Here is a 43,456-nt window from a genome sequence, read left to right on the forward strand (position 1 = left end):
AGGATTCATGGCCGCGATAAACAAAAATCTGCAAGGATACAAAACACGGTATTCGGCTCTGGCAATAGTGATATTTCCTTCTTCTAATGGTTCTCTAAGTGCATTAAGCGTTTTAATTCCAAATTCGGGGAGTTCGTCAAGGAATAATACGCCATTGTGTGCTAAGCTTATCTCGCCTGGGCTGGGCTTGGTTCCACCACCAATAATTGAGGCATAGCTCGAGGTGTGATGTGGAGTCCGTATTGGACAGCTTCCTAAGGATATTAGATCTGTTGGTGTTTTGTGGGCAGAACTACTGTAAATAAGTGCTGTTTCGTATATTTTTTCGGGAGTAAGTTTTGGCATTAGCTGAGATATTGCCTTTGCGGTAAGAGTTTTCCCACAGCCTGGTGAACCCACGGTAATAATATGATGATCACCTGCAGCTGCAATTTGTGCAATGTGTGCTTCCGATCGGGGTAAGAGGATAGGGATTGGTTCGATCTTAGGTTGGATATTCAATTGTTTTGAGGCGTTCCAAACGGGTAAGATTTTTATTCCGTTAAGGTGCCGAAGGACTTCGTTAAACCGTTGTGCATAAAATATTGTTCCGCTAAATGTTTTGGAAAGGGGTATATCGTAAAGATTATCTTTGGGAATAATAATATTGCGTAACCCTTGAGTTTCCATTATGTCGATTGCTTGAAGAATACCGTTACTGTATTTTACTTCGCCGGACAGTGAAAGTTCACCAATAAACAGATATTCATCGCAAATTTTTTGAGGTAGGTGTTTGTATGCTCCCAGAATACTTATTGCAATTGGTAAGTCAAGACTGGCTCCTGTTTTGGGAATATATGACGGGGCAAGATTTATTGTAATCTTCTTGGGGATAAGTGAAAGTCCGGAATTCTTGATTGCCGGCCAAACACGTTCTTTTGCATCTTCTACTGCTTTATCGGGTAATCCGACGATTCGAATAGAAGGCAAGGAATTGCTGGTGCTTGCCTCTACAGTCACCATCTGACCGGTAACGCCATAGGTTGTCGATGAATAAACTCTAAATACCATAAATTACTATACCAGTTGTAATCCGTGTGATTAAAGTCTTGAATCTGTCAATTTGAAAGATTATCGTGGAATCTTTCAGTGGGTAGTACTTTCCGGCGGAGGAGTGATACAGTAAACGATGAAATTTGATATAATATAACATCCTTGGTTTATCGGATGACTGCTTCGATAGGTTTTTCTTATTGAAGAGGAAAGTCCAGACACCATGTGGTCCCGACTTTTCGGGATAGACACTCTGGAGACAGAGGTAGGTGAAAGCTTACGGAGAAAAGGGCAACAGAAAGTTATACCGCCCCGACTTGTCGGGGTAAGGGTGAAATGGTGGAGTAAGAGCCCACCGGTTCCAACAGTAATGTTGGGATGCGTGGTAACCCCTGTCTGGTGCAAGGGCAAAAACGCCCGCATAGATTGATAGTCATACATTCCCGACTTGTCGGGGAGGACAGAATTTGGCTTATAGGTAGGCCAAGGATGCTTATTCCAATACGGTTTTGTTAAACCGTAAATATCCATTGTAAAAGGCTTTTGGCTCGACAGGTTGTTTCCCTTCGAGTTGAAGTTTACCTGGAGTGTACAAGCCCCGTGTACACGCAATTTGAACAAAGGGGGCCGTTTTTGATAGTAATATTGTTCCCGGGGTGTAGTCATGACTTATAAAGATCATTTCCCCGGGGTAGATTTTTAATATTTTATTATCAAGTTTCGTCCACGCAATAGGGTTATCAAAATAGGCTTGGATAAACCATTTTAGCTTTTCTGCAGGTGTCTTCCAGTCGATGTGAGCTGTGTCAAAATTCACCAGGGTTCTGTCAGCGTATGAGGGTTTTCCCGTCTGTGCAAAAGGTGTTATAAATTCAAGGTTATTTAACAGATTCGGCAACTTTTCGTGAGCAAGTTTTGCAAGTTTATATTCAAGAGAGTAGGCTGTTTCGGATGGCACAATTGAGGCTTCAAATTGTTGGAAGATTTCTCCCTCATCCATTCCCTTTACGGTTCGGTGAAACGTAACACCGGTTTTTGTATCTCCCACCAGGATTGCTCCCACAATTGGATTTGCACCTCTATATTTTGGAAGTAAAGAAGGGTGAATGTTTATAAAGATTGAATCAGGGTTTCCAAAAAACTTTTCCGGAATATATTTTCCATACGAGGCAACAATGTTTATACCCTTGTAGCCTGTAGGTTTATCTGTAACCGGTATTTCTTTGGTTTTACAAAGCTCAATTAATTGAACATAAGTTGTTTTAATATTGGTAGTTATGAGAGTAGTTATATTAAGATCGCTGTTTTCAAGGAGTCCTTTTAGTATTGTATGTGTTATTCTTGATGTTCCCCAAAGGGTAATGTTCATGGCTTCCTTTTAGAAGTTATCCATAATATTTATTATATCAAAATTGTTGTATAATTACTGTGCAATTAAGCAGGTTCTTAATTATGAATGACATTTTAACTCCGCTTGCCTATAGATACCGACCTATTGATCTATCAGACTTTGTGGGTCAAAAGCATCTTGTAGGGAAAGATGGACCAATAAGATCTTTTATTAAAAGTAAAAAACTTCCGTCTATGGTGTTTTGGGGGCCTCCCGGTACGGGCAAAACTACGCTTGCAATAATTCTTTCAAAAGAGCTGGGATATGATTTTCATTCTATGTCAGCTGTTAGCAGCGGTAAATCTATGCTTCTTGATATTGTAAAAAGTGCAAAGGAATCAAAACTCTTTTCTAAAAAGGTTGTTTTGTTTCTGGACGAAATTCATCGCTGGAATAAAGCCCAACAGGACGTACTCTTGCCTTACGTAGAAAGTGGATTAATAACGCTTATTGGTGCAACTACCGAGAATCCGTCTTTTTCACTAAATGCCGCACTTTTATCACGTGTAAAAATTTTTACGTTTGAGCGACATACTGCACCCGAAATTGCCGGTTACCTTGGGAAAGTTATAAAAGATCTGCAGAAAGAAAAAAACTTCCGGATCAAAAAGAATGTGATTGATTTAATTGCCGAAATTTCTAATGGGGATTTGCGTTCTGCATTAAATATTCTGGAGATAACCATTAATTTGTTACCGCCCAAAAATAAAGATATAACGGTGGCACTTGTTAAAAATGCTGTTCAGAAGCAAATTTATTATGACAAAACCGGCGACGAGCATTACAACATAATTTCAGCTATCCACAAAAGCCTACGAAGCTCGAATGCAGATGCTGCCTGTTATTGGATTGGCAGAATGCTTATTGCAGGTGAAGACCCTAGATACGTTGCAAGAAGGCTGGTGCGCTTTGCCAGTGAGGATATTGGGAATGCCAAGCCGGCTGCACTTTCTTTGGCACTAACTGTTTATGAGTCCATCGAAAAGGTTGGAATGCCTGAATGTAACGTATTTTTAATGCAACTTGCCATTTACCTTGCAAACTGTCCCAAAGACAATACGGCATATAAGGTTTGGGGCATGGTGGCTGCCGATGTAGAGAAATTTGGCAATTTACCTGTACCTCTGCATTTGCGCAATGCACCGACTAAGCTTATGGAGGGTTTGGGTTATGGCAAAGGATATGAGTACGATCACGACTTGCCCGGCAAAAAATCAGATCAGCAATGTATGCCCGATAAATTAAAAAATCGGAAGTATCTTGATGTTTAGATTTTTTACGTCCAAAATAAATAGTTCAGGATTTCTTATAGAAGAGAAATTTGACATAAAACACATAACAACGGTTTTAAGGTTAACCCCGGGTGATCATATAGAAATTGTAAACGATACTCAGGTATATGAGGGAGTAATAGACAGCCTTTCTAAATCTGCGGTGAGAGGCTCAATTATTAAACCGCTTGAGGCGGTGTCTGATAAAATCGAGTTCAGACTTTTTCTTGCAACTATTCGGCCAAGGCTATTTGAATTGGTAATCGAAAAGGCAACCGAACTTGGTGTTTCCGAAATAATTCCCGTTGTTATGAAAAACTCACAGTTTAGTGTAGATGTTTATAGCTCAAAACATGAGCGGTTTAAAAAAATTATAGTTGCTGCAAGTAAGCAGTCCAAGCAGGTGAGGGTTCCGCTTATAAGTTATCCTATTGCAATTTTAAATTTAGCCGACAATATATTAAAAGGAGATTTAAATGTCATGTTTGATTTGGGCTCTAAGTCAGTTTCGATTGATTCGATAAAATCCAAGCTTCTAAAACATAAACGAACAAACTGTTTTGTAGGACCTGAAGGTGGTTTTTCCAAAGAGGACAAAGATAATCTAAACGATTTAGATAACCTTTTTACTATAAAACTCTCTGATCATATACTTCGTGCCGAGACTGCAGCTATCGTCGGATTAGGTATTATGAAAGCCTTAGCTGTTGACAGTTAGCCAAAAGTCTGGTTTAATTGTCGTATATAATATAACTTTTATAAATAATGAACTATATCCTGGGTGTTGATCTCTCAAGTTTCTTAAATCTTAACACTATTCCGTTATGGGCAATTATTGTTTATGGCGTAATGGTAGTTTTTCTGGGAATGATAGGATATGTCATTAAATCATTCATAATTTACAAAATAGCCCAAAAGCTCAATGCTCCAAACGACTGGCAGTCTTGGGTTCCTGTGCTTCGAAGTATGTACAGATTCGAATTAGGTGACCAAAACAAGTGGTTATATCTTCTTTCTTACATTCCTTGTATCGGAGTAGTAGCGTTTGTTTTTGGTATAATTGCATGTATAAAGATTCTTTCAAAGCTCGGAAAACCTACTTGGCACATCGTTTTATTCTTTGTCCCGGTTGTAAACCTGATTTATATGATTACGTTGGCTCTGTAAAAGTGATTAGTAATTGGTAATCCGTGAGTGATTAACAACAAGCACCCAACTCATGCAATAACTTCGGTGTTTCTTAATGTATTGGTATTATTTTAAGGCACAGCTCGCCGTAGATTTAGAACGTCGGCTGGATTTTATACTTGATCCTCTCCTAAGAACAATCGGACTACTTGTTTATTTCTATTTGTGGAGGGGTAGTGTTTCGGATGTTGGCTCTCTTTTTGTATATTTCTTAATTTATTATCTTGTAGTCAATCCATTGCATTCGGGTAAGGTTGCTGTGTTTATGTCCAAAGGCATAAATACGGGAGAGTTAAACAATTTTCTTTGCAAGCCAATTGATTTTAGAATTGCCTCCACGGTTAGGTTCTTTTCTACCCTTATTAAAAGACTTGTTTTACCTACATGTTTGATAGCTGTGGCAATTATATTTCTTCCCGGGATTTTCGCACCTGTTTCTTTTACAGCATTTATACTATTTATCTTGGCACTTATTCTGGGTGAAATATCGTGGATTTTGTTTATGTGGATATTTGGGGCTTTATCGTTTTGGGTTACCGAAATAGACTTTACTATAGTTGTTTGGGATTTAATCATGAACATCTTTGCGGGGGTATATATTCCATATTTTCTTTTTCCCGAGAGTTTAAAGACTATTCTTGCATATACGCCAATTCCTTATTGGGGTGCATTTCCTATAACAATTTTCCAGGGTGAGGTAGTTGGCAACAAAGTATTTTGGGGCTTTGTTATTCTTCTCGGATGGACTGTTGTTTTGTATCTTACTGGGAAAGTACTCTATCGGTTGGGTCTCAAGAAGTATGAAGGAGTTGGAATTTAAGTTTTCTTAAGGTGCAATGTTTCGATATTTTAAAATCTACTTACAGTACTTTAAGAGTTCGATTATGCTTTTAATGGCACATAAGTTTAATCTTGGGATGGGTCTTTTAGCAAATATTCTTTGGACTTCCGGTCAATTAGTTTCATTATGGTTTCTGTTTAAGAATATTAGCGGTCTTGGCACTTGGAACGCACATGATCTTGTGCTCCTACTGGCATTTAGCCAAATATCTTTTTACTTGTCATATTCTATTTACTACAATAATTTTGAAAAGTTTAACGATAAAATAAATGAAGGTAATCTGGATAAATATTTGTTAAAGCCGATAAGCCTGATTTTCCAGATTTCTTTTGAGGAGGTCGCTGTTGCACAAATAATTGCAACCGTAATTAACGTTTTACCGCTTTTTGTATTTGGGTTAATAGGTAAAAGCCTAACTTGGGGTGCAGTAGTCATATGTGGGATAGTTACAATCCTTGGGATTTTGCTTGTTTATTTGTTTTTCCTAAATATTGTTGGGTTAACTTTGATTATTGGTCGGACGGGTGGAGTTTTATCGGTTCTGCGTAACAGTAGTGATCTTGGTCGTATTCCAATAGATCAGATGAACAAATATCTTGGCGGGTTTTTGTCATATGTGCTTCCAATTGCGTTTGCAACCAGTTATCCGGTAATGGTTCTAACGGGGAGGATTAGTGCATTGTCCGTTATCGGTATGGAGGGGGCGTTGCTACTTATTTTGTTAATTCTTAATCTAATAACATGGCGTATTGGAATAAGAAAGTATTCCGGTTCGATATAATTTCAAGTACCCAAAAAATGGAAGTAATCTCGGTAAAAAACTTAAGCAGGAGTTTTAATCAATACAAGAAGGCTACCGGGCTGTTGGGTTCAATTAAGTCACTTTTAAAGCGTAATTATTTTAAGGTTTCGGCCGTATCCGATATCTCGTTTTCGATTGATGCCGGTGAGATAGTAGGATTTATAGGACCAAATGGAGCAGGGAAAACCACAACCCTTAAAATGCTTTCGGGTATTTTGTATCCAACAAGTGGACAAGTGCAGGTACTTGGACATACTCCGACAGACAGAAAAAGAGAATTTCAGGAAAAGATTGCTCTTGTAATGGGGCAAAAGTCTCAGCTTATTTGGGACCTTCCTGCTAAGGATAGCTTTATGTTAAATAAACACGTTTATAATATTCCTGAAAACACGTTTAAAAATTCGGTTTTAGAGCTTTCTTCAATTCTAGAAATTGAGGATATATTGGAGATACCGGTTAAAAAACTTTCGTTGGGTCAGCGAATGAAATGTGAATTATTGGCATCGATTTTACATGGACCGCAAATTTTGTTTTTAGATGAACCTACAATTGGACTGGATGTTGTTGTTCAAAAAAAGGTTCGTGAATTTATAAAGGAATACAATGAAACTTATAAAACAACCGTTATTTTGACAAGTCATTATATGGACGACGTAAAGGAGCTTTGCAAACGGATTATTGTAATTTCAAAAGGCAGCATTGTTTTTGATGGTGAGATTTCAACCCTTGTAAAGAAATACGCGACACATAAATATTTGAAACTTGTTTTTACTAAGTCGGTTAATAGGGAAGATATTCAAGTATTTGGAAAAATTACTGATTCTAGTGATGACGGTTTTTCGTATACATTGTCTGTTCCGGAAGAAGGTCATGTCCAAATTGCAAGTCAAATACTTCAAAAGCTACCTGTCGACGATATTGATATTTCCGAGGTTGAACTGGAAGATATAATTAGAAAGATATTTGCAAACTCAGACTCAAGTATCTGTTAAAGGTTGTACCGAGTTACTTACTAATGATCTCTTTCCCTATATATTTTTGCAAGGACTTTGGAATTTTAACAGAACCGTCGGGTTGTTGGTAGTTATCAATTATTGCAATAATCATTCTGCCCATTGCTACGCCGGTATCGTTTACAGTATGTGCAAATTTCTTTTGACCATCAACATCTGTAAACTTAATGTTTAACCTTCGTGCCTGATAATCGGTTGTGTTTGTACTTGTGCCAACCTCCATAAATTCTTGCTGTGAAGGAAGCCATGCTTCGGGATCCCACTGGGCATGTGAAGCGTAGTAGCCCATGTCGCCAAAGCATTTGCGTACAATTCTAAATGGTATTTCGAGTGTTTGCAAAAGCCATTTGTTTATTCCAAGCAGGTAATTTTCGGCAAGTTCGTTAGATTCATCGGGATGGCAAATTAAGTCCATTTCAAGTTTGTCGAACTGATGAACACGTTTTATGCCGCGAGTATCCTTGCCCCATGATCCTGCCTCACTTCTAAAGCAGGTTGTATATGCCATAAGTTTAATTGGCAGGTCTTTTATATCCAGAGTTTTATCCATATACAAGGCAAAGTTTGAAGGTTCTGACGAGCCTACAAGATACAATTGATTGTTGTCTTCTACGTTGGATCCGTCAATTTTATAGACTTGTTCCTTGTCGGCAGGAAAGTGGCTAGTACCGTAAAGTGCACGTTCTCTGACTAAAAGTGGGGGTACAACGGGGATAAATCCTTCGGTTATAAGTTTATCCTTAAGAAGTTCGAATAATGCGTACTGTAAGAGAGCGCCTTCATTTTTGATATAGGTAAAGCGGCTGCCCGATACGATTGCGCTTTGTTCGTTGTCGATAATGTCAAGTGCTTTTCCAATATCGATATGATGAGCTCCTTTAAAGTTTTTGTTAGCATGCGATGGAAACTCTGGCATGAATTTTGTTGCGCTTCCCGGCTTATTTATTTTGCTAGCCGGAATTTCACCGTCTGTAGGAGTCCAGGCATAAACGTCGACATTGTCGGCTTCGCCTTTACCGTTAGGGGTATCCGGTCTTGCAATATTGGGAATAAGATCATAGGTTTCTTGCCAGCGGGCTGTAAGCTCTTTTAGAGCGGTTTCTAGTTCGGCAGTTTTGGTTTTTATTTCCTTAACTTTTTCTATTTCCTCTGCTGTAGGCTTTTTGCCCTTTGCGCTTATATCGTTGCGTTCTTTTTTAAAAATGTCAATTTTTGTAATAAGTGCCCTTCGAGATGAATCCATTTCCAAAAATGTCTTAACGATTGAATTGCCTGAAAGCCCTCGTTTGTTCATGGTTTCTGCTACGAGTTCAGGGTTTTCCTGAAGTATCCGAAGGTCTAACATGTTGTTAGGTTTATTATGTTATATGGTCAATTATACAGCTACTTGATATAATCAGCAATTGCATGTTGATAAAATCCTTATAATATATTAAAATCAACGGCTTATTTCTAATTTGTAGTTTGTAAAATGAAAGGTGATAAATTTGCGGTTATTGAGCACGACAGAACACAATATATTGTGGTGCCGGGCAGTCTTGTCGACGTTGAAAAGTTAAATATTGAGGAAGGCACAGAATATTCGGTCGATTCTGTTTTACTCATAAAAGATGGTGATAATGTCCTAATAGGCAAGCCTACAGTAAAGGGTGCAAAAGTGGTTTTTGAGGTCAAGCTTCACGGCCGGGATAATAAAGTAGTTATCTACAGGTATAAAGCTAAGTCAAGATATAGAAGGACTCGTGGGCACAGGCAGGAATTTACAAGGCTCTTCGTAAAAAGTATTGAAGTTGATGGGAAGGTAGTTGCCAAGGCTGAAGGTGTAAAATCCGTTAAATCAACTAAAACCGTAGTTGTGCAGTCCAAAGCTAAAAATACGCATAAAAAGGCTGCTAAGGCTTCTTCAGGGAACGTTACAAAAGCAGTCACGAAAACTAAATCCAAAAGCCAACTTGCCAAGAAGGTCACTAAGAAAGTTGCGACAAAAAAAACAGTAAAGAAACCTGCCGTTAAGAAGCCGGTTAAGAAATCCGTGGGAAAAAAGCCGGTTAAAAAAGCGACCGTAAAAAAATCTTCAACAGCAAAAAAGACTTCTTCGCAAAAATAAATACTCTTACGTCCGTAGGAATGGTATAATTGCCCATAATTAGATTTTTTCATTTATAACGTGGATAAACGATTTTTTGTTCCTGGGCATAGATTGGGATTATCTATTGCTGAAGTAGTTAACCATTTGTCCGTACATAAGGCAGAATTTGATCTTACTACTATTAACGATGATTTTTTCATTATTGAATCCGATTTTAAAAAGTGTAATATTGAACGGCTTGGGGGAATTGTAAAGTCAGGCAAGATTCTTGAAGTTTTCGATATAAAGGATTTTTCACAAGATATTCTTATTTCAACTTTGATCAAAAGTATAGTTAAAAACAAGAAAGATAAGCTTTCGGTTATCTTAAATTTTAGAGGGAATGTAAGAAACCTACGAATTAGCAAGAAAAATGTTTTAATGGGGCTTAAGCAGACTTTACGAGCGGAAGGTATTGCACTTAGGTTTCCGGGAGACATGAACTCACTCGTAAGTTCGGCCGTTGTTTTTGACAAGAAAATAAAAGGCAAAGGACTAGAGTTTGAGGTACTTGCCGACTCTACTTATGTTTACATTGGATCTACGGATTGGGTTCAAGATTACGAAGAGTTTAGAGAACGTGATTACGATAAGCCATTTTTTGATAAAGAGGCGGGAATGCTTCCGCCTAAGCTTGCTCGAATAATGGTAAATCTTGCCGACACAGGCAAAACAAAGGTAGTTTGGGATCCATTTTGCGGTAGTGGGGCTGTACTTATGGAGGCACTTGATCTTGGATATCACCTTATCGGTACGGACATAAGTGATAGGGCCATAAAAAACACAAAGGGTAACATTGATTGGCTAATGAATCGGCTTGATGAGTCGGGTCATTATGCCGGGGATAAGTCTGGTCAGTTTGTGTTTTTAAAGCAGAATGTAATTGTGGGTATACATAAAGTGTACAAGGAGCTGGGAATCGAGATCAATTCAAATATCGCTTTCGTAACGGAGCCTTATTTAGGTCCGCCGGTACTAAGAGTTTTGGAAACGGAAAAAGCCGCAAAGATTATTAAAAATGTACACAATATTTATATAGACTTTTTAAACAAAGTTGAATACATTGATAGGCAGTTGGGAAAGCCGATAGATTCGATAGTCATGGTGGTTCCCGAATATAAAACCAGACTGGGCTGGATTCCGCTCCATCTGAGTAAGGAGCTTAAGATGCTTGGACGAATAGGTTTTTCTTCCCCTAGGTGGTTTAGTTATCTTTCAAAAAAGATTCCTAACTTTGATATGTATTGGTTTAGAGAAGAAAGTCTAATAAGAAGAAAAATATTAGTTCTGCACAAGGAAAGATGAGCTTTAAGCTATTTAAGCTTCCATCCTACAATGTGATTATAGGAAAAGAGCGGGAGATAATTGATTATTTAGTAAACGATAACGAATTTAAAGCAATAAGCTACCTTAACGTAAATACATTTATTGAGCTTAAGGAAACTTTTACAAGGGTCGAACTCTCAATGTTTAAATTTCTTGTTGATGGTAAATATGTAGATTTTGTACTAAATCTTTTCTTTGGAGCGGAGAATACGCAGGTTATGAGTTTTACATATATTTATAAAAGTTTTTTTGCGGAATGCGAGAAAGCTGCAAAATCCATTTATCTTGTGGGCGGAACCGATGAAGTTATAAAAAAGACGGTAGACTATTTAAAAGATACTTTTCCAAATCTTATAATTGCCGGATATGCACCCGCCTGGGTTGAAAATTTAAGGGAAGGGGCATCCGGAATGCCCGATCTTACACCTGTTGTGAACGATATAAGTACCAAGAAACCTGACTTTGTGGTTTTGTCTATGGGTGGTAAACAACACAATCAGGAAAAATTTGTGCTTAAAAATATAGGGATGTTTAGAGCAAATACCAATGCCGTTTTTTGTGTTGGTGGACTGTTTAATAGGCTGGCCGGCAAAGATTTAACTATCCCACGATGGGTTAATAGCCTGGGGCTTGAATGGTTAATTCGATTTTTGGTAAAGCCCGGCAAGATCATTAGAAGGATTTACGAGGGGTTAGGGTTTTTCAAAGTATTTTCAGAGGAATTAAACGAATTTAAAAATGAACAGGCTGGAAATAAGTAACTTTAATCCCGATTTAACACTTTTGGGTGGCCAGGGGCTTACCTGGGAGTACGACAAAACAGCCAAGGTTTATTATGGTGTCACAAGCCAGAATGTAATTGAACTTAAAAAGTACGGCAAAGACTTTCTCTGGCAGACATATCCCAATCTTGACGATTATGAGTTTATTCGTAAATATTTTCGGCTGGACCTTCCTTATCGAGAAATAATTGATCAGATAGCTGTAGACTCGCTTACAAAGTCGGCAGTTTCATCACTTTCAGGCTTAAGGCTTATATCACAACCGTTTGCCGATACGGTAATTATGTTTATTTCAAGTACCAATCGCAACATCCCATTGATCAAACAAAGTATACGTTTGTTGTATACCGATATTGGACAACGGGTAGAAACGCCAACGGGTAATCGATATTTGTTTCCTGATCCGGCAGGCATTGCCGATTTGGAGCTTGATAGGCTTTTTTCTTATAAATTAGGTTACAGGGCACCTTTTATTAAAGAAGCAGCGCAAAGACTTTTGGATGTAAATTATCAGATTGGTAAATCAAAAGTTAGTAAAATAAAAAATAAAAGCTTCGAGGCCGAGACGCGGTCTAAGCTATTAAGGCTTCCCGGGGTAGGTCCTAAAGTTGCCGACTGTATAATGTCTTTTTCGTTAGGATTTGATGATATTATTCCACAGGATGTATGGATGCGAAGAATCTTTGGTGAACGATACGACATATCACCTACGGCAAAATATCAAGAAGTTGTTGATTGGTACAGAAATTATTGGGGTAAATATGCCGCTTGGGCAGGGCAATTTCTTTTTGAATTTTTAAGGAAACCGCATTGACTGGACTCCTTAATATTGATACCATAATGATCTGATTACTTTATAAAGAGCAAAAGTGGTTATTACGGCAATCGCAATTATAGCTGGACTAATATTGGTTTTTAGTTTGTTTAATCCCTTAATTGTTAAGCTTGGAATAAGAAATGTTTTTAGAAGATTTGGAAACACAATATTAATAATAATCGGATCCATGGTGGGAACGGCTCTAATAACGGGCTCACTTGTGCTTTCATTTTCGCTTGATAAAACCCTTTCGGGTGTTGTTATAAACCAGGTGGGAGAAAATGATGTTGTGCTTTCTGTAAAAAATCTTGGACTAAGTGAAGAGCTAATTGATGGAATAAATCAAGAAAAATATGATCAGCTTGCTGCACAGTTTAATACCGATGAGTACGACGGGTTTGTAGGAGCAATCGAGCTTGATGTTTCTCCCGCAAAGCTTGAAAACGGTGAACCTGCAATAAAAGCGTATAACTCAACGCTAATAGGAATCGAGCTTCCGGAACTTTCCGATTGGGGTTCGGAGTTTGATTTTCCTGATATTGTGCTTACGGGTTCTACTATTGCGGTTTCGGAGTCATTTGCAAAAAATACCGATGCCAAAGTGGGAGACCAATTACTGTTGTCATTTTTTGGTAACGAGACTACATTCGATATAGGTTCAATAATTCCGGAAAACGGAATTTTAAAGCATAACTCGTTTTGGGTTTCAAGAGAGTATGTTCAGGATCTACTTGGATATGAAAATGACATATACAACAGAATTTATCTTTCTGTTGCGGGTGGATTCGAGCCTAAAGACTATGATGGGGCAAAGGTAAAAACTGATGTAGAAAGTAAAATTGATGAACTTTCATGGGATACAGTTAAAGTTATTGTTGGTGAACGAAAAAGCGATGCACTCGACGGATATGGAGCAGGAGTTTTTGCCGATATGTTCTTGATTTTAAGTATGTTCGGAGTTCTGGCCGGAATTATTCTTTTGGTAAATATATTTGCAATGCTTGCAGATGAGCGAAAAACAGAACTTGGTATTTTAAGAGCTATTGCATTAACAAGGTCAAAATTGACTCTAATATTTGGGTATGAATCTATCATATATTCTTTCTTTTCTGCAATAGTAGGGATGTGTTTCGGAATTGGTGTAGGATATGTGATAATTGCATTCCTAAATCGGCTTATTTCAGGAATTGGTGGAATGGGTCGTATGGCCGGTTCCTTTACACTTGCCTTTGGATTTGATCATAATACAATTTTAACGGGATTTCTGGTCGGATTTCTAATAACAGTAGTAACTTCTTTTATACTTAGTGCCGGAATAAGTCGGCTTAATATTGTTGAGGCAATAAGAAAAATAAAACCCAGAGAAAAATTCAAGTTTAATGCTTGGGTAATACTTAAGCTTACCGGCTATTTCTTATTAACGGGTTCCGGAATTGGGTTAATTGGAATTTCTCAAAAGGCGCAGGCAATTTTTGATAGGCTAATCTCCGGGGAAATTCCCAACTTCCCGGAGCTTTCCGAAACAATGTTCACTAAAATGGTGCGACTTACCGAAGGTATGGGACTTTATTTCGGAATAATGATGGCTCTAATAGGTTTTACACTTATTGTAGACAATGTACTTAAATACATTTTTAAGAAGGATTTTGGAAAGCATGTTTTTATTGTTGCAGCAATTGCTTCTATTTTGTTTAATACGTTTATTGACAAGTTTCATGCAATCGGAGAGATTCTTGACTATACCGAGGGTGTAGTAATTTTCTTTTCAAATGGGCTTGCGTTGGTAGTATCAGCAACTATTGTTATTGCATTTAATTTTGACTTGATTGCAAAACTTGCAAGCTTTATTGTATCAAAATTTTCGCGGCTTAGAGCACTTGTAAACATAAGTTTTAGGTATCCCGGTATTCATATAAAGCGTACGGCATTAACAATGATTATGTTTGGAATTATAATATATCTCGTGGTTTTTATAGGACTTGTTCGTGCAACGGTAGCGGAAGAGTTGGATAAAGCAACAAGGGAAATATTAGGAGAATACTCGTTGTCAATCAATACCCAACCATTTATAACAGAGGCGGATCTTACAGAAATAGAGTCTACCGTTATATCAAATGAAGGTATTGAGCGAGCCGATTGGGTTCGAGGTCTTTCCGTAAGAATGATAGGTTATTCAGGGAAGGGGATGTCTGTAAGTACATCCGGGATGAGTATGGCTCCTACCGATGCAAAGTATAGGGAAGATTTCATTTCAGCTTTTCCTTATCAGTACTTAAGTTCGTTTGAAGCGGATTTTGAACAGATTCTAGATGGTTATTCAGAAGATCAAATTTGGCAACTTATCGACTCAGATCCTTCAAAAATTGTTCTTGGAATGGATTATTCGGAGAACTTTGCATATCCATCACCCGAGAAAATAAATGTGGGTGATAAATTTACAATTACCGATTCATTTGGTGAATTCCCGTGGGAAGTCGAAGTTGTCGGGATTTTAAAAGATAACAATAGAATTTCCGGCTCATCGAACTTTGGAATAATTGTCGGTTCATCCTTTTATAACGAAGTATTTAGTAAAGATATTTGGCTTAAATACGGATATAATCAGCTCCTGGTTAAAATTTCAGATGATGCTGAATTTGATAAGGTTGCTAATGGGGTTAACAGAACTTTAATAAAACTTCCTGTTAGTTCAATTACAAATATAGCCGATGTGCTTGTAAGTATACAATCCGTATACAACTCGATTATGTATTTGTTTCAGGGCTTTTTAGCCTTTAATCTTTTGGTAGGGTCGTCGGGACTGGCTATAATGACGGTTAGATCGGTACAGGAACGGAAGCAGCAAATAGGCATGTTGCGAGCACTTGGATTTGGACGAAGCGATATTCTTTTCATTTTCTTCATTGAGATATCTTTTGTTGCTATTAGTAGCATTGCTGTGGGGCTTTCTATGGGTGTTATCGGTGCTTTAAATGCATTTAAGGCAGCCTATGCTAATCAACCGGACATTTCTCCGGTATTTCCTAGGCTTGAGATTGCACTCGTTGTGATTGGTGTTTATTTGATTTCTATACTTTTATCCCTAAGACCGGCAATTAATGCCTCAAAACTTGAACCAGTGGAGGCAACTAATTATCCCGAATAAATTCATATATATAAATATGGCAAAAGACATACTTCGTGCAAAAAATGTATACAAAATATACGAGGAAGGGCGTGAAACAGAGGTTCGAGCACTTGACGGACTTTCATTGACTGTATTTGAGGGCGAAATTGTTGCAGTAATGGGTCCATCGGGATCAGGGAAAACTACGTTACTTAACTGCTTTTCAGGAATAGATAGTGCCACAAGGGGTGAGATTGTTATAGATGGGCAGGATATTCAAAAATTAAGTGATCGTAAAAAGACACTTTACAGGGCAAAAAAAATGGGATTTATATTTCAGTCGTTTAACCTTATTCCTGTTCTAACGGCGCTTGAAAACGTTGAATTACCGCTACTTGTTAATGGCGTACCAAAGGCTGAGGCAAGAGAGCGTGCAATTACAATTTTAAACCGAGTTGGACTTTCCGATAGGTTGGCACATACACCTAATGAGCTTTCGGGTGGTCAAAAACAGAGGGTTACTGTTGCAAGGGCGCTCGCTCACAAGCCTAGTATAGTTTGGGCCGACGAGCCTACTGGTAACCTTGATTCGCATACTGCCGATTCGGTAATGGAATTAATTTCTGAGCTTCAGAAGGAAAATAATGCAACCTTTGTACTTGTTACCCACGATGAAAAAATTGCCAAAAAGGCAGATAGAATTGTACGTCTAATGGATGGGAAAATTAAATAATATCAAATTGTAGGGGCGGGTTTATAACCTGCCCGACTTGTAATTTCCCAGCCTTGTCAAATTTCATTATTCTTTGTATATTGGAGTATCTAAGATTTTTTTACATTCATGGACAAAAAGAAGATTCTAATTATTGTTGCTGTGCTTGTGGCGGTGTTGCTACTTATTAGCTGCTCCTGCAGTGGTATTCTTATTTGGAAATGGAATGACCTTAAAGACTGGGTAGAAAGTCTTAGTGAAAAATCGGAAGATAATAATTCTCAAACGGAGGAAAATGATGATGAAGAAGATGCCGAAGAAGATGATGATAATTTGGTATACGGAACCTACGAAATAGTCGTCGATTCGACGTATGAAGACGAGGATGAATGGGATGATGTAAATTTCTGCACAATGGAAAACGAAATTCCTGAACTAACTCTACTTTTGGACGGGGGGGAAGTTTCGTCGGATAATATCGATGATATAAACCAAGAATTTGAGGCTTTGTTTACTGCAGAAGGTTTTTGTGAAGATGTACTAGATTCTAATTCCGATTATCCTTCCGGTGATCTTTATTTTGAGGGGTATTACGAGATTGGTTTAAATCAGTATCCTTTTGTAAGTATAGTCTACTACTCCTCAAGTTATACTGGTGGTGCACATGGCAGCAATATTGCCAAGGCAGCTACATTTAATGTTTTAACCGGTAATAGGCTTAATCTTTCCGACCTGTTTACCGACGATGGCTCAAATGATTGGGAAGAAGTCTTATGGACTGGTGTTAAAACTGTTACTCTTGATGAATGGGAGGGTTATCTTTATGAGGATACATTTTCCGGTCAAACAGAACCTCCTTCCGGTCAGATTTGGTATTTAACCGATGAGTATATTGGTTTCATCTGGAATGAATATGATATTGCGCCTTATGCTGCTGGCATGATTTATGTGGAAATTCCGTTTGACGCCGACTTTCTTGAAGATATTATTAAGTCGGGTGGTCCGATTGGGGTGCTTGTGGAGTAGGGGGAGGAGGTTCTCTGGGGGGACATAGGCTATTAGTATCGAATGGTTCTACTACATGGTCAACGCCGTTATCGTTTTCGTGGTGAACTTCTCTTATTATAAATCCTATTTGCCAACTGCGTCTACCTCTGTTGTGTGCCTCGAATATGTAAGCCGTGGGTTTTTCAATTGGTCCGGCGATTCCAAAAAAGTCTACTTCTATTACATCGAGTTGGGCTGTGTTTCTATTCATTAATGCTTCTATTGAGTCCGAACAAGTGAAAGCAACATCCTGAACTTTTAGCTCTGGTTCATTACCTTTTTTTGGAATTTATTGAGTGCATAAGTAATTGCAAGTTCAGCCGCATAATAAGGCGGGTGAACTCCTTGACGTTTTTCTAAATCTAAACGTCTTTCACCTAGATCGGGTTCTTGTGGTAGGGTATCTTCTGGTTCAGGATGGGAAACCTGTGCTTCCTGTGTCTGTCTTCTACCTTCAAACAATCTCCTCAGGACGTTCATTTCAATGTGGCGGCTTAGATTAATTAAACGCAGAATAAGTGATTATACCACCATCATCTAAACGGCACATTACAGTTTCTATTGAAATAAGCTTGAGATATAATTCATTACTTAGATAATATATTTTATGTAGCACACAAAAATGAAGAACATTACAAAAATAGACACTTTTCTTATGAATGCTTGGGGATGGTCATTTCTTTACGCATTTATCTTGGTTAACGACCTCGTGGCCTATTTAGTAATCGGGTCAATAGATTTGCATTTTAATATTTGGAATTCGAATCTGATATCATACATTCTTAGTTTTATTGTGGGTTATGGTATTACATTCTTGGCTATGTATACTTTAGGTAGCAGAGGGCTTATGAAATCAAAACTTTATGAAGTTAAAGATTTTAAGCTTGCAACCTTTGAAGGAATAAAATTTGCTGATGCTTTTAGTGGATTTCTCATCTGTAGTCTTGTCGCTTTATTTATAAGAATTGTTTGGGGCGTAGAAATTAGTGAAGATGTTGTTAATTCAGCAGGATATTACTCGTACGCAATTGCAGGGCTTTCTTATGTGTTTGGGATTACAACGGTTATTAATCTTTTTAGAAAGAATTTTTAACTTTACTGACCTACACGGGATCTACATAGTAAACGATTTTACCTTCAAAGGTTTTAACTTTATATCTGCCCGGAGAAACCTCTTTAAGCCAATCAACAGGTACCTTTCCATATCCGCCGGGTAGATCTAAAACGTATGTTGGAATTGCAATTCCCGAAAGGTTGCCTCGAAGTGATTTGTAGAGCTTAAGCCCGGTTTTTATTGAAACTCTAAAGTGATGAGTACCTTTGGCTTTGTCCAGATGGTGAAGGTAGTAGGGCTTTATGCCTATCTGAACTAGGTTGGTAAACAGCATAGGAAGTGTCTTAAGAGTATCGTTTACACCCTTAAGTAGTACTGTCTGGCTTAGCATAAGGATTCCAAAAGATTGAAGTTTTTTTGTAAGCGTAATTGTTTTTTTACTGATTTCTCTTGGATGGTTTACATGAACCACTATAATTACCTGTTTTTTCCGCTGAATTTTAGCAAGTTTAGCTATGACGCCTGCTGTTATTAGCTTTGGTGCTGCCACAGGGACGCGTGTATGAATTCGTACAAGCTTTACTGTGTTTTGTGCATTTAAGGTGGATAGATATGAAAATAAAGCGGGTAGATCAGCTAAAGGGTCGCCACCTGATAAAATTACCTCGTTAACTTCTTGATGTTTTGACAAATAGGCTTTCACTTTTTTAGGGTCGGTATGCGTGCTTTCTAAATTATGTTTTCTAAAGCAGAATCTACAATGAATCGCGCATTTATCTGTTGTAAGTAGAAGAATGCGATTTGGGTATCTGTGAATAAGTCCGGGAATAGGGGACTTAAAATTATCTCCGATAGGGTCGGTCAACTCGTATGGTTTAATATTGCGCTCGTGCTTGCTTGGTACAGCCATTAGTCTAAGTGGATCATTAGGATTGGTAGGATCAATAAGCGACGAATAGTGTTTAGGGATTAGTGGTTTCATACGCGGCGATTATATCACGCTCTTTGGGTTTGCAAATAAATAGGATATAATTACGCGTAATAGGAGAGGTGCCTGACCTTGCCATAGGCAGATCTGGCCCTAGTTTATGTTCTGGGAGAGGTGCCTGAGTGGTCGAAAGGACCGCTTTCGAAAAGCGGCGTCCCGCTTGTCGGGACCGTGGGTTCGAATCCCACCCTCTCCGGGTGGCACCCAAAGGGTGTCAGCCGGAGAGGGATGAAGTAGGAGAGCCCAGTGAAACGGGGGCGGAACGTACCATAAAGAAAATATCAGCACGTCTTGGCCGAAGGCCAAAATCCCACCCTCTCCGAGTGTGTGATTCTTCGCCACGGTATTCTGGTCAAATTCTTCCCGCAAGCCTAGGCTTTCGGGAAAGTTAGCCCCTTTATAGGTGTGCGGGCTGGGTTCCCTGTCTGCCGACAGGTAGAGAATCCCACCCTCTCCGCAGATGTGCTTTAGTATACAATATTTGACTTACCCATATTTGAAAAGGTAATATAGGCCAATATGAAAGAACCTACTATACAAACATAGGTTATACAAAGGGCCAAAAAAAGATTATTGATTGTGGGATTGGTAATACTTGGCTTGTTTGTAATATATGCAATTATTCCTAAAAGATGCGACGATTATGTGATTTTTACTGGGCATATTACTGGAGGTAGTGATGATTCTGGGTACATTTTAGTATGTGAATGTATTGGATATAAAATTCAAAGAAAATATGCTCCTACCGATAATTCTGGCACGTGCATTGGGATAATGTATCATAGGAAAGAATAAATGAACGAGGGGCAGGGGAACAAGCTGTGTTGGAAAAGTATTATCCTGATGCCCAAATTACTGCGATTGGCTTGTCTCATGCAGGGTCAGAGTTTTTAGTGATGTTTGATATTGCCAAATGGATTAAAGAAAATTTTGGGATCGAGGCTACGCCTTTTCCAGAGAAAAACTGGTGGAGGTAATACCATCATCTCAAAGGTTATTGCTTAATCGGTAATACATTCTAATATAACAAAGCTGATTACTATATTAGAGGGCTTTTGATATTTTCGGTGTCCAGCTGACTTAAGTTCTTTTTTCTAAAAGTGAAATACTTCTTGAGACCATTCACATAACTTTTTATTGTTCTGGGGCTGTAATCACGAATTTCGAGCTCTCGTATTGTTATATTCAGTTCTTTTTGCATAAAAATATGGTTATGATAAAATTAGGACAGTTAATTTAGTGTTATTATAGCAGGGTGGATTCGTATAGTATACGAATTTTCGTATAAATTACGAAAACACTTCGGATAGTAACGAGTTGTACGCAATTCAAAAAAAGAGGTTTATATGGATGAAAAAATAAAACAATACATTGAAAAACAGAAGCCTAAAGAAAGACAGCTTATTGAAGAAGCGAGAAAATTAATATATGAAACGATTCCGGAATGTGATGAGTTTTTTCAATGGGGTGTTTTATGTTACTCTAAAGGCAAAATTTATATTGCTGCAATGAAGGACAGAATCCATGTAGGTTTTTCAATTATTGGTTTATCAAAAGAAGAGGTGAAAATTTTTGAAGGTAGTGGAAAAACAGCCAGGCATATAAAAATATTTTCTGTTAATCAATTAGAAGAAAAAAATATTGCAGAATATGTTGAGATGGTTAATAAAAAAGCTGGTATACCTAGTTAACTTTTATTACCATTTTTTTTTGAACTGCGTACAACAGCGTGTAGCCGGTTCGGGCGGAGTACCTCTCTCTCCCAAATTGCCTCCGCGAGTACGCTCCGGCAACTTCGGCTACACGCGGAACGTTATGTGACATTTCGCGCACTGCCAAAAACGAAAAGGTTATAAATTTTGTTTTTTATATAGATACTATGACGAAAAAAAGACATCAAAATATTCCTGCTTCTTATCTAACATTGTTCAAAGATAACAAAATCTTACTTCTTCGGCGTTGTAATACTGGATATGAAGACGGCAATTACTCAATGGTTGCAGGACATGTTGATCCTTGCGAAACTTTTACTCAATGTATTATCAGAGAAGCAAAGGAAGAAGCAGGAATATTACTTAAACCTGAAGATTTGAAAGTTGTTCATGTAATGCACAGAAACTCTGGTACTGCTGAAAATAATGAAAGAGTTGATGTCTTTTTTATTGCTGAAAAATGGGGTGGTGAGATAGTAAACAAGGAACCTCACAAGTGCGATGATTTGTATTGGTTTGACTTGGATAGTATCCCAGAAAATGTCATCCCATATATCAAGCAAGCTATTGAAGGAATAAAAAATAAAATTTATTATAGTGAACATGGATGGCAGTGAGCGAAACGCTAAAGCCATGCTGCGCTCTCGTTCCGCTACGCTCCACTCGGGTCACATAACACGGGATAAAAGGTTTGGCACTCGGCTCGTGTCTCACCAAAATTTTGCTCCACTCCGTTCCGCAAAACTTTGTATAGTCGCGGCACATTGTGGCGAAATTCCGTTCATTAAAAACTGGTGGAGGTAATCAATGTGTTATAAGTCCATCTTAATGGCTGAGTTATCATACCCATCTTTAGTAGGCAAAACAATTAACGTTTCTGATCCTCGATATTAGGATATAACTACAGAGGTTCCTGTCTAATTGTGTTTGTATCTTATCGTTACTTTTTACTTTTACGTAATTTCTGCTATTATTTGTATATAATTAGCTAACGTAATCCATGATTAAGTCCAACCTAATAGCCCCATGCGGAATGAACTGTGCCTTATGTCTTGGGTATATCCGTGAAAAGAACCGTTGTGCAGGTTGTAGGGGAGACGAAAAGGGCATGCCAACGTATTGTGGAACCTGTAAAATGAAGGAGTGTGCAAAGGCAAAAGGATTTAAATACTGCTTTGAGTGTGATAAATATCCCTGTATGCTGGTAAAACATGTAGACAAGCGATACAGAACTCGTTATGGCATGAGCATGATAGAAAACCTAGACTTTATTAAAGCCCACGGAATTAGGGCATTTGTCAAAAAAGAAAAGGCCAGGTGGACGTGCAAATCCTGTGGAGCCATGCTTTGTGTTCATAGGCCAGTTTGTTTAAACTGTGGGGCGCAAAGGAATCCGCCGATGCCAGTTCCAACAAAGACAAGATCAAAGTAAACAATATCTTAACGGCTTTACTTGTTACCAACTTTAATCGGTTCGCGTATAATCTATTAAGATAAGTTTTGTATTTTATCTTTATAAGAATTCTATTCAAGAGGAGAAAGGTTAAAAGATTTCTCATAATTTTCTTGTCAATGGTTACACTTATTTCCATTTTGGTGGGAGTTATTTATTTCTTTTCATTTTGGTCGTGTGGTATGGATGATATGCAGAGGATATATTCTTGGCAGAAGTTTATTATCCCAAGTGTATTAAGAAATGCACCTGAAAGCGAAACTATTAGTTGTTCTTGTGGTTATTATCCGAGTTGTGGAATTTTTGTTAAACATAATGAAACAACAGAAAAAAATTTGGCTGATCTTATGCAGGATAATATCGTTTATTTTGAAAGTAATGGATACTATCTCACGATAGAGAGTTACTCTGGTGATGAACTTTATTGTAAGGAAGGTTCATCAAAACTTGATTGTTTTCAGATGGTCAGTTATGAAAAGGATAATGCGACAATCCTAGCCGTTACATTTTATGACAGGTAGTTATTTGTCGTTTGGTTTCTTTCGCAACTTTGGGAACAGGTCCTGGAACATTGTAATTTGAGGTACTAAAGAAAAATTCGAGATTGAGCGACTCCGATCGGTTCGCGTATAATCTATTAAGATAAGTTTTAATAACAAAGTTTGGAAATTATAGTCTCTCCTGGAGAAATAGCCTATTGCTATCATGGAAGTGAATATTCGGATAATGGTGATCGTAATGATTGTTTCAAGGTTGAGCATCTAGGATCTGATCGTTTAATTGTAACATTTTACAACAGGTGGTAGTGTTTGATATTAGAAAAACAACAATTTGGCTGCTTTTGGTAAATGCAGCCTTCTGGCTTGTATATGCAATCTACTTTTCATTCCTTTGGTTTTGGGGAAGACCAGAGTATCTGATAATAAAGATACTACTTTTTATGGAACCAATTTTATATGTAGGTTCGCTCTGGGGGTTTGTAAAGAGAAACAGGTATATATATATGTTCAGTATTATTTGTGTTTGCTAACACAATATTGTCAATAACAGATCAGTTTGGAATTTTAGACCTTCTATCCTTAGGGATAAGTTTTGTGTGTTTGGTTGGGCTATTGGCGAACTGGGCTCAAATATTCAAGAAAAAACCTTAGAGCACTTTAATCACATAGTACCAATAGACAGCATTCAAAAAATATATTACACTTGGGGTAGATAATAAATTAAAAAATCCCAGACAGATGAAGTTTTCAATCAAAACCACGGACATCGCAAAATACATGGCAAATATCGGGAGACTGGTTGATCCTAAACCGTCCATACCTGTTTTGGGGAATATCCTTATAAATGCATCAAAAGATGGAGTAATGTTTACTGCTTCAAATCTTGAACTTAGCATGCAGGTTACCCTAAAGGCCGATGTATCCGATACTGGAGTAACAACCGTTCCGGCAAGGACTTTTTCGGAATTTATTCTATCGATACCCGAAGATGAGATAGAAGTAAGTACCGATGGCAAACTTTTACATGTAAAAACCAAGAAAACTCAAGCACAGTTTAATACAGTTGAACCGGAAGATTTTCCCGAAGTTCCTAAACCCAACGGTGATGCCGAATTTGTAATTAGTACAAAAGAACTTGCAAAGGCGCTTTTGTATGTAACATTTGCCGCAGGCAATGACGGCACGAGCCCGGTTTTTCGTGGGGTCTGCTTTGACAAAGCCGAAAAGGGACTATCCCTTGTTGCGTCTGACGGATATAGGCTATCGCAATACTTTGTTAAAGGAGTCGACAAAATAGATTCACTTCCCTGGATTGTTCCTGTAAAACCACTTAGAGAAATTGAAAAACTTATTGCAGGGGCCGAAGATGACAAAGATCTTATAAAGTTCTATCTGGTAGGTGACAAAAAGCAACTATTAATTTCTTATGACGGAATAACTATTGTAAGTAGATTAATTGAAGGCGAGTACCCCGATTACAAGTCGGTTATACCTGCAGATTCACATACAACAGCTGAGTTTGACTATGAGACCTTTAAAGATGCTTTAAAGCAAACTAACATTTTTGCAAGAGACATTCCGGGAAATAAAACTCTACTGTCGTTTGATAGTAAGGGCAACAAAGTCTCGCTTGAAGCAACTTTGGTTGAAGTTGGAAGTAACAAATCTGAATTAACAGGTAAAGTTTCCGGAAACGATCTGAAAATTATTTTTAGTTCAAAGTCATTAACAGAACTATTTAATACAATAAAGGCAGAACAGATCCTATTTGAGGGGGAAGGACCTGAAGCTGCCGGTGTGTTTAAAGTTCCTGAAGAAGAAAACTTTTTACACATAATCATGCCGATGAGCATGAACTAAACGGAAGAGGTAGTGGATAGGGATCGGACTTTATGTTTTTTAAGTCGCACTGATATCCTCGTCTATATAAACCGTTTATTGTTATTGGAATGTTGTTTGCCTTAAGCTTCTTCCGAATTTTACTTACGGTAACGTGTAGGCAGGCTGTTGAAATATAACCACGAGTGCTTTTTATCTGAGTAAGAAGTTCAAGTTTTGTAACCGGACGGTCTTCGTTAAATAATATATATTCGAGGATGGAGTACTCGAGTTGAGTAAAATTGATGACTTTGTCTTTAACCGTTAGCAAATTTAACGAAGGGTTTAGAGAAATTTGTGCTCCAAGAATCTGGTTAAATCGTCTTTTGTTTAGCTGTGTTTTGTAAAAAAGGATCTTTTGAAAGAAAAGATCCATATGAAACGGTAAGTAAAACTTTTCACTTAGAATTGAATCGAATCTTGATCCTGTCGTATTTTGCGAAATCATGGTGCCATAGATTCCAAGAATATAGCTTTGGGTATTAATTCGGCGAATGATCTTTTCGGAAAGATTTGTTCGCATGTCTATAATGAAAATACCTTCTACTGTTGGTATATATGCTTCGGGCTTAATCTCTATAGGTGTGGATACAAGTTCAAGTTGATTAAAAATAATTTTCCTAAGGCTTTCCGAGGGTGTGTAAATAAATGTTTTAACCATGCTTTTCCAATCCAATATTCTTCTGGTATTATTGTAAATGGTTACAGCATAAATTTTAAAGAGTTGAAATTCGCAAAATGTTATTTTTAAGGGTGTTACTAGGAATAATCATAAGTGAAATCGCGATTTTCATTTATATAATTAGTAACAAGGTTCTATTGCCGTACACTCCGTATGGTAAACTAAGCATTCCAACTGTAGTTTTACTGATATTTTTACTATCATCCTTTATTGTTAGTTTGGGAACTTTACTTGGGTATTTTAGTAGTCGGTATTTTTTACACAAAAGCCAGGCGTTTCCCAATCCTAGACCATATATATGGGCACTTATTGCAGGAACGCTTGTTCTTTCGGGGATTTGGTTATTTCTTGTTCTTAGGAACTTGAGTTAAAGCCTTGTGATCAAGATCGGGTTGTTTCTCGGGATTTATTGTGTTTTCCTCGAGGGGAACGTATTTTCCGTCAATCCAAATATCGAGGAAATTCTGACGCTTGTTTAGCTGGTATTTTAAGTAATCTGATAAAATCCCATGAATTTTGTCGGCTTCTTTAGCCTCGCCTATTAGCAGAATAAATCTGCGCGGGAAGTTAATGTTTGTTGAAACATTAAGGACATACATACCGTCAATAACCGTAAACCAATAATCTCTAAGTTTGTCCCACTCGTAGAGGCGATCGATTGAATAAATTCCGACTGTGGTTAATTTGTGTTTTACGGAATCAGGCGGGACGCTCCACATTACAAAAACAAGGAAAACTACGGCTATAACAACTGCAATTAGCATATACTGGCGGACTATAAAGAATAAGGCTGTAATCGAAAGTGCAAGAACTATAACCATAATATAATCCTGTTTGTGGTGCTTTTTGTATACTCGCATGGGAGAGGTCCACTCCAGAAACACGGAGTATTTTTCGGATTTGTTAGAATCTGTCATATAAAAAGGATATCACAATTTTTTTAAGGTAAACCTACACATTTTAGGTTACGTCTACGATTTTGATTACACTGGCAGGACAGGCAGCCGCAATTTTTTCAAGAAGTGTTTTTTCTTCCTCTGTAGTTGCCACAGCTCCTGTCGATTTCATAAGTCCGTCATCACCAATTTTTAGGTATTTTTCGGCACCTTCTACGGCAAGACAGGCCTGGCAACCTAAGCATTCAAGTGAGACTTCAAGTGTTTTTTTCATTTTGAGTTTGTGGCATGAAGTTATTTATGTTGCATAATATTACATTTACGGACGTTGCGCAAGTTGCGCAATGTTTGTGATGATTTATAACAAGCCATAACCATGTAGTAGGGACAGGTCTAGACCGACACGGTTGCGTAGACATGTTGGTGAATGGGAGTTTTGGCGAATGGGGGTGCGGGTGTATGCAAGCTGTGTCTCTATCGAATCTTTTTTTTGTAGTCATACGTAAAATATGGGTTATTTAGACCTTCGCTGTGTCATTCCAAATACTACGTATATTAACAGTTTTTATATGTGGGTGTCGGTCTAGACCTGTCCCTACTACGATGAAGATGAAGATGTAAACAACGACATGTGAAGATTGATTGAATCGTCAAAATATTGTATCATTCTCCATTGGGCTCTTGAGTTTTGTTTAGGGCGAGTAGCTCAGCTGGTTAGAGCATTCGGTTTACATCCGAAGGGTCACGGGTTCAAATCCTGTCTCGCCCACCATAAACAAACGCTAGATTTCCTCAAACTTTGTCACTGTGTAAGTTTTAACGATTAAATTGCCACTTTCCCATTCGTTGGGGTCTAACCCTGCTTTTGCACAAAGGTATGATAGAAACTCGGAAGGATTCGCTAACTCTTCCCAAACCTGAGGTAAAAATGTTGCAGTGTAATATCCTTTTTCAATTACAACTCCGGGTCTTTTGTTTTCAAGTAAGTGCAAAAGATCTTTCGTATCCTTATATTCCAGCAGGGTCGGTTGAGTCAAAATAGAAATTTCTATTTTGGTTTTATCAAGCTCTTGTTTTGTTAGTGGCGAAAACCTTGTGTCTTCAAATGCTGCGGAGTAGGCGTTTTCGGCAACATCTTGATACATCGGTTGCACTGCGGTTAGCTTTCCAATACAGCCCCTTAGTTCACCCTTTTGGGTTAGGGTAACAAAAGTTGCAGCTAGGCCTTGCGTTGCAATAGGCACCAAAGTTTGGTCGATTTGCGGTTTATAATTTCCAGGAAATGCAGACTTAATAGTACCTCGAGCCAGATTTAGCAAAAATTTTTTGTCGGATTCGCTAAGTTTTGTTCTCATTTATTTGTAAAAACCAATTGAACAGTATCCTACAACGGCACCTTTGTCATTTGTGACGTCGCCGGAATTTTCATATTTTAAAAGTGTTGTTTTCCAGCCTAAAATTTTTGCAAGCGATAAAAGAATATTAATTCCATCAATTCCGCAAGCTTGCTCGTGATTTGTAATGTAATCGTTATTCATGATTTGAGAGATTGTCTTCTTGTCGAGATCAATTGCTGTTTCATACGAAAGATAGTGGCTTAGATCGGTGCTAACAATGATTAGAGTATCATCGGTTAGATAGTTTTTTATATGTACCGCAATGTCCTTGATATCGTTTAAGGTTAATGAATTTCCTGTAAGTATGGGTGTAAATTTAAAGTTTTTTAGGACTGTCTGTAAAAACGGAAGTTGTACTTCAACGGAATGCTCTGCCTCATGCGCATTGTCTTGATAAGAAAATCCCGGGTTTGTTTCAAGCTTTTGAGTTAGGGAATCTTGTGTAATTTCACCCAGTGGGGTTTTCCATGTAGCTATCGATGAAAGTCCAACTCCCCAAAATCCTGTAGAATGTGATAGTCCGATTACGACAACTGTTTTAAATTTGTTCTCGTTGTTCTTTACCTCAGCGTAGCCATGTGCCGCTACCTTACCCGAGTATATGTATCCGGCATGGGGAACAATTAATGCCTTTAGTTTTCCTTTTGGAATTTGTGGGGTTAAGCCATTAAGAAATTTGTCAATTATTGCAGATAGCTCAAATGCGGTATCGGGATAAAAGCTTCCTGAACATTTAGCTTTTCTTTTATTCATTTCCATACTCCTTCGATTTTTTCTCTGCATTTAGCGCATCTTCCGTTTTTTAAGTCTTTTACTGTAGTGAGTGTCCAATCTCTTTCAATAAGAAGTGCTTTGCATTTTGGACAGTACGTGCTTTGGGTGGATTTATCAAGTGTGTTTCCGGTATATACATATTTAAGTCCGACCTCTTTACCAATTCTGTATGCCCTAAGTAGTGTTTCTTTGGGGGTAGACGGAGTGTTCATCATTTTGTATGATGGTGTAAATCCGGATATGTGCCAAGGAATCGATGATGAAACTGACTTTATAAACCTTGCCATTTCTTTAACTTCCTTATCTGAGTCATTTTTCCCTGGTATAAGAAGTGAAGTTACTTCAACCCAGACTCCATTTTGGTAATACCTTTCGATGTTTTCAAGTACGGGTTTAAGGCTTCCTTTACAGATTTTTCTATAGAACTCATTTGAAAATGATTTTAAGTCAATGTTTATTCCATCAAGGTAGGGTGAGATTTTATCTATTGCTGCTTTGGATGCATACCCATTTGATACGAACACATTTTTAATGCCTTTGGCTTTTGCAAGTATTGCTGTATCGTAGGCAAATTCAAAAAATACAACAGGCTCGTTATATGTATATGCGATTGTTGGAATTTTTTCTTTAACACAGGTAGTTATAAGCTCCTCTGATGAAATGTCTTTCAAAAGAGGATGGTTCACTTCTTTATCTTTTCCGATCTGTGAAATCCAATCGTTTTGGCAAAAGTCACACCCGAAATTGCATCCAATCGTACCAACAGACAAGGCATAACTTCCCGGTAGAAAGTGAAAAAAAGGTTTTTTCTCAATGGGATCAAGTCCGACTCCTGACGTTTTGTCATATACAGTGGAGTAAAGTGTTCCATTGATATTCTTTCTTACACCGCAAATTCCTAAGCAATTAAGGGCAATTTTACAAAAGTGGTTGCAAAGCTGACACTGCACAACTTTAGAATCGAGCTGTTTTTGAAACATTGCTTTCTTCATTAATCTAGGGTAACCAAATTGCGCCGTAAATGCAAGTCTACTTGTTGAGATTTGTGTATAATATAGATATTAAGTTAACCCAAAGGCGCATGGCAAAACTAATATCAATAAACCCTTCCACGCTAGAAGAAGTAGGAAGTGTTAACGTAAGCGGAGTTAGTGATATAAACCGATCGGTAAGCCTTGCAAAAGAAACATTTATAACCTGGAAAGAGCTATCTCTATCGGATCGTATAGTTGCAGTTAAGTCTCTGGTTATAAAATTTAAGGAGTATAAAAAGGAGTTAGCCGAAACGGCCGCAGCCGAGATGGGAATGCCAATAAGGACGGCACTTGCAGATGTTGATGATGCCGTATTTTTTATAACTGAATATTGTAAGAGTGCCAAAATTCACCTGTGTCCAAAAGTTATTTCCAGTCCCGAAGGAACCGTTTTAACTGAGTATAGAGAGCCTTGGGGTGTTGTAGCGGCAATTATTCCTTGGAATTATCCTGTTGGTAATTTTATTTGGGCTTGTATGCAAGCCGTTATTGCAGGGAATACCGTGGTTGTTAAGCACTCCGAATTAGTCTCGGTTTTCTCAACCTTACTTGCGAAAGTAGTTGCTGAATCAAAAATTCCCGAAGGTGTAATAAATTTTATATATGGTGATGGAAAGACAGGTGATCAACTTACAAGTCAAGAAATTGACATGATTATGTTTACAGGAAGTACAGCCGTGGGAATGTATCTAGCGGAGAAAGCTGCCAAAAAGTTTATTCCAATCGGACTTGAGCTGGGTGGCTCGGCCCCAGGTATTGTTTTTAAAGACGCAGCGCTCGATTCGGCGGTGGAAAATATCGTTTCAAACAGGCTTACAAATAGCGGCCAGGTCTGCGACGGACTAAAGCGGCTTCTGGTACACGAGAGTGTATGGGACAAAGTTGTAGGTGAACTTACTTTGGCATTTTCTCAAAAACGAGTAGGTAATGCACTTGATAAAAACACTGAAATAGGACCGCTTGTATCGGAAACTCAATATAACTTGGCGGTCGATCAGTTAAACGATGCAATCAAAAAGGGCGCACAAATAGCAATTGGCGGACCAGACTACGACAGAGACGGCTTTTTCTTTAAGCCGACCCTTGTTACAAATATAAAACCCAATATGCGAATTTGGCAGGAAGAAGTATTTGCTCCAATACTGCCGGTTGTGCCATTTTCTACAGTAGAGGAAGCCATAGCTTTAGCAAACGATACACTGTATGGGCTTGGAGCCTATGTTTATACAAAAGACAAAGTTACTGCCGAACAGGTCGCCTCAAAAATTGAATCGGGTATGGTTAGCATAAACGGAGTAGGCTATATCTCGCCCGACTCTCCGTTTGGTGGATATAAAGCATCCGGGCTTTCAGCAAGAGAGCATGGTAAGTATGGGTTTGAGCACGTGACTCAAACCAAGGTTGTTGCAAAGCCCAAAAGATTATGACCGCAAAGTACATAACAGCTTTGCAAAGAGTAGATGAGATAATCCAAGTACTTTCCCAAAAGTATCCTAATCCGCAGATACCGCTTATTCATTCTAATATTTTTGAGCTGTTAGTAGCTGTTTTGCTGTCTGCTCAAATGCAGGATTTAAGATTAAACAAAGTTCTTCCTACACTTTTTAAGAGATATCCAGATGCCAAGTCGCTTGCTAGTGCTGATCGCGATGAGTTGGAAAATATTATTAGATCAGTGAATTATTACAAAACCAAGTCTAGTCACTTGATTGCAACAGGTAAAATTCTTTTTGAAAAACATAAAGGTAAAGTTCCAAGTACAATGAATGAATTGTTAACACTTCCAGGGATAGGGCGTAAGAGTGCGAATGTAATACTAAATGAAGGGTTCTACAAGCCCGTTGGAATTGTTGTTGATACTCATGTAATTAGGGTTTCGAACAGATTGGATTTGTCAAATGCACATAGTGCCGAAAAGGTTGAAAAAGATCTTGTAAAAATTGTTCCCAAAATGTACTGGCGTGAGTTTTCGTTGTGGCTGATTTTTCATGGACGCAACACCTGTTTTGCAAGAAAACCATTGTGTAAAAAATGTGAGTTTAAGGATTGGTGCCCGGCTGCTATTTAAAACAGTTTTAATACCGATCACTATTCCCTTACCCGGTGTGCTATAATTGCTTTTGTTTAATTAAGTATTTGGAAACCATAGCGCCAACCGATCAAATATATAAAGGACAGTTCATTCTGTTTGAGGGTCAACCCCACAATATAATAGAAAAAGAATTTGTGTCACCGGGAAAAGGCTCTGCTTTTACTCGTGTAAAAATGAACAACCTTGAAACCGGAAAACTTATCTCTTTTACATTTAAATCAGGTGAGCGGGTAGATGAAATTGAAGTCAATATTGTTGAATATCAGTACCTCTATGCCGATGGAAATAGCTACAATTTTATGAACAATGAAACATTTGAGCAGATTTCATTGGGCAAGGATTTAATAGGTGAGTTTATACAGTTCCTGAAAGAGGGTGAAAATTACCTTATTGTTGTGTACGATAATAGACCTATTGGTTTAAAAGCACCTCTAAAAATTCAACGGGAGGTGATTGATACTAAAGATGCCATAAAGGGCAACACATCTAATACAGCAACCAAAAAGGCAACTGTAGAGGGCGGTTATGAACTCGATGTTCCACTATTTATAAAAGTAGGTGACAGAATCTCAATAAATACCGAAAGCGGTAAATATGTTGAACGTGCTAACTAGTCAGCCTTAAAAAACTCAACAATTTTATTCCACATAGTTTTGTAAGTCTTTAGAACCTCGTATTTGGGAATCTCTATCTTATCTTTGTCCTTTAGAAAATTTTCTGTTGTAGCCTCATCTGAAAGAGTCTGGCTTATTGTGGTGATTTCGGTATCAATTTTAGCTGTTAAAAGATACTCACGAACGCCTTCCGTTCCCTCAAAATACTCTTCTATTTCTTCCTGAGTGTATCCATATTCCGCCTGAGTTTCAAAAAATGCGGCAAGCTCTTCGTCCGATACAGAAAGGTCTTTTCCTGCAAGCTTTCGCTTAAGTGCAACGATTTTGGCCTGACGTTCAATCTCGCTAAAGCTTACGCCACTTGCCTCTGCAAGGGTTTTCATTTCTTCGATTCCACCATATTGAGCGGCATCTTCTTCCAAAACGGCGTTCATTTCGTCGGTAGTAATGTTGTCAAGTGTAATCCCTTCCTGTTTTGCTTTTTGAAACCATAGCTCGTCGACAATCATTGCTTCAAGTTGCTGTTGGCCATACATGTTAAAAAGATAATTTTTTATGTCGTCGACATAAATCTCTTCACCGTTTACCAATGCGGCAACAACAGATCCTGTTTGTTCAGCCTCGGCCTTAGCCTTGAATATCTGGTACCACTGGACGAATCCGTCAATTGCAATCATTAATAAAACTCCGGCAAGGACTCCAATTATTGAGATTATTGCAAGCCTTAAGTTGGTCTTTTTTATTGAAATTTTGGCCTTGGTTGGCTTAGGTTCGGTTGCTGGCGTTGACATAGTTTTTTTCTTTGTAGCAGGCATTTTGATTTTGGATTAATTAATATGCAGTCAGAGTATATCACATTTTTTCTTGCGGTTTAAAATGTGAAAGATTCCACATATTAGTACTAGAGTAGTAATCCAAAGTGGAATGTAGTTGATTCCCGTATTAACGAGTGAACCAAGGGTACCCTGTACCTGAGTCGTAACTAATGCAGGATCTGTTACATAAAGTTGATATTTTGAATATTTGTAAGCAAGTAGGCCACATGCGTTTACAATTTGGTTGTTTGATACGGTTATAGATTCCGGGATATGTACAGTAACGTGGTTTTCATTATTTTGTAAGTCGGTTAATCGAATAGTGTTTTCATCGATTTGTGACGCATAGCCGTTTAAACAGATAGTCATATTCAAAAGTTCCGTTGAGAGAGAAGATATTTCGAGCAAAGGGAAACTTGGATTGTAGTCGATAGACCTTAATGCAAGTACTGTAAATTCGTTATAATTTGCCCTTGCTTTAAAATATCCAAGGAGCTGAAATGCCTTACCCAAAGAGTCTTCCGGAATGAGCTCTGACCGAACTCTTATTACCGACAATTCGTCTTGTAGAAGTGCAAACCCTTTGTAAGGTGTATCAATATTAGTGATTATCCCGTTAATTGTTGAAAGTTGATCCGAAAGTTCTGTTATATTGGAGTGAATCGGAGTCGTAGTGCTGTCCCCGGGGGTTGGTATGTCATTAATTAGTATGTCCCATTGGGGAAGATAGGCTAGGGAAATATCGTAGCTACTACTGGAATATGTAATAGAATCAATGATTTCGCCGAGATTATTAATCAGGTTTACTGATTCGTTTGAATTGTTTAAAACGATTCCGGTAGTGTTTCCATAAAAAACCCAATACCCTCCGGGATCAAGTAAAGTATTTGATGGGATTGTATAAGGAGCAGAACCACCGGTTGTAATATCGTCAAGCAGATAGCCGATGAGGTTAACCGAAGTAGTACCGCAGTTATATATTTCTATGTATTCGTCTGAGTTGTTAACATGACCATCGTTATTTGAATCAAATTCTTTTGGTGCGGCAAACACCTCGCTAATTTTTAGACAATCACTTAATTCGTATTTGGAATCAAATTTATTTTTCATTAGACTGTAAACGGTAAAGTTATTCAATATAGAATAACTTGAAAAGGGTTAACAATTCATAACAAAAAATTAATAAAGATTCACTCGGTGTAAGAAATAAGAATGCCGGGATTTGAGTATTGGCTTATGCGGTTATTATCTCTGCATCGGTTTTGTAAATGCTTTGGATTAACCCAAGCGCTATATAATTAGCTAAAAGGTTACTTCCGCCTGCACTTACAAACGGGAGAGGGACTCCGGTTGCAGGTGTAATTCCAAGATTCATACCAACATTTATTAATATTTCAAGTGCGAATTTTATTCCCAATCCGAAACAGATAATTGCACCGAACCTGTCCTTAATTTGGCTGGAGAGGTATAAAACTTGAATTATGAGAAGTAGGTATAAAACAAGAAGTAATGTACTCCCAACAAATCCGAACTCTTCCGCATAGGCGGCAAAAATAAAGTCGGTTTGGTATTCCGGTAAGAATTGCAGCTTACTTTGTGTACCGTGCCCGAGTCCTTTCCCTAATATTTGGCCAGAGCCAACGGCTATTTTAGATTGTGAAACATTAAAGCCAGCTCCCTCTGGGTCAGCCTCTGGGTTTAAAAAGGTTTCGATTCTTTGTTTGTGATAGGGTTTTAAAATATTGCTTTCCCAGAAAGGTTTTATGGCAAATCCGATGGATGTTCCGATAACCAAAAATACAAGTGCTACAATTAAAATTTCCCTTGAAGGTTTTAATCTTTTAGATATATATAAAATTAAACCAACAATAAAGTATGCAAACAAAATTACCGCAAATACAGTTACCAGCAATGGAATTTTGTAAGATATTCCAATAGCAATTAAGAAAGAAAATACAACAAGCGGAATTGAGGCAAGAATCAGAAATGGTTTATCGAAACCCGATACAATAACAAAGCCGCCTATAGCAAGTAGCAGAAACGTCATTCCTGCGTCCGGCTCTGAGAAGATTAAATATGCGTTTATAAGTAAATATATCCCGGCAATCAAAAGTTTTAACCATTTGGTGCTACTTTTTTTTGATTTTATAAGTGTAAAAATCCCTGCAAATACAATTATCAAGAATATTTTGGCGAATTCTGAAGGCTGGAGAGTAAAGACACCAAGATCAAACCAACGTTGAGCACCTTTGAGCTCTATCCCCCATAATAGTACGCCGTATAAAAGACCAATCGAGAAAAGTCCTGTTAAAATTATTACTTGTGGTTGGGCAATATAGGTATAGTCAATTTTGGAGATCACGAAATATATAAGGAGTGAGATAAGTAGGAGTAGTATTTGTCTGGTTAAGATGGTTCCCGATCCGTCCGAGGTAGGTGAGATGGTTGTCGAATAGATTACTAAAAGTCCAATCAGGTTTATAAGAAAGGCATTAACAAATATAAGTACATTACCAATAAGTGAGGTTCCGACACCTTCTTCGTTGTGAGTCATTTGTTAACGTTTACTTTAGTATTCGGAGTGTGACCTTGTATTCGCCAACTTTTAACTCTTTTCCTGAATTCTCCTTGAACTCAAGCGAGCTCAGTTTTGTTTTTTCTTTGAGTTCCGAAAGATTGGCTTCTACTAGCTTTTGTATTGTATCATCTTTAGTGTGAAGTGCTAGGGATACAAAGTCAGCCTGATTGCAACCGGATTCCTTTCTGGTAACTTGGATTTGACGAGCCAGCTCTGCTAAAAGTCGTTCTTTCTTAAGCTCTTCTGATATTTTTAGATCAAGTCCGAGCATATGGGTTACAAATTCTTTCCCGGATTTAACTTTTACCTCTTCAAGAGCTAGGTCGGATGGTGCTTTTGTTGCTTCCAAAACATCTTTAACATTTAATTCGTCTTTAAGAATATCTATTAATCCATTGTCCAATACTGTATCCACATATAGTGTCTGGAGAGGCTGCTTAAGTGGGATATTGTTTGTTACACGGATCATTTGACCGGTCGTTGCAAACGATCGTAGAAGTTCCATCTGGTCCATAAGTGCTTCATCCTCCTTTGTAAGTATTTCTGCCTTTGGATACAGTTCAAGGTGAACTGATGTAAGTGCCGTTTTGTCCACAGATTTCACTAAAGCCTCATATGCCGACTCCGTTGCAAACGGAATTATTGGTGCCGTAAGCCTTATAAATTTTACAAGCGCCCAGTATAATGTTGATAATGCGTCGACATCTCCTGCTGCAAATCGGTCACGGGATCTTCTAATGTACCAGGTTGATAGGTCGTCAAGATAAGGGGCAATCGCTTTGGTGGCAGATGGAATGTTATAACTTTCTAATCCTCCTTCGACTTCAGTTTGGAAACGTTTGGTTCGAGCCACAATCCATCTGTCCAAAAGATTAGATTCTCCGGGGTTAATCTTGCTCGAACTTGGCTTCCAGTTATGAAGTTCTGCATAGATTTGTAGATATTTGATTGTGTTTCGGAGCGGGAAAAGCACTGTTTTAACCTGGTTTCTAAGCTCTTCTTCGTTCATGTCAACGTTCTCACCAACCATTATTGAACTACCCATAAAATACAGGCGCATTGCGTCTCCACCAAGATTTGTAAGCACGGCTTTCGGATCGGGGTAGTTTCCAAGGCTTTTACTCATTTTTCTGCCGTCAGTGCCGGCCATTACGCCGGTAACCACAACATTTTTAAAGCTGTTTTCACCAATTACTGCATTTGAAATAACATGCATACAGTAAAACCAGGCACGGATTTGTGCCACGTATTCAACAATGTAGTCAGCAGGAAAGGTCACCTTGAAAAGTTCCTTATTTTCAAAAGGGTAGTGGAGCTGACCGTAAGGCATTGAACCAGATTCCATCCAAACATCGAGCACTTCAGGGATTCGTCTCATTGTACCTTCACACTTTTCACACTTAAATGTTATGTGATCAACTCCGTTTCTATGAAGGCTTTTGGGTTCCTGACCTGATCTTTCTTTTATTTCGGACTTTGATCCAAATACTTCGATTTCGCCACACTTGTCACAACGCCAAACAGGCATAACTGTAGCCCAATAACGGGTTCTACTTATACACCAATCGGGTGCGGCTTTAATATTGTTTTCAAACTGTTTTGCAAATACAGGGTTTGCCCAGTTTATCTTTTTAGCATTTTCTAAAAGCTGGGGCTTTAATTTTTGAACATTTATAAACCAGGACTTTTGGGCTTTTTGAATTAATGGAGTTTGGCATCTGTAACAGTATGGATATCTGTGGATAATTTTCTCCGCTTTGAAAAGTAAGTCCCTTGTTTCAAGATCTTTTATTATATTTTCATCGGCTTTTTTAACGTATTGTCCAGCAAAATCCTTAACTTCGGGAACAAAACAGCCAGCATCATCAACCGAGAACATAATTGTTAATCCGTAATGATTTCCCATTTCTGTGTCTATTTCACCAAAACCCGGAGCCGAGTGAACAATTCCGGTCCCTTCTTCCATATGTACCATTCCTTCGTATGAATACACCTTCCAGTCGTTTTCGTTGGGCTTAAAGTAATCGTAGGGTGCAGTATAGGAAAGACCAATAAGTTCTTTTCCTAAGAACTCGGCGACAACAGTGTAAGGATCATCACCCAAAACGTGTGGAAGCCGTTTTTTTGCTACTATGTATTTTTTGCTACCTTCCTTACTTGTGAACATAACATAAGTTTCACTAGGATCAACAACCAAAGCTCTGTTTGAAGGCATTGTCCAGGGAGTAGTTGTCCATGCCAATATGCGAGCACCCTTAAACTTGCCTTCTGTTGTTACAGGAAATTCAACAGTAATTGCAGGATCTTCCATATCTGTGTAACTATCGTCCATGGCGATTTCAAAACTTGAAACGGGTGTTCCACAACGGGTACAGTACAAAAGTGTTTTGACCCCTTCATATATTAAACCTTTGTCGTAAAGCTTTCGAAATACCCAGATCACTGATTCCATATAGTCTTCATCCATTGTACGATATGCACCTTCAAAGTCTATCCACTCGCCAATGCGATCAACATACCACTTCCATTCACTTGAAACTTCGTCTACATAAGTATGACATGCGTCAATAAAGTTGTTTATACCGAATGTTTCTATTTCGCGACGGTTTTTAAGTCCAACTTTTTTCTCTGTTTTTTCTTCAATTGGAAGACCGTGGCAGTCCCATCCCCAAACTCTACGAACGCGATATCCCTTCATTGTTTTATACCTTGGAATAACATCCTTCGCTATACGCGGTAAAAGTGATTGTGGACCAGGAATTCCCGTTACAAAGGGAGGTCCATCAAGAAACGAGTAAGGATTATTTTCCGGTCGTTCATTTACGGATTTTTCAAAAGATTTTTCAGACTCCCAAAATTTGCTTATCTCCTCCTCGGTTTGCACAATAGAGAGGGAATCTATCTTTTTATAGAACTGATCGTTATGATTTGGCTTTGCCATGTAACTATACAACAATTAAGATACAAGATAGGGGATGAATCAACAAAGTGATACATGGTACCACCCCAATTTGCTTGCATTGTTGCCAGTACAAGCCTTTTGACCATACTATTGTTCGTGGGGGAATTTTACGGACGGATTTTCCCGAACCACGCCTTGGTAGGATATGGTCGTGACTTTGATTACGGAGTCTTCCGTGAGACTTTAATTTTTTGACTGATCTGTTGTCAAAATTTCTTTCTCCCGCTCCCCGATGATTGTCGGATCAATGCGTTTCAAGTGTATTATACAGTGAAGCAGTGAAGTAGTAAAGCAGTAAAGTAATCCTCTCCGGAAGATACCTATGAGAGAAGTGGCAAGCTTTAACACAAAGGCAAACAGATAAAGGGTTCACTTCGAACATAGGAATCGACGGAAGCTTGTGCAGTGAAACAGTAGTAACACGGCTGTTGATGCTGTATCCATTCAGTGGTTAAATATTGCATGTTATATCGTTATGTTTGACTGTTTCACTCTTTGACTATTTCACTATTTACGGCTTACTGTTTTGCTGAATTTATGCTACAATGAGCAGCTAATAAACGCTGTAACTTACATAATCAAACATACAAAATGGTAACCCAAACGAGCAATTATACGGCTAGTAATATTAGAGTTTTAGAAGGGCTTGAGGCAGTTCGAAAGCGTCCGGCAATGTATATTGGTTCAACCGACGAAAAAGGTCTGAATCACATCGTATACGAGGCTTTGGATAACGCTGTCGATGAGGCTATTGCCGGTGTGTGTGACCTTGTGAAGCTAACTCTCCACGCCGATGGTTCATGTAGTGTAAAAGATAACGGTAGAGGAATTCCGGTTGACATTCACAAACAAACAGGGAGACCGGCACTTGAAATTGTAATGACTAACCTACATGCCGGTGGAAAATTTGATAGGAGTGCATATAAAGTTTCGGGAGGACTTCATGGTATTGGGGTAAAGTGTACAAATGCACTTTCCGAATGGATGAAAACCGAGGTGTGCCTGAATGGCAAAAGATATAGTCAGACTTACAAAAGAGGTAAACCGACTTCGGAAGTAATCGAAATAGGTAAAACAACCGAGCGTGGAACCTGTCAAACATTTTTGCCGGATAAGGAGATTTTTAGTACAACGGAATTTAAGTTTAATACCTTGCTCTCACGTTGTAGGCAACAGGCTTTTTTGGTTGCCGGGCTTAAGTTTATTGTTAAAGATGAGCGTAAAGATCAGGAAAAGGAACACACTTTATATTTTCAGGATGGAATTAAGACCTATGTCCGATACATTAATTCCGGTGACAAGGTTTTAATGGAACCATTCTATGTAAAAAAGGAGATAGATGATATTTTGGTAGAAGTAGCAATTCAATATAGGGACACAGTAATGTCCGAGATTAAAACGTTCACAAATAATATACTTAACCTTGAGGGTGGAACACACGAGATTGGATTCAAGAGTGCTCTTACAAAGGCTATAAACGACTACGGACGAAGTGCAGAGTTCTTTAAAGATTCAGATGATACGCTTTCTGGCGAAGATGTTCGGGAAGGGCTTACTGCTGTTGTTTCCGTAAAGGTTAAAGATCCTCAATTTGAAGGTCAAACTAAGATTAAACTAAACAACCCCGAAGTAAAAAGTGCCGTTTATAAAGTGCTTCGCGAGGGACTTTTAGAATTTTTCAACGAAAATCCAAAAGATGCAAAAGCCGTTTTAGAAAGGTCAATATTATCAAGAAAAGCAAGAGTTGCCGCAAAAGCTGCTCGAGAAACCGTGATGCGTAAGAATGCCCTTGGGGGAATGACACTTCCCGGCAAACTTGCCGATTGTACCGAGACAGACCCGTCAAAGTCAGAGCTTTACGTAGTTGAAGGTGATTCGGCAGGTGGTTCAGCAAAGCAAGGGCGTGATAGGTTTACCCAGGCAGTTTTCCCCTTACGAGGAAAACCATTAAATGCTGAAAAAGCCCATTTAGGTTCTGTCCTTAAAAACAAAGAATTCGAAGGCTTAATAACTGCGCTTGGTGCAGGAATCGGTGAAGAGATGGACATGAGCAAGCTTCGTTACCACAAAGTAATTATTATGGCAGATGCCGATGTTGACGGTGCACATATTGCAACCCTTGTACTAACCTTTTTGTTTAGGCACTTAAGACCGCTCATCGAAGAAGGGTACGTATATATTGCTCAACCGCCACTTTTTAAAATTGTGGATAGTAAAAAGAATACTTATTGGGTAATCGATGAACTTGAGCGTGATAGGCTTTCCGCTGATATTCTAAGTAAGGGTGGTAGGGTTGTTAACTTCCAGCGATTCAAAGGTCTTGGTGAAATGAATCCGGATCAACTTGCCGAAACCACGATGGATCCAGAGAATAGGATTTTAAAGCAAGTTACAATTGAAGATGCCGAAGAGGCCAATCGAATTTTTAGTACTTTAATGGGTGACGAAGTAGCCCCTCGTAAGCGTTTTATTATTGAGCACGCCAAATTTGCTCAGTTGGATGTGTAAAGCTGTTACTTTCTTGAGTGAAACCGCGTAAACCTTTTCATGGAAACACTTAAATATGACGTAGTCATAATCGGTACAGGCTTTGCCGGACTCTCCTGTGCTCATAAACTTGATAAGTCACTAAGGGTTTTGATAATCGACAGGAAACCCTCCTTAAAAATTACCTATAACTCCACAGGAATTATTACTGAATCTACTAAAGACGTGTTATCTACTATTGTTCCGGACATAAATGAATATATTACATTTAGTGCAATTGGTATGGGCGTTGTAGCGCCTGATTTTGCTGATTACTTTATTTACTCGGATAGAAAACCCTGGGCATTTTCCACTGATACCGAGGGGTTAGTAAGAAGAATGCAGGAACTTCTTCCAAGTAACGTAGATGTAATGTTCGGGACTACATTTGTTAAAAAAGAAAGTGATACAAAGATTAGTGTTTCAGAAATAGGTGTGATCAAAAAAATTAAGTTTAGATTTATTGTAGGGGCAGATGGAGTTAGTTCAATGGTTGCGAAAGCTTTCAAATTATCGGTAATTAAACGTAAACTCTTAGGTATAGAAAAAACATTTTTAGGTGAAGTAACTCTTTCTCGAACTCCAGCAGTTTATCACTATTGGAACAGGGAATTTGGACGAGGATATGGTGGATGGATTGCACCCACAAAGTTTAATACTAAGTCCGCGATTAGAGTTGGACTAGGTGCATATAACGCTACTCCCGAACTTCTTGAGAAATTTATTTCGGTACTTAAAGCCAAGGGCCACATTAAAGTCATAAAAGAAGTTTCAGAGTTAAGTGGGTTTTTGCCTTTGGATGGTCCCGTTAGTAATTACTACAGAAAAAATGGAATGATAATAGGTGACGCTGCCGGACTTTGTGGACCTTGGTCGGGAGATGGAATAAAGGGAGCTTTAGTTTCCGGGATAGTTTCAGGTATGTTTATAAATAAATGGTTCAGAGGTGAACATGATTTTAAAAGTTTTTATAAGGAAATTGATAAATATGGAAAAACGTATTCTCTGTTTAGACACCAAAAGTTCTATAGACTGGTATGGGATTTAGTTAAAGAAGATAGTACTTTTAAGGCATTCTATGAAATTGTTAAATTGAACAAAACGGAGCTACTCGGAGGTTTAAAAAACATAAAAAAGGGTGATAAATCGGGATATTCAATACTTAAGCCATTACTTAATCCTATTCCTTTAATCAAATTTGGGGTTATGCTTATTCGTGACATTATATTTATTCCTTTTCGATTGAAAGTGAATGTCAAAAAGTAGTATAATTTCACCATAAATTAGCAAAGGGTATAAAATGGCATATATAATTCCAACCGTTTTAGAGCGGAGCAAAACAGGAGAGGTCTCCTACGACCTATATTCAAGGCTTTTAAAGGACAGAATAGTATTTGTGCATGGTGAAATTAATATGGAAATGGCTAACATAGTAGTGGCCCAACTCTTATATTTACAAAAGCAAGCACCTAAAGAAGATATCAGCATGTATATAAACTCAGTAGGTGGTGGAATATATGCCGGTTTGGCAATTCTAGACACAATGAACCATATAAGCTGTGATGTTAGTACAATTGTTGTAGGTCAGGCACTTTCGATGGGTTCAGTGCTTTTGGCAGCTGGCAAAAAAGGTAAACGATACGCATTGCCAAACAGTACAATAATGATTCATCAACCAATGATTACGTTAAAATCAACTCTGCAGGCGGCGGATATTGAGATTGAGGCAAAAGAAGTAAACAGATTAAAAGATATTCTTGCGAAAATGCTTGCAGACTATACAAGTCAGTCAAAGGAAACGGTAAAAAAAGATATGGATAGAGATAATTGGATGGACACTCAAATCGCACTTAAGTATGGTATAATCGACAAGATTTTGAAGTAGGGATTTATTAAAAGTAAAGTCCGCTTAGCTCAGCTGGCTAGAGCACTTCATTGACATTGAAGAGGTCGGAGGTTCAAGTCCTCCAGCGGACACCAGATAGTCTCTGGAAGTGTCCTGAAATTTAAAGATTTATGGAGGTTTCCCGACAAGTCGGGATTTCA

41 protein-coding genes, 3 tRNA genes, 1 other RNA gene and 1 pseudogene (1 of these 46 only partly in view) are annotated in these 43,456 nt (G+C 38.2%); 30 read left to right on the plus strand and 16 right to left on the minus strand.

Annotation, left to right across the window (positions count from 1 at the left end):
* Positions 1-1,050, minus strand: the 5' portion of a protein-coding gene (locus JW962_04035; protein MBN1374473.1) for a YifB family Mg chelatase-like AAA ATPase. It extends 471 nt beyond the left edge of the window; the window shows 1,050 of its 1,521 coding nt (coding positions 1-1,050); it begins with the start codon at positions 1,048-1,050; its stop codon lies beyond the left edge, outside the window.
* A 144-nt stretch (positions 1,051-1,194) separates the two neighbouring features.
* On the opposite strand from JW962_04035, the gene rnpB reads away from it, so the two are divergent.
* Positions 1,195-1,523, plus strand: an RNA gene (gene rnpB, locus JW962_04040) — RNase P RNA component class A.
* A gap of 2 nt (positions 1,524-1,525) precedes the next feature.
* Here rnpB and JW962_04045 read toward each other — a convergent pair.
* Entirely contained in the window at positions 1,526-2,401 is an 876-nt protein-coding gene (locus tag JW962_04045; protein MBN1374474.1) for a hypothetical protein, read from the minus strand.
* An 83-nt stretch (positions 2,402-2,484) separates the two neighbouring features.
* Here JW962_04045 and JW962_04050 point away from each other — a divergent pair, with 83 nt between their 5' ends.
* The 6 genes from JW962_04050 to JW962_04075 all read left to right on the plus strand — a co-directional run bounded on the left by JW962_04050 (position 2,485) and on the right by JW962_04075 (position 7,516).
* Positions 2,485-3,693: a replication-associated recombination protein A gene (locus JW962_04050; protein ID MBN1374475.1), complete on the plus strand. Its 1,209-nt coding sequence runs from the start codon at positions 2,485-2,487 to the stop codon at positions 3,691-3,693.
* Positions 3,686-4,411: a 16S rRNA (uracil(1498)-N(3))-methyltransferase gene (locus JW962_04055; GenBank protein ID MBN1374476.1), complete on the plus strand. Its 726-nt coding sequence runs from the start codon at positions 3,686-3,688 to the stop codon at positions 4,409-4,411. Before JW962_04050 ends, JW962_04055 begins: the two co-directional genes overlap by 8 nt.
* Positions 4,412-4,458: 47 nt before the next feature.
* Positions 4,459-4,860: a hypothetical protein gene (locus JW962_04060; GenBank protein MBN1374477.1), complete on the plus strand. Its 402-nt coding sequence runs from the start codon at positions 4,459-4,461 to the stop codon at positions 4,858-4,860.
* A 76-nt stretch (positions 4,861-4,936) separates the two neighbouring features.
* Positions 4,937-5,701, plus strand: coding sequence for an ABC-2 family transporter protein (locus JW962_04065; GenBank protein MBN1374478.1), 765 nt, complete (start codon positions 4,937-4,939; stop codon positions 5,699-5,701).
* Positions 5,702-5,774: 73 nt separating this feature from the next.
* The gene (locus tag JW962_04070; GenBank protein MBN1374479.1) at positions 5,775-6,503 is read left to right on the plus strand and encodes an ABC-2 family transporter protein; all 729 of its coding nucleotides are present in this window, start codon (positions 5,775-5,777) and stop codon (positions 6,501-6,503) included.
* Between the two features lie 17 nt (positions 6,504-6,520).
* Positions 6,521-7,516 (plus strand): ATP-binding cassette domain-containing protein, encoded by a 996-nt coding sequence (locus tag JW962_04075; GenBank protein ID MBN1374480.1) that lies wholly within the window; start codon positions 6,521-6,523, stop codon positions 7,514-7,516.
* A 13-nt stretch (positions 7,517-7,529) separates the two neighbouring features.
* On the opposite strand, the gene serS is transcribed toward JW962_04075, so the two are convergent.
* Complete coding sequence (gene serS / locus JW962_04080; protein MBN1374481.1) at positions 7,530-8,882, minus strand: serine--tRNA ligase; 1,353 nt, start codon at positions 8,880-8,882, stop codon at positions 7,530-7,532.
* Positions 8,883-9,008: 126 nt separating this feature from the next.
* Between serS and rplU the strand changes: the two are divergent.
* The 7 genes and pseudogenes from rplU to JW962_04115 all read left to right on the plus strand — a co-directional run bounded on the left by rplU (position 9,009) and on the right by JW962_04115 (position 17,434).
* Positions 9,009-9,323, plus strand: a pseudogene (rplU, locus tag JW962_04085) (50S ribosomal protein L21).
* 381 nt (positions 9,324-9,704) lie between these two features.
* Entirely contained in the window at positions 9,705-10,970 is a 1,266-nt protein-coding gene (locus JW962_04090) for a DNA adenine methylase (GenBank protein MBN1374482.1), read from the plus strand.
* Positions 10,967-11,752 (plus strand): WecB/TagA/CpsF family glycosyltransferase, encoded by a 786-nt coding sequence (locus JW962_04095; GenBank protein ID MBN1374483.1) that lies wholly within the window; start codon positions 10,967-10,969, stop codon positions 11,750-11,752. Before JW962_04090 ends, JW962_04095 begins: the two co-directional genes overlap by 4 nt.
* Positions 11,730-12,587, plus strand: a complete 858-nt coding sequence (locus JW962_04100; GenBank protein ID MBN1374484.1) for a hypothetical protein — start codon at positions 11,730-11,732, stop codon at positions 12,585-12,587. The genes JW962_04095 and JW962_04100 overlap by 23 nt, the downstream gene beginning before the upstream one ends.
* A 55-nt stretch (positions 12,588-12,642) precedes the next feature.
* Complete coding sequence (locus tag JW962_04105) at positions 12,643-15,735, plus strand: ABC transporter permease (protein MBN1374485.1); 3,093 nt, start codon at positions 12,643-12,645, stop codon at positions 15,733-15,735.
* A gap of 16 nt (positions 15,736-15,751) precedes the next feature.
* Positions 15,752-16,429, plus strand: a complete 678-nt coding sequence (locus JW962_04110; protein MBN1374486.1) for an ABC transporter ATP-binding protein — start codon at positions 15,752-15,754, stop codon at positions 16,427-16,429.
* Positions 16,430-16,537: 108 nt separating this feature from the next.
* Positions 16,538-17,434: a DUF3298 domain-containing protein gene (locus JW962_04115; GenBank protein MBN1374487.1), complete on the plus strand. Its 897-nt coding sequence runs from the start codon at positions 16,538-16,540 to the stop codon at positions 17,432-17,434.
* Here the strand turns inward: JW962_04115 and JW962_04120 are convergent.
* Together JW962_04120 and JW962_04125 are read right to left on the minus strand one after the other, a co-directional pair.
* On the minus strand, positions 17,397-17,666 hold the full coding sequence (locus tag JW962_04120) for a hypothetical protein (GenBank protein ID MBN1374488.1): 270 nt from the start codon (positions 17,664-17,666) through the stop codon (positions 17,397-17,399). The two genes, JW962_04115 and JW962_04120, sit on opposite strands and share 38 nt — an antisense overlap.
* Positions 17,667-17,713: 47 nt before the next feature.
* Positions 17,714-17,935 (minus strand): hypothetical protein, encoded by a 222-nt coding sequence (locus JW962_04125; protein ID MBN1374489.1) that lies wholly within the window; start codon positions 17,933-17,935, stop codon positions 17,714-17,716.
* Between the two features lie 142 nt (positions 17,936-18,077).
* Between JW962_04125 and JW962_04130 the strand changes: the two genes are divergently transcribed.
* On the plus strand, positions 18,078-18,548 hold the full coding sequence (locus JW962_04130) for a hypothetical protein (protein MBN1374490.1): 471 nt from the start codon (positions 18,078-18,080) through the stop codon (positions 18,546-18,548).
* A gap of 10 nt (positions 18,549-18,558) precedes the next feature.
* On the opposite strand, the gene JW962_04135 is transcribed toward JW962_04130, so the two are convergent.
* Positions 18,559-19,491, minus strand: coding sequence for a KamA family radical SAM protein (locus tag JW962_04135; protein ID MBN1374491.1), 933 nt, complete (start codon positions 19,489-19,491; stop codon positions 18,559-18,561).
* Between the two features lie 114 nt (positions 19,492-19,605).
* Here JW962_04135 and JW962_04140 point away from each other — a divergent pair.
* The 7 genes from JW962_04140 (at position 19,606) to dnaN (ending at position 25,022) form a co-directional block, all read left to right on the plus strand.
* Positions 19,606-19,693, plus strand: a tRNA-Ser gene (locus JW962_04140).
* A 383-nt stretch (positions 19,694-20,076) separates the two neighbouring features.
* Positions 20,077-20,292 carry a hypothetical protein gene (locus tag JW962_04145; protein MBN1374492.1) on the plus strand — a complete coding sequence of 72 codons (216 nt, stop codon included), beginning with the start codon at positions 20,077-20,079 and terminating at the stop codon, positions 20,290-20,292.
* Between the two features lie 551 nt (positions 20,293-20,843).
* Entirely contained in the window at positions 20,844-21,188 is a 345-nt protein-coding gene (locus JW962_04150; GenBank protein ID MBN1374493.1) for a DUF1801 domain-containing protein, read from the plus strand.
* A 188-nt stretch (positions 21,189-21,376) separates the two neighbouring features.
* Entirely contained in the window at positions 21,377-21,826 is a 450-nt protein-coding gene (locus tag JW962_04155; GenBank protein MBN1374494.1) for an NUDIX domain-containing protein, read from the plus strand.
* A gap of 383 nt (positions 21,827-22,209) precedes the next feature.
* Complete coding sequence (locus JW962_04160) at positions 22,210-22,641, plus strand: DUF3795 domain-containing protein (protein MBN1374495.1); 432 nt, start codon at positions 22,210-22,212, stop codon at positions 22,639-22,641.
* A 203-nt stretch (positions 22,642-22,844) separates the two neighbouring features.
* The gene (locus tag JW962_04165; protein ID MBN1374496.1) at positions 22,845-23,183 is read left to right on the plus strand and encodes a hypothetical protein; all 339 of its coding nucleotides are present in this window, start codon (positions 22,845-22,847) and stop codon (positions 23,181-23,183) included.
* Positions 23,184-23,900: 717 nt separating this feature from the next.
* Positions 23,901-25,022: a DNA polymerase III subunit beta gene (gene dnaN / locus JW962_04170; GenBank protein MBN1374497.1), complete on the plus strand. Its 1,122-nt coding sequence runs from the start codon at positions 23,901-23,903 to the stop codon at positions 25,020-25,022.
* On the opposite strand, the gene JW962_04175 is transcribed toward dnaN, so the two are convergent.
* The 3 genes from JW962_04175 to JW962_04185 all read right to left on the minus strand — a co-directional run bounded on the left by JW962_04175 (position 25,000) and on the right by JW962_04185 (position 26,892).
* Entirely contained in the window at positions 25,000-25,701 is a 702-nt protein-coding gene (locus JW962_04175; GenBank protein ID MBN1374498.1) for a winged helix-turn-helix transcriptional regulator, read from the minus strand. The genes dnaN and JW962_04175 overlap by 23 nt on opposite strands.
* Positions 25,702-26,063: 362 nt before the next feature.
* Positions 26,064-26,639 (minus strand): hypothetical protein, encoded by a 576-nt coding sequence (locus tag JW962_04180; protein MBN1374499.1) that lies wholly within the window; start codon positions 26,637-26,639, stop codon positions 26,064-26,066.
* 43 nt (positions 26,640-26,682) lie between these two features.
* On the minus strand, positions 26,683-26,892 hold the full coding sequence (locus JW962_04185; GenBank protein ID MBN1374500.1) for a hypothetical protein: 210 nt from the start codon (positions 26,890-26,892) through the stop codon (positions 26,683-26,685).
* 421 nt (positions 26,893-27,313) lie between these two features.
* Between JW962_04185 and JW962_04190 the strand changes: the two genes are divergently transcribed.
* Positions 27,314-27,390 (plus strand) — tRNA-Val (locus JW962_04190).
* 10 nt (positions 27,391-27,400) lie between these two features.
* Here the strand turns inward: JW962_04190 and amrA are convergent.
* Genes amrA through amrS form a run of 3 tightly spaced genes read right to left on the minus strand, consistent with a single transcriptional unit; the run spans position 27,401 to position 29,781 of the window.
* Positions 27,401-27,973, minus strand: coding sequence for an AmmeMemoRadiSam system protein A (gene amrA / locus JW962_04195; protein MBN1374501.1), 573 nt, complete (start codon positions 27,971-27,973; stop codon positions 27,401-27,403).
* Positions 27,974-28,768 (minus strand): AmmeMemoRadiSam system protein B, encoded by a 795-nt coding sequence (amrB, locus tag JW962_04200; protein MBN1374502.1) that lies wholly within the window; start codon positions 28,766-28,768, stop codon positions 27,974-27,976. It abuts the gene before it with no gap.
* Positions 28,765-29,781: an AmmeMemoRadiSam system radical SAM enzyme gene (gene amrS / locus JW962_04205; GenBank protein ID MBN1374503.1), complete on the minus strand. Its 1,017-nt coding sequence runs from the start codon at positions 29,779-29,781 to the stop codon at positions 28,765-28,767. The genes amrB and amrS overlap by 4 nt, the downstream gene beginning before the upstream one ends.
* 89 nt (positions 29,782-29,870) lie before the next feature.
* On the opposite strand from amrS, the gene JW962_04210 reads away from it, so the two are divergent.
* From JW962_04210 to efp, 3 genes are all read left to right on the plus strand, one after another.
* Positions 29,871-31,250 carry an aldehyde dehydrogenase gene (locus JW962_04210; protein MBN1374504.1) on the plus strand — a complete coding sequence of 460 codons (1,380 nt, stop codon included), beginning with the start codon at positions 29,871-29,873 and terminating at the stop codon, positions 31,248-31,250.
* Complete coding sequence (nth, locus tag JW962_04215) at positions 31,247-31,891, plus strand: endonuclease III (GenBank protein MBN1374505.1); 645 nt, start codon at positions 31,247-31,249, stop codon at positions 31,889-31,891. Before JW962_04210 ends, nth begins: the two co-directional genes overlap by 4 nt.
* Before the next feature lie 68 nt (positions 31,892-31,959).
* Positions 31,960-32,529, plus strand: coding sequence for an elongation factor P (efp, locus tag JW962_04220; GenBank protein ID MBN1374506.1), 570 nt, complete (start codon positions 31,960-31,962; stop codon positions 32,527-32,529).
* Here efp and JW962_04225 read toward each other — a convergent pair.
* From JW962_04225 to JW962_04240, 4 genes are all read right to left on the minus strand, one after another.
* Positions 32,526-33,344, minus strand: a complete 819-nt coding sequence (locus JW962_04225) for a hypothetical protein (GenBank protein ID MBN1374507.1) — start codon at positions 33,342-33,344, stop codon at positions 32,526-32,528. The two genes, efp and JW962_04225, sit on opposite strands and share 4 nt — an antisense overlap.
* Positions 33,345-33,371: 27 nt before the next feature.
* On the minus strand, positions 33,372-34,454 hold the full coding sequence (locus JW962_04230) for a lamin tail domain-containing protein (GenBank protein MBN1374508.1): 1,083 nt from the start codon (positions 34,452-34,454) through the stop codon (positions 33,372-33,374).
* Between the two features lie 124 nt (positions 34,455-34,578).
* Positions 34,579-35,898, minus strand: a complete 1,320-nt coding sequence (locus JW962_04235) for a rod shape-determining protein RodA (protein MBN1374509.1) — start codon at positions 35,896-35,898, stop codon at positions 34,579-34,581.
* 10 nt (positions 35,899-35,908) lie between these two features.
* Positions 35,909-38,863 carry an isoleucine--tRNA ligase gene (locus JW962_04240; protein ID MBN1374510.1) on the minus strand — a complete coding sequence of 985 codons (2,955 nt, stop codon included), beginning with the start codon at positions 38,861-38,863 and terminating at the stop codon, positions 35,909-35,911.
* A 612-nt stretch (positions 38,864-39,475) separates the two neighbouring features.
* On the opposite strand from JW962_04240, the gene JW962_04245 reads away from it, so the two are divergent.
* From JW962_04245 to JW962_04260, 4 genes are all read left to right on the plus strand, one after another.
* Positions 39,476-41,392 carry a type IIA DNA topoisomerase subunit B gene (locus JW962_04245; GenBank protein MBN1374511.1) on the plus strand — a complete coding sequence of 639 codons (1,917 nt, stop codon included), beginning with the start codon at positions 39,476-39,478 and terminating at the stop codon, positions 41,390-41,392.
* Positions 41,393-41,431: 39 nt separating this feature from the next.
* Positions 41,432-42,676 carry an NAD(P)/FAD-dependent oxidoreductase gene (locus JW962_04250; GenBank protein MBN1374512.1) on the plus strand — a complete coding sequence of 415 codons (1,245 nt, stop codon included), beginning with the start codon at positions 41,432-41,434 and terminating at the stop codon, positions 42,674-42,676.
* 43 nt (positions 42,677-42,719) lie between these two features.
* Positions 42,720-43,295, plus strand: coding sequence for an ATP-dependent Clp protease proteolytic subunit (locus JW962_04255; protein ID MBN1374513.1), 576 nt, complete (start codon positions 42,720-42,722; stop codon positions 43,293-43,295).
* An 18-nt stretch (positions 43,296-43,313) separates the two neighbouring features.
* Positions 43,314-43,390 (plus strand) — tRNA-Val (locus tag JW962_04260).
* Positions 43,391-43,456 lie beyond the last annotated feature (66 nt).

This window comes from Candidatus Dojkabacteria bacterium (assembly GCA_016927995.1).
Taxonomy (GTDB): Bacteria; Patescibacteriota; Dojkabacteria; order JAFGLO01; family JAFGLO01; genus JAFGLO01.

Excerpts from the sequence above, each read along its gene's own strand:
- JW962_04045 (MBN1374474.1), bottom strand. The coding sequence starts at position 2,401 with ATGAACATTACCCTTTGGGGAACATCAAGAATAACACATACAATACTA.
- JW962_04050 (MBN1374475.1), top strand. The coding sequence starts at position 2,485 with ATGAATGACATTTTAACTCCGCTTGCCTATAGATACCGACCTATTGAT.
- JW962_04055 (MBN1374476.1), top strand. The coding sequence starts at position 3,686 with ATGTTTAGATTTTTTACGTCCAAAATAAATAGTTCAGGATTTCTTATA.
- JW962_04060 (MBN1374477.1), top strand. The coding sequence starts at position 4,459 with ATGAACTATATCCTGGGTGTTGATCTCTCAAGTTTCTTAAATCTTAAC.
- JW962_04065 (MBN1374478.1), top strand. The coding sequence starts at position 4,937 with ATGTATTGGTATTATTTTAAGGCACAGCTCGCCGTAGATTTAGAACGT.
- JW962_04070 (MBN1374479.1), top strand. The coding sequence starts at position 5,775 with ATGGCACATAAGTTTAATCTTGGGATGGGTCTTTTAGCAAATATTCTT.
- JW962_04075 (MBN1374480.1), top strand. The coding sequence starts at position 6,521 with ATGGAAGTAATCTCGGTAAAAAACTTAAGCAGGAGTTTTAATCAATAC.
- serS (MBN1374481.1), bottom strand. The coding sequence starts at position 8,882 with ATGTTAGACCTTCGGATACTTCAGGAAAACCCTGAACTCGTAGCAGAA.
- JW962_04095 (MBN1374483.1), top strand. The coding sequence starts at position 10,967 with ATGAGCTTTAAGCTATTTAAGCTTCCATCCTACAATGTGATTATAGGA.
- JW962_04100 (MBN1374484.1), top strand. The coding sequence starts at position 11,730 with ATGAACAGGCTGGAAATAAGTAACTTTAATCCCGATTTAACACTTTTG.
- JW962_04110 (MBN1374486.1), top strand. The coding sequence starts at position 15,752 with ATGGCAAAAGACATACTTCGTGCAAAAAATGTATACAAAATATACGAG.
- JW962_04115 (MBN1374487.1), top strand. The coding sequence starts at position 16,538 with ATGGACAAAAAGAAGATTCTAATTATTGTTGCTGTGCTTGTGGCGGTG.
- JW962_04120 (MBN1374488.1), bottom strand. The coding sequence starts at position 17,666 with ATGAATAGAAACACAGCCCAACTCGATGTAATAGAAGTAGACTTTTTT.
- JW962_04125 (MBN1374489.1), bottom strand. The coding sequence starts at position 17,935 with ATGAACGTCCTGAGGAGATTGTTTGAAGGTAGAAGACAGACACAGGAA.
- JW962_04130 (MBN1374490.1), top strand. The coding sequence starts at position 18,078 with ATGAAGAACATTACAAAAATAGACACTTTTCTTATGAATGCTTGGGGA.
- JW962_04135 (MBN1374491.1), bottom strand. The coding sequence starts at position 19,491 with ATGAAACCACTAATCCCTAAACACTATTCGTCGCTTATTGATCCTACC.
- JW962_04150 (MBN1374493.1), top strand. The coding sequence starts at position 20,844 with ATGGATGAAAAAATAAAACAATACATTGAAAAACAGAAGCCTAAAGAA.
- JW962_04155 (MBN1374494.1), top strand. The coding sequence starts at position 21,377 with ATGACGAAAAAAAGACATCAAAATATTCCTGCTTCTTATCTAACATTG.
- JW962_04160 (MBN1374495.1), top strand. The coding sequence starts at position 22,210 with ATGATTAAGTCCAACCTAATAGCCCCATGCGGAATGAACTGTGCCTTA.
- JW962_04165 (MBN1374496.1), top strand. The coding sequence starts at position 22,845 with ATGGATGATATGCAGAGGATATATTCTTGGCAGAAGTTTATTATCCCA.
- dnaN (MBN1374497.1), top strand. The coding sequence starts at position 23,901 with ATGAAGTTTTCAATCAAAACCACGGACATCGCAAAATACATGGCAAAT.
- JW962_04175 (MBN1374498.1), bottom strand. The coding sequence starts at position 25,701 with ATGGTTAAAACATTTATTTACACACCCTCGGAAAGCCTTAGGAAAATT.
- JW962_04180 (MBN1374499.1), bottom strand. The coding sequence starts at position 26,639 with ATGACAGATTCTAACAAATCCGAAAAATACTCCGTGTTTCTGGAGTGG.
- JW962_04185 (MBN1374500.1), bottom strand. The coding sequence starts at position 26,892 with ATGAAAAAAACACTTGAAGTCTCACTTGAATGCTTAGGTTGCCAGGCC.
- amrA (MBN1374501.1), bottom strand. The coding sequence starts at position 27,973 with ATGAGAACAAAACTTAGCGAATCCGACAAAAAATTTTTGCTAAATCTG.
- amrB (MBN1374502.1), bottom strand. The coding sequence starts at position 28,768 with ATGAATAAAAGAAAAGCTAAATGTTCAGGAAGCTTTTATCCCGATACC.
- amrS (MBN1374503.1), bottom strand. The coding sequence starts at position 29,781 with ATGAAGAAAGCAATGTTTCAAAAACAGCTCGATTCTAAAGTTGTGCAG.
- JW962_04210 (MBN1374504.1), top strand. The coding sequence starts at position 29,871 with ATGGCAAAACTAATATCAATAAACCCTTCCACGCTAGAAGAAGTAGGA.
- nth (MBN1374505.1), top strand. The coding sequence starts at position 31,247 with ATGACCGCAAAGTACATAACAGCTTTGCAAAGAGTAGATGAGATAATC.
- JW962_04225 (MBN1374507.1), bottom strand. The coding sequence starts at position 33,344 with ATGCCTGCTACAAAGAAAAAAACTATGTCAACGCCAGCAACCGAACCT.
- JW962_04230 (MBN1374508.1), bottom strand. The coding sequence starts at position 34,454 with ATGAAAAATAAATTTGATTCCAAATACGAATTAAGTGATTGTCTAAAA.
- JW962_04235 (MBN1374509.1), bottom strand. The coding sequence starts at position 35,898 with ATGACTCACAACGAAGAAGGTGTCGGAACCTCACTTATTGGTAATGTA.
- JW962_04240 (MBN1374510.1), bottom strand. The coding sequence starts at position 38,863 with ATGGCAAAGCCAAATCATAACGATCAGTTCTATAAAAAGATAGATTCC.
- JW962_04245 (MBN1374511.1), top strand. The coding sequence starts at position 39,476 with ATGGTAACCCAAACGAGCAATTATACGGCTAGTAATATTAGAGTTTTA.
- JW962_04250 (MBN1374512.1), top strand. The coding sequence starts at position 41,432 with ATGGAAACACTTAAATATGACGTAGTCATAATCGGTACAGGCTTTGCC.